The 57,671-nt window shown below is 53.9% G+C and carries 48 protein-coding genes and 2 pseudogenes (1 of these 50 only partly in view); 30 read left to right on the forward strand and 20 right to left on the reverse strand.

Translation table 11 applies throughout. From position 1 onward, the window contains the following. Window positions 1-160 precede the first annotated feature (160 nt). Window positions 161-721: pseudogene (locus tag GM298_RS05915) on the forward strand (recombinase family protein). A gap of 88 nt (window positions 722-809) precedes the next feature. Here the strand turns inward: GM298_RS05915 and GM298_RS05920 are convergent. Next, a complete protein-coding gene (locus GM298_RS05920; protein ID WP_266153782.1) occupies window positions 810-2,585 on the reverse strand; it encodes an AIPR family protein in 1,776 nt (591 codons plus the stop codon). A gap of 438 nt (window positions 2,586-3,023) precedes the next feature. Then, the gene (locus GM298_RS05925) at window positions 3,024-3,776 is read right to left on the reverse strand and encodes a hypothetical protein (RefSeq protein ID WP_266153783.1); all 753 of its coding nucleotides are present in this window, start codon (window positions 3,774-3,776) and stop codon (window positions 3,024-3,026) included. Between the two features lie 122 nt (window positions 3,777-3,898). Here GM298_RS05925 and GM298_RS05930 point away from each other — a divergent pair, with 122 nt between their 5' ends. The 3 genes from GM298_RS05930 (at window position 3,899) to GM298_RS05940 (ending at window position 6,273) form a co-directional block, all read left to right on the forward strand. Beyond that, window positions 3,899-4,357, forward strand: a complete 459-nt coding sequence (locus GM298_RS05930) for a helix-turn-helix domain-containing protein (protein ID WP_266153784.1) — start codon at window positions 3,899-3,901, stop codon at window positions 4,355-4,357. A gap of 169 nt (window positions 4,358-4,526) precedes the next feature. Next, entirely contained in the window at window positions 4,527-5,405 is an 879-nt protein-coding gene (locus tag GM298_RS05935) for a DUF6998 domain-containing protein (RefSeq protein ID WP_266153785.1), read from the forward strand. 553 nt (window positions 5,406-5,958) lie between these two features. Next, window positions 5,959-6,273 (forward strand): hypothetical protein, encoded by a 315-nt coding sequence (locus tag GM298_RS05940; protein WP_025757771.1) that lies wholly within the window; start codon window positions 5,959-5,961, stop codon window positions 6,271-6,273. Here the strand turns inward: GM298_RS05940 and GM298_RS05945 are convergent. The 9 genes and pseudogenes from GM298_RS05945 to GM298_RS05985 all read right to left on the reverse strand — a co-directional run. Next, window positions 6,270-6,543 (reverse strand): annotated as a pseudogene (locus GM298_RS05945) (DUF4225 domain-containing protein); the annotation flags it as partial. The gene GM298_RS05940 and the pseudogene GM298_RS05945 overlap by 4 nt on opposite strands. Beyond that, entirely contained in the window at window positions 6,531-6,857 is a 327-nt protein-coding gene (locus GM298_RS05950; protein WP_025757772.1) for an NIPSNAP family protein, read from the reverse strand. The pseudogene GM298_RS05945 and the gene GM298_RS05950, both read right to left, overlap by 13 nt. Window positions 6,858-7,188: 331 nt before the next feature. Beyond that, window positions 7,189-8,328 (reverse strand): MFS transporter, encoded by a 1,140-nt coding sequence (locus tag GM298_RS05955; RefSeq protein WP_224752926.1) that lies wholly within the window; start codon window positions 8,326-8,328, stop codon window positions 7,189-7,191. A 52-nt stretch (window positions 8,329-8,380) separates the two neighbouring features. Next, a complete protein-coding gene (locus tag GM298_RS05960; protein WP_266153786.1) occupies window positions 8,381-9,304 on the reverse strand; it encodes an aKG-HExxH-type peptide beta-hydroxylase in 924 nt (307 codons plus the stop codon). Window positions 9,305-9,743: 439 nt separating this feature from the next. Next, entirely contained in the window at window positions 9,744-10,814 is a 1,071-nt protein-coding gene (locus tag GM298_RS05965; RefSeq protein ID WP_094919330.1) for an ABC transporter ATP-binding protein, read from the reverse strand. Further along, window positions 10,807-12,576: an ABC transporter permease gene (locus GM298_RS05970; protein ID WP_025757776.1), complete on the reverse strand. Its 1,770-nt coding sequence runs from the start codon at window positions 12,574-12,576 to the stop codon at window positions 10,807-10,809. Before GM298_RS05970 ends, GM298_RS05965 begins: the two co-directional genes overlap by 8 nt. 81 nt (window positions 12,577-12,657) lie before the next feature. Further along, window positions 12,658-13,746, reverse strand: coding sequence for an ABC transporter substrate-binding protein (locus GM298_RS05975; protein WP_045285838.1), 1,089 nt, complete (start codon window positions 13,744-13,746; stop codon window positions 12,658-12,660). A 168-nt stretch (window positions 13,747-13,914) separates the two neighbouring features. Then, entirely contained in the window at window positions 13,915-14,610 is a 696-nt protein-coding gene (locus tag GM298_RS05980) for a response regulator (RefSeq protein ID WP_025757780.1), read from the reverse strand. Then, window positions 14,594-16,234: an ATP-binding protein gene (locus tag GM298_RS05985; protein ID WP_128338966.1), complete on the reverse strand. Its 1,641-nt coding sequence runs from the start codon at window positions 16,232-16,234 to the stop codon at window positions 14,594-14,596. The genes GM298_RS05980 and GM298_RS05985 overlap by 17 nt, the downstream gene beginning before the upstream one ends. 176 nt (window positions 16,235-16,410) lie before the next feature. Here GM298_RS05985 and yjdI point away from each other — a divergent pair, with 176 nt between their 5' ends. Then, window positions 16,411-16,641 (forward strand): 4Fe-4S mono-cluster protein YjdI, encoded by a 231-nt coding sequence (yjdI, locus tag GM298_RS05990; RefSeq protein ID WP_014071635.1) that lies wholly within the window; start codon window positions 16,411-16,413, stop codon window positions 16,639-16,641. 10 nt (window positions 16,642-16,651) lie between these two features. Next, window positions 16,652-16,924, forward strand: a complete 273-nt coding sequence (locus tag GM298_RS05995) for a GNAT family N-acetyltransferase (RefSeq protein WP_008499687.1) — start codon at window positions 16,652-16,654, stop codon at window positions 16,922-16,924. Window positions 16,925-17,093: 169 nt separating this feature from the next. Here the strand turns inward: GM298_RS05995 and GM298_RS06000 are convergent, their stop codons facing one another. Beyond that, window positions 17,094-17,705 carry a LysE family translocator gene (locus GM298_RS06000; RefSeq protein WP_025757782.1) on the reverse strand — a complete coding sequence of 204 codons (612 nt, stop codon included), beginning with the start codon at window positions 17,703-17,705 and terminating at the stop codon, window positions 17,094-17,096. A 116-nt stretch (window positions 17,706-17,821) separates the two neighbouring features. On the opposite strand from GM298_RS06000, the gene GM298_RS06005 reads away from it, so the two are divergent. Next, a complete protein-coding gene (locus GM298_RS06005) occupies window positions 17,822-18,274 on the forward strand; it encodes an Lrp/AsnC family transcriptional regulator (RefSeq protein ID WP_021242030.1) in 453 nt (150 codons plus the stop codon). Window positions 18,275-18,329: 55 nt separating this feature from the next. On the opposite strand, the gene GM298_RS06010 is transcribed toward GM298_RS06005, so the two are convergent. Continuing rightward, window positions 18,330-19,559, reverse strand: a complete 1,230-nt coding sequence (locus GM298_RS06010) for an amino acid permease (RefSeq protein WP_025757784.1) — start codon at window positions 19,557-19,559, stop codon at window positions 18,330-18,332. Window positions 19,560-19,678: 119 nt separating this feature from the next. Further along, the gene (locus GM298_RS06015) at window positions 19,679-20,140 is read right to left on the reverse strand and encodes a multidrug/biocide efflux PACE transporter (RefSeq protein WP_025757786.1); all 462 of its coding nucleotides are present in this window, start codon (window positions 20,138-20,140) and stop codon (window positions 19,679-19,681) included. A 105-nt stretch (window positions 20,141-20,245) separates the two neighbouring features. Here GM298_RS06015 and GM298_RS06020 point away from each other — a divergent pair, with 105 nt between their 5' ends. The 7 genes from GM298_RS06020 to GM298_RS06050 all read left to right on the forward strand — a co-directional run bounded on the left by GM298_RS06020 (window position 20,246) and on the right by GM298_RS06050 (window position 28,127). Beyond that, complete coding sequence (locus GM298_RS06020; protein WP_025757787.1) at window positions 20,246-21,112, forward strand: LysR family transcriptional regulator; 867 nt, start codon at window positions 20,246-20,248, stop codon at window positions 21,110-21,112. 93 nt (window positions 21,113-21,205) lie between these two features. Next, the gene (locus tag GM298_RS06025; protein ID WP_025757788.1) at window positions 21,206-22,384 is read left to right on the forward strand and encodes an acetyl-CoA C-acetyltransferase; all 1,179 of its coding nucleotides are present in this window, start codon (window positions 21,206-21,208) and stop codon (window positions 22,382-22,384) included. A gap of 237 nt (window positions 22,385-22,621) precedes the next feature. Further along, window positions 22,622-23,458 (forward strand): 5-dehydro-4-deoxy-D-glucuronate isomerase, encoded by an 837-nt coding sequence (kduI, locus tag GM298_RS06030; protein ID WP_045285833.1) that lies wholly within the window; start codon window positions 22,622-22,624, stop codon window positions 23,456-23,458. Window positions 23,459-23,521: 63 nt separating this feature from the next. Continuing rightward, window positions 23,522-24,283, forward strand: a complete 762-nt coding sequence (gene kduD / locus GM298_RS06035) for a 2-dehydro-3-deoxy-D-gluconate 5-dehydrogenase KduD (protein ID WP_045285832.1) — start codon at window positions 23,522-23,524, stop codon at window positions 24,281-24,283. Between the two features lie 310 nt (window positions 24,284-24,593). Then, on the forward strand, window positions 24,594-26,009 hold the full coding sequence (locus GM298_RS06040) for a sugar porter family MFS transporter (RefSeq protein ID WP_266153787.1): 1,416 nt from the start codon (window positions 24,594-24,596) through the stop codon (window positions 26,007-26,009). A gap of 210 nt (window positions 26,010-26,219) precedes the next feature. After that, window positions 26,220-27,344 carry an LPS O-antigen length regulator Wzz(fepE) gene (wzz(fepE), locus tag GM298_RS06045; protein WP_025757793.1) on the forward strand — a complete coding sequence of 375 codons (1,125 nt, stop codon included), beginning with the start codon at window positions 26,220-26,222 and terminating at the stop codon, window positions 27,342-27,344. 90 nt (window positions 27,345-27,434) lie between these two features. Beyond that, window positions 27,435-28,127 carry an aspartate/glutamate racemase gene (locus GM298_RS06050; protein ID WP_045285830.1) on the forward strand — a complete coding sequence of 231 codons (693 nt, stop codon included), beginning with the start codon at window positions 27,435-27,437 and terminating at the stop codon, window positions 28,125-28,127. Here the strand turns inward: GM298_RS06050 and GM298_RS06055 are convergent. After that, window positions 28,122-29,048: a LysR family transcriptional regulator gene (locus tag GM298_RS06055; protein ID WP_025757795.1), complete on the reverse strand. Its 927-nt coding sequence runs from the start codon at window positions 29,046-29,048 to the stop codon at window positions 28,122-28,124. The genes GM298_RS06050 and GM298_RS06055 overlap by 6 nt on opposite strands. A 122-nt stretch (window positions 29,049-29,170) precedes the next feature. On the opposite strand from GM298_RS06055, the gene lysA reads away from it, so the two are divergent. Next, window positions 29,171-30,433, forward strand: a complete 1,263-nt coding sequence (lysA, locus tag GM298_RS06060) for a diaminopimelate decarboxylase (protein WP_045285829.1) — start codon at window positions 29,171-29,173, stop codon at window positions 30,431-30,433. Here the strand turns inward: lysA and GM298_RS06065 are convergent. Next, on the reverse strand, window positions 30,403-31,440 hold the full coding sequence (locus GM298_RS06065; RefSeq protein ID WP_025757797.1) for a LacI family DNA-binding transcriptional regulator: 1,038 nt from the start codon (window positions 31,438-31,440) through the stop codon (window positions 30,403-30,405). The genes lysA and GM298_RS06065 overlap by 31 nt on opposite strands. Window positions 31,441-31,662: 222 nt before the next feature. On the opposite strand from GM298_RS06065, the gene GM298_RS06070 reads away from it, so the two are divergent. Then, complete coding sequence (locus GM298_RS06070) at window positions 31,663-32,148, forward strand: GNAT family N-acetyltransferase (RefSeq protein WP_128338974.1); 486 nt, start codon at window positions 31,663-31,665, stop codon at window positions 32,146-32,148. On the opposite strand, the gene galR is transcribed toward GM298_RS06070, so the two are convergent. Beyond that, on the reverse strand, window positions 32,109-33,125 hold the full coding sequence (gene galR, locus GM298_RS06075) for an HTH-type transcriptional regulator GalR (protein ID WP_025757800.1): 1,017 nt from the start codon (window positions 33,123-33,125) through the stop codon (window positions 32,109-32,111). The two genes, GM298_RS06070 and galR, sit on opposite strands and share 40 nt — an antisense overlap. A gap of 425 nt (window positions 33,126-33,550) precedes the next feature. Here galR and aas point away from each other — a divergent pair, with 425 nt between their 5' ends. After that, window positions 33,551-35,710 (forward strand): bifunctional acyl-ACP--phospholipid O-acyltransferase/long-chain-fatty-acid--ACP ligase, encoded by a 2,160-nt coding sequence (gene aas / locus GM298_RS06080; RefSeq protein WP_059384968.1) that lies wholly within the window; start codon window positions 33,551-33,553, stop codon window positions 35,708-35,710. Further along, entirely contained in the window at window positions 35,703-36,896 is a 1,194-nt protein-coding gene (lplT, locus tag GM298_RS06085) for a lysophospholipid transporter LplT (protein WP_025757803.1), read from the forward strand. The genes aas and lplT overlap by 8 nt, the downstream gene beginning before the upstream one ends. Window positions 36,897-36,989: 93 nt before the next feature. On the opposite strand, the gene GM298_RS06090 is transcribed toward lplT, so the two are convergent. From GM298_RS06090 to mutH, 3 genes are all read right to left on the reverse strand, one after another. After that, complete coding sequence (locus tag GM298_RS06090) at window positions 36,990-38,030, reverse strand: NADP(H)-dependent aldo-keto reductase (RefSeq protein ID WP_094919657.1); 1,041 nt, start codon at window positions 38,028-38,030, stop codon at window positions 36,990-36,992. Between the two features lie 131 nt (window positions 38,031-38,161). Beyond that, entirely contained in the window at window positions 38,162-38,380 is a 219-nt protein-coding gene (locus GM298_RS06095) for a YgdI/YgdR family lipoprotein (protein ID WP_008499668.1), read from the reverse strand. A gap of 128 nt (window positions 38,381-38,508) precedes the next feature. Continuing rightward, window positions 38,509-39,201: a DNA mismatch repair endonuclease MutH gene (gene mutH / locus GM298_RS06100; RefSeq protein ID WP_095452441.1), complete on the reverse strand. Its 693-nt coding sequence runs from the start codon at window positions 39,199-39,201 to the stop codon at window positions 38,509-38,511. Between the two features lie 683 nt (window positions 39,202-39,884). Here mutH and rppH point away from each other — a divergent pair. The 12 genes from rppH to recD form a co-directional block, all read left to right on the forward strand. Then, window positions 39,885-40,415, forward strand: a complete 531-nt coding sequence (gene rppH, locus GM298_RS06105) for an RNA pyrophosphohydrolase (protein WP_013098553.1) — start codon at window positions 39,885-39,887, stop codon at window positions 40,413-40,415. 12 nt (window positions 40,416-40,427) lie between these two features. After that, window positions 40,428-42,674 (forward strand): phosphoenolpyruvate--protein phosphotransferase, encoded by a 2,247-nt coding sequence (gene ptsP / locus GM298_RS06110; protein ID WP_045285824.1) that lies wholly within the window; start codon window positions 40,428-40,430, stop codon window positions 42,672-42,674. Window positions 42,675-42,867: 193 nt separating this feature from the next. Then, on the forward strand, window positions 42,868-43,743 hold the full coding sequence (gene lgt, locus GM298_RS06115) for a prolipoprotein diacylglyceryl transferase (RefSeq protein WP_025760096.1): 876 nt from the start codon (window positions 42,868-42,870) through the stop codon (window positions 43,741-43,743). Window positions 43,744-43,749: 6 nt separating this feature from the next. Next, complete coding sequence (gene thyA / locus GM298_RS06120) at window positions 43,750-44,544, forward strand: thymidylate synthase (RefSeq protein WP_025760095.1); 795 nt, start codon at window positions 43,750-43,752, stop codon at window positions 44,542-44,544. A gap of 184 nt (window positions 44,545-44,728) precedes the next feature. Beyond that, a complete protein-coding gene (locus tag GM298_RS06125; protein ID WP_025760093.1) occupies window positions 44,729-45,193 on the forward strand; it encodes a prepilin peptidase-dependent protein in 465 nt (154 codons plus the stop codon). Continuing rightward, window positions 45,184-45,744 (forward strand): prepilin peptidase-dependent protein, encoded by a 561-nt coding sequence (locus GM298_RS06130; RefSeq protein WP_045285822.1) that lies wholly within the window; start codon window positions 45,184-45,186, stop codon window positions 45,742-45,744. The genes GM298_RS06125 and GM298_RS06130 overlap by 10 nt, the downstream gene beginning before the upstream one ends. Next, on the forward strand, window positions 45,741-46,142 hold the full coding sequence (locus GM298_RS06135; RefSeq protein ID WP_025760091.1) for a DUF2509 family protein: 402 nt from the start codon (window positions 45,741-45,743) through the stop codon (window positions 46,140-46,142). Before GM298_RS06130 ends, GM298_RS06135 begins: the two co-directional genes overlap by 4 nt. Beyond that, the gene (locus GM298_RS06140; protein ID WP_025760090.1) at window positions 46,127-46,450 is read left to right on the forward strand and encodes a prepilin-type N-terminal cleavage/methylation domain-containing protein; all 324 of its coding nucleotides are present in this window, start codon (window positions 46,127-46,129) and stop codon (window positions 46,448-46,450) included. Before GM298_RS06135 ends, GM298_RS06140 begins: the two co-directional genes overlap by 16 nt. 12 nt (window positions 46,451-46,462) lie before the next feature. Then, entirely contained in the window at window positions 46,463-49,837 is a 3,375-nt protein-coding gene (gene recC / locus GM298_RS06145) for an exodeoxyribonuclease V subunit gamma (protein WP_266153788.1), read from the forward strand. Between the two features lie 139 nt (window positions 49,838-49,976). Beyond that, entirely contained in the window at window positions 49,977-52,859 is a 2,883-nt protein-coding gene (ptrA, locus tag GM298_RS06150; protein WP_266153789.1) for a pitrilysin, read from the forward strand. After that, complete coding sequence (recB, locus tag GM298_RS06155) at window positions 52,856-56,398, forward strand: exodeoxyribonuclease V subunit beta (protein WP_266153790.1); 3,543 nt, start codon at window positions 52,856-52,858, stop codon at window positions 56,396-56,398. The genes ptrA and recB overlap by 4 nt, the downstream gene beginning before the upstream one ends. Further along, window positions 56,395-57,671, forward strand: the 5' portion of a protein-coding gene (gene recD, locus GM298_RS06160) for an exodeoxyribonuclease V subunit alpha (RefSeq protein WP_266153791.1). The gene runs 544 nt beyond the window's last position; 1,277 of the gene's 1,821 nt are visible here — the first part of the coding sequence; it begins with the start codon at window positions 56,395-56,397; the stop codon falls past the right edge of the window. The genes recB and recD overlap by 4 nt, the downstream gene beginning before the upstream one ends.

Genomic DNA, 57,671 nt, shown 5'->3' on the forward strand with positions numbered 1-57,671 from the left:
GGCTGTCGTTATTGTTTTGGCTTTGGTGTCATCAATCGACCATTTTCCGGCATCTTCCTATCCCATACTTTCACACTGATGGAAAATTAGCCTTGGCTTTTCTGGCAGGCCATCCTAAGTTGACATCGTTTTCTGGCAGGGGCCGGATGAGGATATGACTATGGCGATTTTTGGCTACGGGCGTGTTTCGACATCGCAGCAGGATACTGAGAACCAGTGTTTGGAACTTGAAAAAGCAGGATGGACGTTTGACTTTTGGTTTGCTGATATTCTTAGCGGGAAGGTTCCTGCAATGCAACGCAAAGCATTTTCTGAAATGCTCAGCAAAATCCGCGATGGTGAAACATTGATAGTTGCAAAACTAGACCGTCTGGGACGTTATGCGATTGACAGTTCTGCAAACTGTCAAGGCGCTGGCTGAGCGCAATATTAAAGTAATTGTCCACCAACTTGGCACAACTGAGCTCACTTCCGCTGCGGGTAAGCTCCTATTGTCAATGCTGGCAGCGGTAGCAGAAATGGAGCGCGATCTTTTAATTGAACGCACTCAGGCGGGGCTCTCACGAGCAAAAGCCGAAGGCAAGAAGTTAGGTAGGCCGTCGAAAATCGCCCCTGAAGCACATAGGGCTATTATTGAGAAAAAAATAATGGAATCAGTATTAGCGCTTTAGCTCGGGAATATAGCGTATCCAGAGCGACTATAGCCGCATTAGTAGACTGATAGCAATTTAGTTAGTTTTGAAAATTATCAAAGGCAAGAAGATTAATCTTGAAGAGTAAAAGCCCCCGATTGAGGGCTAAATTAAAAACTAATAATGGATGTTCGCGATGAAGTCAGGAAGTAGTTCTTTAAAATCATCTCGATACATATCCATATCACTCTGGAAACGAGAAATTATCTCTGATATTTCTTTGCTTTTGGATAACCTTCCTGCTGTTGCTGGTTCCAGTATCGCAGATCTAGTTAATACTCTTTTGATTACAGGGATCCATTGTGTTCTTGCACTTTCTCTGTTGACACCCTCTTTAAAGGATATTGTGTATTTATTTGGGATGGCAGAACCTAGTATTATTTCCAATATGCTGGCTATAGCATGAATCAACAATAATGATACCCCTGGTTGAGTTAATAACTTATGTTTGATGGTATCTATTTCCGGAAGTTGATTATGTCTGAATTGTTCGTTGAAATCAGACTTTATCTGGCTTATTGCTTCATTTAATGAATAAACAAAGATAATATGGCCTGCTGTAATTGTATCATCAAAAGCTTTTTTATAGAGGTCTTCATCATCCCAAATGTCTTTTTTCCGATGATATGCGCTTGTTGGATGAGCATGAAAAGCTATCAGGATTTGTGCAACTGTGTCTGTTGGTAATAAGATTCTTTTTTGGGCAGGTGTTAATACTTGGCGAAGGCCACCAGTGTATAAAGCTTCTTTATTTTTCTCGAAGTCCTTTCTTAACCTTTTTTGTATGGAATCACTGGAGCGAAAGTCTGATCGCAAGACCTTATTTTGCGAATTGTTTGCAAGCGTTATTTCATTGATTAACTCTGGATTGCTTACTTTTATAAATCTAATCGCAATTCTTAGTGCATCATCTGGTTCTTTCCCTAAATTTGAGATGCTGCCGGTGGTTTGGGCTCCATTAACAATTGAAATACCTGTAACACTTTTAATTTGACCGAGAGTTTTGGATTCATCGATGAAATCCATTTCAAAATCATGGACTAATGCAGTGATGCCGTTGTTAAATACAAAGAAATTCCCTGGGTGTGCTATGGCGGTGTTTTGTATTTCGTTGTTAATTGAAAGGTCTTTTTTATTACTGCCTAAATAAGATCTCACATTGGCGCTGAATAATTTATCTTCACCATAACTATTATATAGCTCTTTAATAAACTTCCCAGGCACTAGTGTAGAAAATGAGGCCCAGTTCTCATTTGAATTTTGATAGAAGCCATGCATTCCGGTTAATGATATTTTATCTGATATCAAAATCGGACTGTGTTGAGAATTATATAATTCGTCAAGCGAATTCAAGCCCATTTGCTTGGAACTTACTCTCATATTATCAATGTGATAAATTGATTTTAATTTATCCATAATCGAGCGGCCAATCGAATGGAGAGGTTTTTCGCACTCTGCTGTCTCAGGGCAGTTATGAACGAACCATACATTTATCTTATCAATTTCATTGTTCCGTAATGCATCCCTTGCATCTTTTACCTGCTCCCTTATCCTAAGAGGTATATTATCTATGTCGGCAGAAAGTAAAGCAGTTTCTGCATAAGCGGTTTCTTGAGCTTTAGATGGCTTCGCTCCTTGAGGTCGGAATAACGTAGATTGATAAGATTGTATTAGATATATTTGTTTGCTTTCCCTATCTGTCATTAATATATCTATGTTTTCATCATCCCCACCTTCAGTTATTATGTCAGGAGCTATTAAATCAATACTGTCAATATTGTCATGTAACTCTATCGCATATAATGCGCAGTTTAGGTTTCCGTATTTTTCAAGATCTTTCCTTTGTTGTAACGCTGACCAGAAAGAACTATCTGCAAGCTGTGTGTATGTCATGATAAAACCCTTTCTATTGATATATATAGTTCATCTCATTAAATCTTAATATCATTATCTTAATGTTTTGTAGGCCATGTAATGTATATAAAACACTTAACAACCTATGATATACCTTAGTTTATTAGAACATAGTCTTCAAATCTTGGTCAACCAAACAGTTGAACATTATTACCTACCATTAAACATAGGAAAGTAACTAAATGAGTAAATTTGCTGATCGAAGTAACATATAAATAATACCTAAGTAAGTGCTACTGCATAGTTTAGGAGGCTAAGCTCTATCCTGAGCCTACTCCTACCGAACATAAATCACGCTGTCATCCCTCGAGTTTAGCTAGAAAAATCCATAAGTCAGACACTTGCTGAGTATTGCATCTAGGTTACTTTGGATGGAATGGAGCGTAGTCATGTCTAAACCTAATACAAAGCCGAGAATCATAAATTATTCATGCAGTTAGTGTAAATGAATGACGATAAATCTTGGGCGTTCTGTTTAGGGTGTTCATATACATAATCAACGAAACTTTTGTAGAGCGTAATCATCTGGGGAGTGACTTCTGACTTGCCATTCATATTATCGAGGCGCTGATAATACTCCCCTTTGGCCATTCCACTATTTCGGCCTTCAGTTACGTTTGCAGTAAATTGAGCCATACCTATGCACATTTGATCTTTATGATTTTTCGTTTTATCCGGATGGAGAGCGCCTTCCAGCACTTTGTCACCGCTAATGGCATGTTCCGCCCACATTGAATTATTGGCTATGAACTTTTTAGATCCGGTGGCAATACCGTATTCAACGCGGATTCCATTGTCGTGATAACTGCCTCCTGCATCTTTTGTCGCTAGCTTTAAAGAGATACGGCAACCGGGGAGCGTTTTGTGTTCTTGCACCGAGATAATAACGGTGTCCGTATCGCAATCAGCAAAGCTGTATTCGGGATTAACGTAGGTGTTCGTTTTAAGTAGTAACCCGGTTAAGCCGTTTTTATAGTCTTTTGCCGGTAGGGTTTTAAAGGCGTTACGGTCGCCATTCTTAATCGCTTCCCGAAAGTGATCCATACCGATGCGCGTCGCCAGTTGATCGATGCTTTCTGCTGCATAAGATGAAGATGACGCAGCGATTAACATAATGGTCAGCACAGACTTGGCTGAAAAACCGGGCTTACTAAGCCGTGTTTTTGACATGTTGTTATCCCTCAGAATCCACCCCAGCGGTGATTTTAACCGCATAATAACGCATTGATTCAAAATGTCATTATTGGTGCGTGGCTCTTTAGTGGACATCTGCGCAAATTCAGGGCATGAACATGACCCTGAGAAAACTGTTTGGACAACGAGTAAAAGAGTTGCGCATTGCCACCGGAATGAGCCAAGAAGCCTTTGCCGATCGGTGTGGGTTTGCTCGTAGCTATATGAGCCGCATTGAACGCGGCGGTTCTAATGCGTCTTTGGATGCGATTGAGGTGCTGGCTAATGCTCTCAGTGTTGAGCCGTGGCAGTTGTTAGCGTCTGACTCATCTGAAGATAACGATCCTGAACTGTTGGTTCCATACGCAGCCGATGGTTCCTGTTTTTACCTCGGTTTGGCAAGCACCCGTGATGGTTCGTTTGGCGTAGGTGATAAAGCGGCTCAGAAGCGTTTTGGCACGTTTTCTGAAGCTCTTGAGTATCTCCGTAGCATGGAGACAGCAAAATGGCGTAGGCCCAATGCCAGTGGCAACTGGAGCATTGTTTCGGCAGTGCGGTGGGGCAAACTGAGAAAGTGAAGTAAGTGTAAGTTTATAAATTCTGGATGCTGTATTAATGAACAGTCTTCTTTGGCAAAAGATGAAACACCTATGAATCAGTCTTACTCTTCTATAAGAGTCGACAAAACATCAAAACCCAGGTGCGTTACGTAGGCGTTACAGTGGCATTTCACTTCGGCAATGGAGAGTGTTTTTGAAAAATAATCATTTAACATCATATGATTGGCTAAATGCGCTGAATAATCTTGAATTGCTGTCACTTCATTCCGAAATTTTAACGCAGTTGCGTTCTAGAGGTGTCATTCGCACCAAGAATAATCCTGTTGGTGACTATGCTGAATGGCTGGTTTCTAATGCACTGGGTATGACTCTTCTCAGTAATTCGTCGGCGGGTGCTGATGCCATTGATCCTGATGGCCTGAAAGTGCAGATCAAAGCTAGGAGAGTTACGCCGGATAATCCTTCCCGGCAGCTTAGTGCCTTGCGTAACTATGAGGCAGCCGATTTTGATTATTTAATCGCGGTTATTTTCGATGAGACTTACAACATTCTTGATGCTTACAAAATCCCACATGAAGTAATACGAGATTATGCACGGCATAGTGACCACGTTAACGCACATATCGTTAACCTCAAGGGCGCGATTCTTACTGATCCTCGAGTTAGTTCCATCAAAGAAAACTTGATTGTCAGGAGTTCGGCTTCAGTCAATGAAGCGGCTATGCAAACCCTTCCACCCGAACCTATGGAAGAGGTTTTGAATCAACCAGAGAAGATAACGAGTAGTGTTACCTTGGTCAGCCTCCTTAAGGCTATCGGGATGGAGTGCTTTGTAAACTACTACCATCATTTTGCCGATTCAAATTTATCAAGCGCTGATATCATTGAGCAAATGCACTCACGTGAGGGTTATACAGAGAAAAGTTGCCGGGGCCGTCTCAGTAAAGCGCGAAAAGTGATCAGGGATGGTTTAAGTATTGAGGCTTTGACGTTGATCGCTGACTCTGGGCGAATACAAGATTCTGTCAGAAGTGACGCGCTAAAACTTATCAGCGTTCTGGAGTGAAGCGGTTTGCAAAACGTTGTAGTTCCTCCTACAAAACCCTCCTACAATGCATCAAGTTTTTGTTAATAAATCCATGGGATTACGAGATCTTTGGAGCGGGGGTGATTTCCCTTCGCCCGCTCCAAGCTCCTGATAAATCAAGATATTGTTATTTATCAGTTTATTACGTTTCCCCTCCTTAATACCAGGCATAACTCCCGAACAGATTGAACACACGCATTTAAGCCCTATGAGCCACGTAAACAGGTGAATAGTTTAATATGCCCCGGTAGCTACAGCTCCGTCTCTGCCAGTGCTACGCTCCGCTTGCTGTGTGTACCACTAATGGGGCTTTACGGCTGCTATTGTCTGGAATCTGATAAATAGCATAAACGTCACATCATGGGTCGTTAACTTTAAATCGACGCAATTCCTTAGCACCATCCAGAAGATAAGAAAGGGGAGATAGAGTCTGCAGAAAAGTTTCGGCTGGAATGCTGTAAGGTTCATCATTATGATTGCTTGCACAATCAACGATTGAGAAAACACTTCTGGGGATAAGGGACAAGACGATATGAAAGTGACTGATGAAGCTTTGTTACGTTCAGGGTTTTCTCCATCGGATTTGCAGAAGATAAAAAACAACGTAGAAAGCTATAGTGGAACGTTGGGGAATGCCATCAGGGACTTGGCCAGGCGTTTTATTCTCGCTGTGTGGGTTGTATCAGGTTGCCTTGCTGTATTCATTTTTCTGTTGATATTCGCATCTGAGCAGAGTGTTTTCTCTGGTGCTATTGGCCTTTCTTGTGGAGCAGCGGTTGCAATTTTTATACAACCGCCTGTGCTTGCTTATAAATCCTGGCGATTCTGCAGGGTGAATAAATCTTAATCAACTGTTATCAGTTGCAGAAACTCAAAAATCACTTTCGCTTTGACACCATATCCAGCGATTTTCATCGTTAGCCTGGGCTTGCTCATTGTGTCAACTTTCCGGTAGTAATTACGCGGCAACCAACGAAATAATTGCCAGGCCCCAGGTTTCCTTGCTAAGCCGAAGATGTTATAGACACTCGCCCCCAGAGTTCACCGCATTATAAAAAGCTAACCCATTTTTTGAGCTAAACCCCAAAAATTGTGCGGCTTCCATTATCCCCTCAGCCCTTCCACGCTTTCTGATGGCAGATTCATCACTGTTTTAATGCTGGTTTCGATGCTACGAATAATGTCTTCACGTGGACCGTTACGCCAGTCAGCACTTGCGTAAAAAGTTTCAAGAACCGTAGCCATGCTTTCAGCACTATCAAAGGCGCGGATAAGGTAGTAGCAATCCGCGTCATGCAGCGAGTTACCAAACGCAACGATATCAATCTTGTGACGTTGGTGAAGGGGTACACTGATTTCCTGCATGATGGCGTGAAAAGCTGCTCCGGTGCCTTTGCGCAGTGTGTATTGCAGTATCTCAACTGTTCTCAAATTATCATCTCCGTTGGTTGCCACCCGGCAGTTCTTTATTAATAGAGATTAAAGTAAACGGAATTGATCCGCGAGACCACAAGTAATCAAAGGGCTTTCCGTAAGCAAAGCAGCAATATGTGACTCAAACACGTAGTAAAGCGCTATGCCGCGTTTTTAGCATGGAGCGGGGAATTCCCTTCTCCGCTCCCGATCTCTCGACTTATGGAGAAGCCTAATAGAGCCCCTCTGTCAGCAACTTAAAAAAGATATCGGCTTTAATCGCCTGAGGCTGCGCTCAGGGCTATTCCACATTTCAGTATCAACGCTTAGAAAGAGAATGCCCGCGTATTCATGGCCTGATCAGGCCAGTTTTCTCGCCTCGAACAAAAAAGAAGCTCAGTACAAACAGTGTCATGACGAATGGGATAAACATAACCGGGTCGCCATAAATTGCTGCAGCCAATGCGGCCCCGGCAGAAAGTGCCACACTTGATACACCATCCAGAAGGGCAATTTTTTTGTCCGAGTCGGCAGATGCAATCACCGTATCGATCCCCGCACCGTAAAACATCTCCAGAAACGTGACGCCCACGACGATAAGCAGCAGCCCGCTCAGTTTAGCCCACTGCAGGAACCACGGGATAAACAGCACAATGCAGAGCGCTGTGGCAATTAACAGCGCATTTACCACGCCAAATTTTTCCGTGAAATATTTATAGACAGGTATTTGACCCAGAATAATCACGCCAGTATTAAACAGCATCACTGGCCCAATCAGGCTTTTCAGATCGCTTTGTACCAACTCCAGGGGAACGATTGTTTCAAATGTGTAATAAAGCATGGCGAAAACAATGCTCAGTGTGGCAACCGTCGCGGTTTCCTTACTGAACAGACCGGTCAATCCTGTTGCGCTTACCTCCGGGGTGGGAACCCGCTGGCACGGTTTGAGGCCAGTGGCGACCAGCACACCCATCGTAAATAAAGCGATTAGAATGAGCAGGGCTGGGCGAAACGGCACGGCGAAAAATACCAATGCGCTGATAACCATTGGAGAGATAGCGGCCCCGGCGTTACTGAGTGTCATCCTCGCAGAGAAGCTTTCGCTGATATTTTTCGATGTTGCGCGGACATATATTTTTGATGCGGTTGAGAAAAAAGATGACGCCAGACCATTTGTCAGCATCACAATCATACAAACCATAAAAGTCTGTCCGGTAAATAACACGGCCAGTGACAGTAACTTAAAGAACAAAGAAAAGACAATCATCTTTTTCACATCAAATCGACTGACCAATGGAATAACTAAAAAATAGGACAGTGAAAAAGACCAGAATTTCATGGTGCCTAAATATAGGATCTCTTTTGCGCTCAGGCTGGTCCCCGCAAGATAAAGCAGCGCGAGGGGCATAAGAAGCGTCGAACCGATGGAGTTAAAAAGAAAACAGAGGTTAATGTGTCGACTTTGACGTTCAAAAAGATGTCCGTACATGCTCATATTTCCTGCTCCATTTTTTGTATGGCACCATAGGGTGCCATATTAATTATTTCAGATCCCAACGTGTGCAGATATCGTTATAAATAGCCTGACCGATTTGCGTGAACTGTCCATGTTCCTTAACAATCTGATGCGTGTCGGTCAGCTTTTTGAAAGCCTGACGGAAACGTTCTTTGCACTCATCAACATACTCGCTCGTGCCCTTCTGAATGATCTTGTCAAAGACATAACAAATTCTGGACAGGACAAACAGGGCGTGAAAGATACCGATCATCGGTCTGTTATCAACACGCAGGGGGGCGACAAATGTGGCGCTTGGATCGTTCAGGACCAGTTCATCGAAAGCGTTGATAATATTCAGTGCGGTATGACCGCATTCGTGAGCAAGGATGTCAACATAATAAGGCACGGTATGCTCTTCATTCGCATACGCAAACATCATTCCCCACATATAAAAATTTGTTCCGGAACGCATAAAGCGTGAGCCGTCATCTGTCTCCTGCGTGAGATGGATCGCATGAATATACGTTTTAATTTCGCTGTAAGCCTCGGGCACATTCTCCCGAATGACATCAAGCGCTTTATAGACTTTCTCAGACTCGGTTTCTGCCAGTACCGGATCATCACAAAAGCCAAACCCCAATTCTTTGTCATCGCGGATAATCTTCAGAATCATCTCTTTATCGAAGGAATTATCTGCTGAACTGAGCGGGGATACCACAATGTCATTTGCTGCAGGAATTGACTCGATATAACGCAGATATTTAACCGCAGCTTCATGCTCCTCGGATTCAGCCGATTTGGCGGCAAGATAATGCGCTGCGCACATTTGCCACGTCAGAGCGGGTGATTTCTTTACATCCCTGAGCTCATAAAAATCGATCAGGTAATCTACCGAGGCGTGAAGGCTGTTTTCAAAAAACAACCGCGCGGCTTGATGATCATAATCAGGCGAAACGATATTAAACATAGCAAGCTCCCAAAAAAAATCACGCCCGAATGAGCGTGATCTATTTCAAATCAACGCCTCAGCTGTTACTTGCTGAAAGACCAGCCAGACAGAGGGGATTTGATTTTCAGCAGTTTTGCAGTATCAACTTTTTTCATTTTTTCATTCCTTAAATATATGATGTTGTATGTTGTGTTTAATTCGTTCCGGAACAAATAAATAATTAACCAAAAGGAAACGTACTCGCAATATGTCTTTAATAAAAAGGATTAAATCCTGAAAGAAATATTTATTAGAGGATTAAATAATATCTTTCATCACTTCAAAGTAATTTCCACTCTTATCATTAGCGTGGTAATTCTGAGCATAAAAAATGCAAGTTCGCTATGATAATTCTACTAAAATTGGTGTATCCATTGCCAGGCGCCCACTAAAAAAGGCTGCATCCGCAGCCTTTTTGTCACCCTTTCGGAAACACCCACACATGCCTCTCCGGCAGCGAAAGATGGCAGTGCTGCGGATCCCGCACCTCATGCCCGTACGCGCGGATCACAAAGTCATCCCCCGCCGTACGGAACAGGTACTCCCAGCGGTCGCCGAGATACATGCTGGTGAGCAGCGGCAGCTCAAGCTGGTTTTCCCCAGGCCCTTCGACCACCGCGACGCGCTCGACGCGGATCACCGCCGTGGCGTCATCACCGCTCTGCACCCCTTCACCGGCCTGGCCCCACAGCACCCAGCCTTTGCCCTCGATGCGCGCTCTGCCGTCGCGCACTTCAGTGACCTTACCGTGCAGGCGATTGTTGCTGCCCATAAACTCGGCGGTAAACAGCGTTTTCGGCGAGCCGTACATCTCCTGTGGCGTGCCTTGCTGTTCGATCTTTCCGTTGTTCAGCAGCAGGATGCGATCGGAAATGGACATCGCTTCATTCTGGTCGTGCGTCACCATCAGCGCCGATAGCCCGAGCTTGATAATCAGCTCGCGCAGGAACACGCGGGCCTCTTCGCGCAGCTTGGCGTCGAGGTTGGAAAGCGGCTCGTCCAGCAAAATCACCGGCGGGTTGTAGACCAGCGCACGGCCAATCGCCACACGCTGCTGCTGCCCACCGGAGAGCTGATGCGGGTGACGTTTTCCAAGATGGCCCAGACCCAGCTGGTCCAGCACGTCCTGCACGCGCTGCTGGATCTCTTTGGCCGGGACTTTGCGCAGCTTGAGCGGATAGGCCACGTTCTCAAACACGGTTTTGTGCGGCCACAGGGCGTAGGACTGGAACACCAGCCCCAGGTTACGCTCTTCCGCCGGGACCTCACTGCGCGGCGTGCCGTCGTAAACTTTATTTTTACCAATCACAATCGAACCCTGGGTCGGCTTTTCCAGACCCGCGACGGCACGCAGCAGGGTGGTTTTGCCGCTGCCGGATGGGCCCAGCAGAGAGACCACTTCGCCGCGCTTCAGGTTCATGGAGACACCTTTTAAAACAGGATTGTCGCCGTAGGTTAAGTGCAGATCGTCAACCGCTAATTCAATCATGTATTTTCACTCCGAAACGAAGGGCAATGCCCAGACCTACCACGACAAGCAGGATGTTAATGAAAGAGAGCGCCGCCACGATATCAATGGCGCCTGCGGCCCAGAGGGAAACCAGCATCGAGCCGATGGTCTCCGTGCCGGGTGACAGCAGGTACACACCCGTTGAGTATTCGCGTTCAAAGATCAGGAACATCAGCAGCCACGAACCGATAAGACCGTAGCGGGAGAGCGGAATGGTGACGTGGCGGGTGATCTGCCCGCGCGTCGCCCCGGTGCTGCGCGCCGCCTCTTCAAGCTCCGGCCCCACCTGCAGCAGCGTGGAAGAGATAAGCCTCAGCCCGTAGGCCATCCACACCACGGTATAGGCCAGCCAGACGCTGAAAATGGTGCTGCGCAGCGAACGCAGCCAGACGATGACGTTTTCGCGCATCCAGTCAGTCCAGGCAAAACCGGAAAGCCAGCCGGATTTCAGCGAGTTATCGAGCCACATCGGCAGGAACAGGAACACCCACAGGAAGGCCAGGCCCGCCAGCAGGCCGGGCACCGCGCGCGGTACCAGCACGCTGTAATCGAGGAAACGCGTGGTGTTGTCCGGCTTACGGTGCATCGCAATACCGACAAACAGATAGCAGACTACCGCCAGCGCACCGCCAATCACCCCGATCGCCATAGAGTTGATGATGGCGCGCAGCAGGTTGGGCTGCGCCCAGATGGTGCGGAAGGTGTTCAGCGAAAGCTCATCCCACAGCGAAACGCCCACGCCCCAGTTGGAGATAAACGCGCGCAATACCACGCCGAGTAGCGGAACGCCGATGGTCACGGTAAGCCAGAAGGCAATCACCGCGCCGGCTACCCAGCGCCATTTACCCAGCGGGAGCGCGCGGGCCTGCGAGGCCTTGCCCTTCATGGTGACGAAGCGGTTGGCGGTACGCATCAGGCGTCGCTGGAGCATCACCAGCGGGATGGTGATACAGATCAGCACCACGGCAACCGCTGCCATCAGGTTATAGGAGGGGGTACCCATCTTGTTCGTCAGCTTGTAGAGATAGGTCGCCAGCACCATGTTGCCTTCCGGGTCGCCGAGGACCAGCATCAGGCCGAACACTTCCAGCCCGAGGAAGAACAGCAGCACGGTGGCGTACAGCACTGACGGGCGCACCATCGGCAGGCTGACGGAGGTCATTACCTGCCAGGGCGACGCGCCCGCGGTGCGCGCGGCCTCTTCCACATCGGAGCCCACGCTGCGCAGCGCTGACGAGATATACAGATAGGCGTGCGGGACGTGCGTCAGGCCGGCAATGACCACAATGCTCGACATGTCGTAGATGTTCCACGGCACAAAGCCAATCAGCGCCTCAGCCCACTGCGAGAGAAAGCCCACCGGACCGGCGGCCACCACGTAGCCAAAGCCCAGAACCATCGGTGAAACGAAAATAGGGACCAGGATCAGCGGCTCAATCAACCGGCGGCCGGGCAGATCGGTACGCACCATCAAAAAGGCCAGCACGCCGCCCAGCGGGATAGAGATAAACACCAGCCCGAAGGCCAGAATAAAGCCACTCTTCAGGGCCTTATAAAAATCAGGGTCAGTGAAAATAAAATCAAATGATTCAAAGCTCCACTCTTTTGACGGCGAAAAGAAGGGGGCGGACAGGAAGCTCTGTATCACGATAAACGACAGCGGCGTATAGATAACCAGAGCGGTTATCAGCACGACGATGCCGCGCGGCAGGCTTTGCCACTTTCTGCGTAATGTATTCATGGGGTATCCCTGGTATTGCAGCCCAGAAAAACGAACTCAGGTCGATAAGGGAGCGCGGCGGCTTGCGCCGCGCTCAGACGCTTATTTGCCGGCGGCGGTACGCCACTCTTTGATGTACTCCAGGCGTTTTTTCGGCTGCAGGTATTCCAGCAGCGTTTCATCAACCGGGATCGGCTTCAGCGCGTTGCCGAGGATTTTGGTCAGGCCGTCGATATCATTTTTCCCTTCGATATCGTTACGAATGGACGGAATGTCCGCCTGATTGGCCAGAATGCTTTGCCCTTTTTCAGAGAGCACGTAGTCGAGCCACAGTTTGGCCGCATTGCTGTTTTGCGACTGCTGGCTGATGAACGACACGCGCGACAGCACCAGGGTGTAATCCTTCGGATAGGCGATGCCGAGCGACGGATCGTTCTTCGCACGCGCTTCAGCATAGGATCCAAGGATATTAAAGCCGATCAGGTTTTCACCGGAGGAGACACGCTCCATCATGGTGCCGGTAGACGACTGCACCGATAAGCCCCCTTTGGCGACGTCGGCCAGGGTCTTAAAGTAGTTTGGATCGGCGTTGTGATCCTGCACCGAGAGCATAAAGCCCAGACCCGATTTTTCGATGTCATAGGTGGTGACTTTGTTCTTGAATTTGTCCGTCTGGCTGGCGATCAGTTTCGCCAGTGCGGCGTGCGAATCCGGCACGTCGCCCGCCGGGATCAGGCGCTTGTTGTAGATAAAGACCACCGGCTCATAGGTGGTGCCGTAGGCCTTATCTTTCCAGACCGCCCATTTCGGCAGCTGGCTCTGTTCCGGGGATTTGTACTCCATGGCGTAGTCGGTGGCGAGCTTCAGCCCGGTGTCCATCGAGGAGCTCCAGACCACGTCGCCGCTCACGCCGCCCGAAGCCTGTTCGCTGATGAAACGGTTGTACAACTCGGTGCTGTTCATGTCGTTGTATTCGACTTTGATGCCCGGGTAGGTTTGTTCGAAGCCCTGGATCAGTGGTCCGGCGGCTTTGATGTCGGTGGTGGAATAAATGACAACCTTGCCCTCTTTCGTGGCGGCATCGACCACTTTTTGGTACTCAGCAGGATAACCCTGCGGCAGGGCGGACAGTGCAGAAGCAGAGAACAGTACAGTAGCGGTAAGCAGAGAAATTCGGAACGTGTTCGACATTATAGCTAACCTTTTAGTTACATTTGAGGAACTAATTGTCAACATAGCGTATCGGGCTCTCCCCACAATAGGGGGGAGCGGATAATGATTCCGAAGTGTGATTGTCGCCGTCGTTTCAGCAATTAACACCATAAAATCCGCGAACGTTAGTCAACGAACGGTTGCGGATTACGGTTTGTCGGGGGCTTTGCGGTATAACCTGCGCGGATGGCCAATATTGCCATACAGCATTTCGATATTGATCAACCCGCTCTCCACGCAGTATTCAAGGTAGCGACGCCCCGTGGTTTTGCTGATCCCTACGTTTTCCACCACCTCTTCAACCGACATCGCACTGTCGGGATGGTCGGCGAACAGGCGTTTTATCCGCTCCAGCGTCTGGGGTTCAATGCCCTTCGTGGACGGCGCAGGTGAGGACTCCGCGGCCGGCAGGTTAAACAGGCGATCCAGCGCATGCTGGTCGACCACCTTCACCTGCTGCACGGTGTGGATGAAGCGCATAAAGCGCTCCAGCGAAGCGTGCAGACGCTGGAAAAAAACGGGCTTTATCAGGTAGTCAAACGCGCCGCTGCGCATGGCGTGGCTGCAGGTTTGCATATCGCTGGCGGCGGTGATGAAGATCACCGAGCATTCATAGCTTTTTAGCAGCGGGTTATCGATTAACTCCACCCCTTTACCGTCCGGAAGATAGTTATCCAGCAGGATAAGCCGCGGCTGATGCTGACGAATCAGGCTGCAGGCCTGCTCAATCGACGCGGCGATGCCCACCACGCGCAAATGAAAATTCTGCTCAATATACTCGCGATGCAGCTCCGCCAGGTGCGGCTCATCTTCAACTATCACAACATCAAGTGGTCGGGTCATGCTGTTGTCCATTCGGAATAAACACAGAAAAAATCGTGCCCTGCGGCGTGTTATCGGCAATCTCAATACTGCCGCCCGCCTTATCGATATAGCCTGCCACCAGGAACAGGCCAATACCGTGCTCGGTGCCCACAATGTCGTTTTCACGTTCCGGCTTGCTGCTGAACCCCTGACGGAAAATATGCGGCTTTAGCGCATCGTCCACGCCGCAGCCTCTGTCGGCCACCTCGATCAGCAGCTCCTGGTTACGGTCAGAGATGTAGAGTTCTACCGGGGCGTGGACCTGGGCGTTGAGGGTCGCATCTACGGCGTTATCCAGCAGATTACCAATAATGGACATCAGCTCCGTTTCACTCAGCGCGGCAGGCATGCGGGTGAGCTGGCAGGCGGGATCAAACTGCAGTTCGATGCCTTTTTCGCGCGCGCTGACATATTTACCCAGCAGCAGCCCGCACAGCGCCGGGGAGACAAAACGGGCAGAGACAAAGTCCAGTACGCGCTGCGCGCCTTCTGACTGCACCTGGATGTAACGGATCGCCTCATCATAGTGTTTCATCTGCAGCAAGCCCACCAGCGTGGCGGTCCAGTTCAGCTGTTCGTGACGCATAATGCGCAGGTTATCCGCATAGCGTTTGATCTGACTAAGCTGGCTGCTGAGGGTGTTGATGTCGTTTTTGTCGCGAAAGCTATACACCCAGCCGCTTTCAACACCGGGCTCGACCTCAATGGCGACGCGGTTGACGATCACCTCCCGCTGGTTCAGCACGGCAATCTGGTCATGACTGCCGCTGCTCACCGAGGCGTAACGCTGGGATAAAAAGCCCGGAGATGTCTGCAGAACGTCTTCCAGCGGTTTGCCGATAAGCTCTTTCTCACTTTGACGAATATCCAGCATTTCGCGTGCGGCGCGGTTAATTAAAATCAGCTGCTTCTCTTCATTGACGGCAAATACCCCTTCATACATGGCTTCTAATAGCGCCCGCTGCTGCAAAACCAGCTGAGCGATATCTTTTGGCTCCAGCCGGAACATCTGTTTTTTTAAATTGCGGGTAAACAGCCAGGAGAACATAAACAGCAACAGCAGAAGCGCAATGCCGTACAGTCCGGACTGCCACAGAATGCGGGCATTAATGTTGGCAATATACGACGTCAGATAGCCGACCGAGACAATGCCGATGACCTGATGCTGGGCGTTGAAGATGGGCGCTTTGCTGCGCAGCGACACGCCAATCCCACCCTGACGCACGGAAATGATGGTTTTACCCTTTAATACCTCCGCGTTATCCCCTCCGATCATCGGTAAATTAATGCGCTCCGGAGATTCCGAATGGTAGAGGTGCTGCTCGCGGGTATCGCCAATCACAATATAGCTGGCATCGCTTTCGGCACGCAGCGGCTGAATCAGCCGGGCGATGCCCGGAATATCTCGGGCGGCCACCTTGTCAGCCAGACCCGGCATCAGCGCAATCTGGCTGGCCTGAACCCGGGCGCGCTGGCCGAGATCGTGATGAAGCTGCCGGTCAATAAAATGAAACAGGATGGTTCCCAGCAGAACTAACAGCAGGCAGGAGAAGCACACCAGCGCTAAAAACAGCTTTACCTGAAATGAGAGTCTGCGTTTCATTCAACCTGCGACAGTGTTGTAAAAGTGACATTTGCCGAGCCTGACATGTGCAAATAGCGGACGCAATCTGGCGAGAAAAGAGTTGTGACCTGGCTTTTCGTTTTCGGCGTTATAGCCACAAGGATCCCGTCAGGCTATTCTTCATTCAGCACGATAATAATTACAGAGGCAATGTCATGGATAAAGAACTACTGGATGCGGGCTACCGGGCCTATACCGGCGAGAAAATTGACGTCTACTTCAACACCGGGATCTGCAAACACTCCGGTAACTGCGTGCGTGGGAGCGCAAAGCTGTTTAATCTGAAACGTAAGCCGTGGATCATTCCCGATGAAGTGGACGTTGAAACGGTTATACGCGTGATTGATACCTGCCCGAGCGGTGCGCTGAAGTATCGCCAGAAATAAGCGAGGAACCATGGATATTCTTGAAGGCCATAACAAGTTTTACGTGAACGATGCGAACGGCAATCAGGTCGCCGAGATTGTCTTCGTGCCGACCGGCGAGCATCTGAGCATTATCGAGCATACCGATGTGGATGAGAGTCTGAAAGGGCAGGGCGTCGGTAAACAGCTGGTGGCGAAAGTGGTGGAGAAGATGCGCGGTGAGAACCGCAAAATTATTCCGCTGTGCCCGTTCGCGAAACATGAGTTTGATAAAACGCGGGAATATGACGATATTCGGGCGTAAATAACATCGGCGATGGCTGGTGTTATTTCAGACTGCTGACAACGTGCGATTCGTGAGTTTCGCCCGGCGGCGCTACGCTTGCACGGGCCTACAATGAATTGTGCAATTAATTGATATCATTGTTAAATGTAGGCCGGGTAAGCGCAGCGCCACCCGGCAAAAAAGACAGTTATCTCACCTGCTCAAACAGCAATACCAGCGCTATCAGCACCATCAACCCTCCCGATGCCCTGCTCACCAGACGCGCCGCCTGTGGCCGGGTCGCCAGCACCGCTTTCGAACCATACCCCACCAGCAGGTAGACCAGGGTACAGGTGATAAGATGCATCATCCCAAGCGCAGACATCTGCATCGCTATCGACCAGCTTCCGGTTGGATCTGTAAATTGCGGAAGCAGGGCCAGGAACAGCAAAAAAACCTTCGGGTTTAGGCCGCTAATGCAGAGTCCTTTCACCGCCCACTGCGTCCAGTTACCCGCATGTTGGGTGGCCTTTTCCGGTGCGGCAGGGTGACGCCATAACGTTATGCCAAGCCACAGCAGATACAGGGCTCCCGCCACGGTCAGCCCGGCTAACGCCAGCGGATGTTGAGCAATCAATACCCCCACGCCAGCCACCACAACCAATGTGGCTAGCAGATGCCCGGACATTAGCCCCATCACCGCCGGGACCACGCGGCGGCCGTTGATCCCGGCGCTGATAGCGTAGGCCCAGTCGGCCCCCGGGGTCATGATGAGCAGAAAAGAAACCACCCAAAAGCCGGCCACAATACTCATTTCCATCGTCCTGAAATGCTCCCGCAGTGCGTTATACGTTGCGAAAAAGAATATCGCTAACACTGCGAAATAGGCTTTCAATGTTATGCTCATAACACGGTGAAAATGAGAAAATCTTCCACATGGATAGCATTGATCGAAAAATTCTTGCTGAGCTGCAGTCTGACGGCCGCCTGTCGCTTACCGAGCTGGCTGAGCGGGTTAATCTGAGCCTCTCGCCGTGCCATCGTCGCGTGCGGGCGCTGGAGCAAAGCGGGGCCATAACGGGATACCGGGCCAGCCTTGACCCCGCCAAAATGGGGTTTAACTTCCTGGCGATAGTGTTTGCGACGCTGAAAGAGGGTGACCGCAAGGCGGTTAGCGCGTTTGAAGAGGCGGTAGAGGAGATCCCGCAGATCGTGCTGGCCCAGCGCTTATTTGGCGATCCTGATTATCTGATGCACGTCGTGACCCGCGACCTTTCCGCTTTCCAGAAGCTCTACGACGAGAAGCTCTCCGCCATGCCCGGTGTGCAGCATCTTCGCTCAACGCTTGTTATGAAAACGGTGGTGCAGGACAGGCCTTTTCCGCTGTAAGCAGCAGGCCGGGACTGAATGGCCTGCCCGGCATCGCGCCGGGCAGGAAAGGGGATTAGCCTACAAACATCACCGACACGCACAGCACGCCGACGATAAGCGTCAGCAGGTTGCCCATGGAACGGTACTGTTTCAGGGAGGGGATCAGATACGTCGACAGCGTCGGCATGATAAACAGGATCATGGCGATTAGCGGGCCGCTGATGGCGTAAATCATCGAAATGGCGTTCGGGTTAATGCAGCAGACGGCAAAGGTGATGAACGACACCCCCATAATAGAAACTGCGCGGTTAAAGGCGCGGCTCTTTTTCACACCCACCTGGTTGAGCGACGACCTCACGATCTCCGTCGCCCCTTCTATCACCCCAAAATAGGTGCCGAGGAACGATTTCGACATCGCAATAATCGCCACAATAATCCCGGAAATACCGAGCCACGCCGGTGAAGAGGGCATCATCGACAGCGCTGACAGGATAGTCACCCCTTGCGCTTTGGCGGTCACAATATACGACGGCGGGATAGAGAGCAGGCAGCTGAAGACAAAGAACAGCACGCTCAGGCAGATAATCAGATATGCCACCTTCATGATCTTCTTGCATTTATCCATCGCGCCATCGGCAAACTTCTCGCGACGGTCAACGGCAAACGTCGAGATAATCGGGGTATGGCTGAACGCAAACACCATCACCGGAATCGAAATCCATACCTGATGCAGCGTATGGCGATCGACGGTCATCTGGCTGGTGAGCAGCGAGGGCTGCCAGCTGCCGATCAGATAGAGTGAGACAAACAGGAAATAGGCAATCAGCGGAAACACGAGGAAGCCCATCACTTTTATCGTGATATGCCGTCCCATCAGGAAGATCAGATTAAGCACCAGCACCACGCCCAGGCTGACCAGCACGCGAACGGTGGTGTCTACCGTCAGGTGTTTCGCCAGCTGTTCCGTCAGCGAGTTGGTGATGGCCACCGCATAAATCTGCACCACCACAAAGAAGGCGATGAAATAGAGCGTGGTGATCAGATTGCCAATCTTCCTGCCGTAGTAGTGCGAGACGGCGCCGGTGATCCCTTCATTGCCCTTTGTTTTTGACGACAGGATAAATTGCGCCAATGCCCGGTGCGGCCAGTAGGTTAAGGGGTAGGCCACGAGGGCGGTAATAAACAGGACAATAGCGCCTGCGGAGCCCAGCTGAATGGGCAGGAATAGCGTTCCTGCGCCCACGGCCGTGCCGTAGAGAGCGAAACTCCAGAGAGTCTCATCTTTTGACCAAATTTTCGACATTAGAGCAACGTATCAACTATCAAACCATCGGAATGGAGTGCAATTTACCATAGTTATGCCTGGAGAGCGCAGTTGCTTCGAAGTGGTCAGGCCGGAACGGACGTCCGGCCAGAGGAGATTTAGCCTGCCAGGGCGCGTCGCTGCTGGCGGCGCTTAAGAAATTTCTCGCGAAGGCCATCGTACGCCCAGTTATAGAATACGGTGTACGGCAGGAAGAACAGGAAGAAACCTATTTCCAGTGTGAATGCCTGAAGCAGCGTGACCCCCAGCACGGCGGCGACAATCGATACGCCAATCACAATAAACCCGCATTCGAAGCCCAGCGCATGCAGCGTACGCACTTTTGCCGTACGTGTGACACGCTGAACCGGCCAGAAACGGTCGAAGCCGACGTTATAGATAATGTTCCAGAGCATAGCCGTGGTGGCCAGAATAATGGTCAACCCACCCATCTCCACCACGGAACGCTGCATAAGCCAGGCCGCGGTGGGGGCGAGGATCGCCGTCGCGATCCCTTCGAAACAGACAGCATGAAAGATCCGCTCCGGCAGTTTACGTTGGAGTGCATCCTGATGTTGCATAGTTATAGACCTCATTAATTCGCCGGTATGGGCGTTGATGCTGCCTATTTTTATCGCTAAAGCTGATATATTAAAGATGGTATCCATCGTAAAAGTAGATAGGTTATGCGCTATTCACCTGAAGCCCTTACCGCCTTTGTCGAGACCGTTGCGGCGGGCTCTTTTTCGGCGGCCGCTCGCCGGCTGCGTAAAAGCCAGTCGACGATCAGCTCGTCCATTGCCAATCTTGAAGCCGATCTGGGATTCGAGCTGTTTGACCGCTCGGCGCGCCAGCCGGTGTTAACGGCCCAGGGGGAACAGGTGCTGGGCTATGTGCAGGCCATTCTCGCCGCCAGCACACGGCTGGACGAGCTGGCGGTGTCATTAACGGCGCAAACCGAGGCGCGTCTGACGTTTGTCCTTTCCGATACCCTCAACCCGGACGTACTGGAAGAGATGATGAAGCAGTTTGACGCCCGCTTTCCCCATACGGAATTCGAATGTCTGATTGGCGAGGAGGAGGACGTGATCGATCTGCTGCAAAAGGAGCGAGCCCAGGTGGGACTGACGGAAGCCCGGGACAGCTACCCCACCGATATCGGCGCCACCCGCCTGCCGATGCAGACCCGGATGGCGATCTATGTTGCCACCACGCACCCGCTGGCGGGGCAGGATGACGTTCAGCATGACGAGCTGCACGGCTGGCGGGAGCTGCGGCTGAGCACCTATCTTGAACGCGAGGCTGAGATCGCCCGCGGGCCCGTCTGGTCAGCACCGAATTACCTGTTACTCTTGAGTATGGCGGTACAGGGATTTGGCTGGTGCGTGTTGCCCTGCGCGCTGGTGGATGAGTTTGCTGCCGCGAAATCCCTGGTACAGCTCAACGTGCCAGGCTGGCCGCGGGCGATCGGCATCGATCTGCTGTGGAATAAACGATCCCCTCCCGGCGTGGCCGGACGCTGGCTGCGGCAGTATCTGCAGGATGCGCGCTGATCCTTGTGATTAAACTCACTATTTTTAAACAATTAAGATAATTGCCAGTAACAATCCTCTACTATCGTCATGTCATTTAACACAGAGGTCGTGATGAAAGATGTCGTAATAGTGGGTGCGTTGCGTACAGCTATCGGCTGTTTTCAGGGAGCGCTGGCGCGTCATTCGGCGGTTGACCTGGGGAGCGTGGTGGTGAAAGCGCTGGTGGAACGCAGCGGGATCGCAGCACATGAAGTGGACGAGGTGATCCTCGGTCAGGTGCTCACGGCCGGCGCCGGCCAAAACCCTGCACGGCAGGCGGCGCTGAAAGGCGGACTGCCCAATACCGTCTCTGCCATTACCATCAACGACGTCTGTGGATCAGGATTAAAAGCGCTGCATCTCGCGACGCAGGCCATTCAGTGTGGTGAAGCGGATGTGGTTATTGCTGGCGGGCAAGAGAACATGAGCCGCGCGCCGCATGTACTGACCGACAGCCGTACCGGCGCACAGTTGGGCAATAGCCAGCTGCTCGACAGCCTGGTGCATGACGGGCTGTGGGATGCCTTTAATGATTACCATATGGGCGTGACGGCGGAAAACCTGGCGCGTGAGTACGGCATCAGCCGTGAATTGCAGGATGCGTATGCGCTCAGCTCGCAGCAAAAAGCGCGCGCGGCGATCGACTCCGGTCGTTTTCGCGACGAAATTGTGCCGGTCAGCACCCGGCGCCAGAATGGTGACGTTATCGTCGTGGATACCGATGAACAGCCGCGCACCGACGCCAGTGCCGAAGGCCTGGCGAGACTGAATCCTGCTTTTGAAACGCAGGGCTCGGTGACGGCGGGGAATGCCTCTTCCATTAACGACGGCGCTGCCGCCGTTATGATGATGAGCGAAAGCAAAGCCCTTGAGCTCGATCTCCCCGTGCTGGCCCGCATTAAAGCCTTCGCCAGTGTGGGGGTGGATCCTGCGTTAATGGGGATCGCGCCGGTCTATGCGACCCGTCGCTGTCTCGATCGCGCAGGGTGGCAGCTTTCTGACGTTGATCTGATTGAGGTGAACGAAGCTTTTGCCGCGCAGGCCATCTCGGTTGGCAAAATGCTGGAGTGGGATCCGCTGCGGGTTAACGTTAACGGTGGGGCGATCGCGCTGGGGCATCCTATCGGCGCCTCCGGGTGCCGGATCCTGGTTTCGCTGGTCCACGAAATGAAAAAGCGCAACGCCCGTAAAGGGATTGCCACCCTCTGTATCGGCGGTGGGCAAGGGGTGGCGCTGGCCATCGAACGCTAATCCTGGTTCATCGAATAAAACCTCCTGCGGGAGGTTTTTTTTATCCTGCTGCTTGTTGCCTGGATGTGTATCGTGATCCGGGCGTCATTTTCGATATAAACAAAATAAAAAATGAAACGCTGTTTTAATTGTAATTGAAAAGCCCACTTTATGCCGATAGTATGTGCTCATGATGAAAAACGAAACGTTGTTTCGTTTATTTACCGCCTTCGGGCATGACCACATCTGGAGGTTACCGTGGACGTCAGAGAAAGCATCCACAGTGCGCACGCCAAAACGCTGGATACAGAGGGGCTGCGCAATGCGTTTTTAGTCGGGCAGGTGTTCGAGGCTGATAACTACACCATGGTTTACAGCCATATCGACCGCATTATTGTGGGCGGGATTATGCCCGTCACGCAAACCGTCTCCGTGGGCGGTGAGGTCGGTAAACAGCTGGGCGTAAGCTATTTTCTGGAGCGTCGCGAACTGGGGGTCATTAACATCGGCGGGCCGGGCACCATCACCGTCGACGGCCAGTGCTATGAGATTGGCCATCGCGAGGCGCTGTACGTGGGGAAAGGGGCAAAAGAGGTGCTCTTTGCCAGCATCGACGGCAGCAAACCGGCGAAGTTTTACTATAACTGCGCGCCGGCACATTACACCTGCCCAACCAAAAAAGTGACTCCGGCGGATGTCGCCCCGGTAACGCTTGGCGACAACCTTACCAGCAACCGCCGCACCATCAATAAATACTTCGTTCCTGACGTGCTGGAGACCTGCCAGCTCAGCATGGGGTTGACCGAACTGGCGCCGGGCAACCTGTGGAACACCATGCCGTGCCATACCCACGAGCGACGGATGGAGGTCTACTTCTATTTCAATATGGAGGAGGACGCCTGCGTGTTCCATATGATGGGACAACCCCAGGAAACGCGCCATATCGTGATGCACAACGAGCAGGCGGTCATTTCACCGAGCTGGTCCATTCACTCCGGCGTCGGGACGAAAGCCTATACCTTTATCTGGGGAATGGTGGGTGAAAACCAGGTCTTTGATGATATGGACCATGTTGCGGTCAGCGATCTGCGTTAGTCGCGGGCAGTGAAGTATCAACCTGCCTGTGCGTGACAGGCTCTGAACGAGTAAGGAACAAACATGATTCTGGATGCATTCTCTCTGCAGGGTAAAGTGGCCGTGGTCTCCGGGTGTGACACCGGTCTGGGTCAGGGGATGGCGTTAGGGCTGGCGGAAGCGGGTTGCGATATCGTCGGGATTAATCTCGTTGAGCCGACGGAAACCATCGAGCGCGTGACGGCCCTGGGCCGCCGTTTCCTGAGCCTGACCGCTGACCTGCGTAAAATTGACGCCATTCCCGATCTGCTGGCGCGCGCGGTGGCGGAATTCGGTCATATCGACATCCTGGTGAACAATGCCGGGCTGATTCGCCGCGAAGATGCGATTAACTTCAGCGAGCGCGACTGGGACGACGTGATGGATTTGAACATCAAGAGCGTATTTTTCATGTCCCAGGCGGCGGCAAAACATTTTATTGCGCAGGGGAACGGCGGCAAGATCGTTAATATCGCCTCTATGCTCTCGTTCCAGGGCGGTATTCGCGTACCCTCTTACACCGCGTCCAAAAGTGCCGTGATGGGCGTGACCCGCCTGCTGGCAAACGAATGGGCGAAGCATAATATCAATGTGAATGCGATTGCACCGGGTTACATGGCAACCAACAACACGCAGCAGTTGCGCGCCGACGAGCAGCGTAGCGCGGAAATTCTCGACCGCATTCCGGCGGGGCGCTGGGGGCTTCCGGGCGATCTGATGGGGCCGGTCGTGTTTCTGGCCTCGTCGGCGTCGGACTATATCAACGGCTACACCGTGGCGGTGGATGGCGGCTGGCTGGCGCGATAAGCCTCTTCTGGCAAACACCTCTGCCTTCGGGCGGAGGTTTTTTTTGCTCAAAAATTGTCAACGTCCATATCGATAAACACGAAAAATCCATACTAAAAAGTCATAAATGACCATCATCACACTTTTATTGCTGCAAAATTAAGGTATTAGTAAAACAATGCGATTATTCAGCATTAATTGAAATTGTAATGTCCATCACAGATCGCTATGTCGTAGCGAAATAATCCATATCTTCACCTTTTCCCACCTGACACTTTTTCTCGCTATCTCGTAATTTCACTTAACGCATTTACTGTTCAGGCAGGAAACTATGACATCAATAAATGACTCTACCCTTATGCCCGCTGCGCTGCGGGATACACGCCGCATGAACCAGTTTGTCTCTGTGGCCGCCGCCGTGGCGGGCTTATTATTCGGGCTGGATATCGGCGTGATTGCCGGCGCCTTACCGTTTATTACCGATCACTTTACCCTGAGCAGCCGTCTGCAGGAGTGGGTGGTGAGCAGCATGATGCTTGGCGCGGCTATCGGCGCGTTGTTCAACGGCTGGCTCTCGTTTCGTCTGGGGCGCAAATACAGCCTGATGGTCGGGGCGGTTCTGTTTGTCGCGGGTTCCATTGGCTCCGCATTTGCCACGCACGTGGAGGTGTTGCTGCTCTCCCGCGTGCTGCTGGGGGTGGCGGTGGGGATTGCCTCTTACACGGCCCCACTTTATCTCTCCGAAATGGCGAGTGAGAATGTCCGCGGGAAGATGATCAGCATGTACCAGCTGATGGTCACCCTGGGTATTGTGCTGGCGTTCCTCTCTGACACTTACTTCAGCTACAGTGGCAACTGGCGCGCAATGCTCGGCGTGCTGGCGTTACCGGCGCTGGTGCTGATCGTGCTGGTGATTTTCCTGCCAAACAGTCCGCGCTGGCTGGCGCAAAAAGGGCGCCACGTGGAGGCGGAAGAGGTGCTGCGTATGCTGCGCGACACCTCAGAAAAAGCGCGCGAAGAGCTCAATGAAATCCGCGAAAGCCTGAAGCTGAAGCAGGGAGGCTGGGCGTTGTTTAAGATCAACCGCAACGTGCGCCGCGCGGTCTTCCTCGGCATGCTGCTGCAGGCGATGCAGCAATTTACCGGCATGAACATCATCATGTACTACGCGCCACGCATTTTCAAAATGGCCGGGTTCACCACCACGGAACAGCAGATGATCGCCACCCTGGTGGTCGGGCTGACCTTCATGTTCGCCACCTTTATTGCCGTATTCACCGTGGATAAAGTCGGACGTAAACCGGCGCTGAAAATTGGCTTCAGCGTGATGGCGCTTGGTACGCTGATCCTCGGCTACTGCCTGATGCAGTTTGATAACGGTACCGCCTCAAGTGGCCTTTCCTGGCTTTCTGTCGGCATGACGATGATGTGTATTGCAGGATACGCGATGAGCGCCGCGCCCGTGGTCTGGATCCTGTGCTCCGAAATCCAGCCGCTCAAATGCCGTGACTTTGGCATCACCTGCTCGACGACCACCAACTGGGTGTCCAACATGATCATCGGCGCGACGTTCCTGACGCTGCTGGACGCCATTGGCGCCGCGGGAACGTTCTGGCTCTATACCGTGCTGAACGTGGTGTTTATCGGCGTCACGTTCTGGCTGATACCGGAAACGAAAGGCGTAACGCTGGAACATATCGAGCGCAAGCTGATGGCAGGAGAGAAATTGCGCAATATCGGGGTGTGATCGTATTGCCTGTATAAACGCTTCAGACGATGCCGGAGTTGGAATGATTCTGCGTTATGACAATAATAACGTAATGAAACTCACTACCAACTCTGGCAGGGGGGGATAAATTAAGGGATTTGAGCTTAAGATAATTCTTAGGATAATGTATCATCCGACCACCGCTGTTATTTGCGCAAATTAAGCCGAATCCTAAAAAGAAAAATGCCTATGTCTGAGATGGATATCAAAAAAAGCACAGATCTTGATTTTCCCCGTTATGCCACCCCGGTTGTACACGCTAAAGAGATAGATCTTTTGGGCCTGGTTGAAGTGCTGCTGGCGGCGAAAAAACGCATCATCGCCGTGACGCTTGCTTTCACGCTGGTTGGCCTGGCCGTTTCATTTTTACTGCCGCAGAAATGGACCAGTAAAGCCGTGATCACGCAGGCAGAACAGTCGCAGTGGAACCCGTTGCGCCAGATGCTGGTTACGTTACAGGTCCTTGACGTGGATGCGAAAATTTCCCGCCCGGAAGTCTTTGATCTGTTTATTAAAAAGTTTCAGTCGCAGTCATTGCTCGAAGAGTACATGAAAACTTCTCCTTACGTGACGTCGCAGCTGGAAGGTACTGAGGTGGATGCGCTTGAGCTGCATCGTGCAATAGTCAATATCTCAGAACGAATGAAAGCGGTGAATGACACTCAGGTTAAAGATGCGGATAAAATGCCGTATGTCTCCTGGACATTGAGCTTTACGGCACCGACAGCAGGCGATGCGCAAACTGTGCTGGAAGGCTATATCAATTACATTACCGCGATTGTCGAAAAAGAGACGATTCAGAATATCCGTAGCCAGATAACCCTTAAAACGAAAGCCGTTGAGCAGCAGCTGGAACTGGACCGTGTTCGTCTGACCAATATTCATAATACCAACCTGCAGCGACTGAATTATTCGCTGGCCGTGGCGAATGCCGCGGGTATTAAGAAGCCGGTCTACAGTAACGGGCAGGCCGTAAAAGATGACCCGGATTACTCCGTTGCGCTCGGCGCTGACGGCATTGCGCAAAAACTGCAGATTGAAAAAAATCTGAAGGACGTGACCGAGCTGAATGCGGATTTCCAGAACCGGGAATACTACCTGGCACAGCTGAAAAAACTCTCCTTTGCCGACGTCAAACTTGAGCCCTTCAGGTACCAGCTTTCACCGTCCATGCCGGTGAAAAAAGATGGCCCGGGTAAAGCCCTGATTGTCCTTCTGTCGGCGATCCTGGGTGGGCTGTTTGCCTGCGGTAGCGTTTTACTGCGTGAGGCGATGCTCACCCGCAATCCTCTGCCAGAGCCGGTGACGGAATAACCTCTGCAGATTAAAAAGGCGCTGACTTCAGCGCCTTTTTTTATGGCTGCCGGTTGTGTTAAAAAAGATCCTGGATAATAAGGAGGGATGATGAAAACGATCGGCCTGATAGGTGGAATGAGCTGGGAATCGACAATCCCTTATTACCGCCTGATTAACGAAGGAATAAAGCAACGTCTGGGTGGTCTGCATTCTGCGAGTCTGCTGCTGCACAGCGTGGATTTTCATGAAATAGAAGCGTGCCAGTCGAGCGGAGAATGGGATAAAGCCGGGGAGATACTGGCCCAGGCGGCGCTGGGGCTAGAGCGTGCTGGCGCCGAAGGGATTTTGCTCTGTACCAACACTATGCACAAAGTGGCGTCGCACATTGAGGATCGCTGCCCGCTGCCGTTCCTGCATATCGCTGATGCCACCGGGCGTGCGATTGCGGCATCCGGTATACGCCGCGTGGCGCTGCTGGGGACGCGCTACACCATGGAACAGGATTTTTATCGTGGGCGTTTGCACAGTGAGTTCGGCATCGAAAGCCTGATCCCTGATGAGCATGACCGGGCGCGCATCAACCAGATCATCTTTGACGAACTCTGCCTCGGTACCTTCAGCGAGTCATCCCGGGCATATTACGTCAGCGTGATTGAAAAGCTGGCGCAGCAGGGGGCTGAAGGGGTGATCTTCGGCTGCACGGAGATCGGCCTGCTGGTGCCGGTTGAGCGAAGCCCTGTTCCGGTATTTGATACCGCCGCCATTCATGCAGCGGATGCCGTAGCCTTTATGCTCTCATAATGGCGCTTGTCGATCTGGTAAGCGAAGCGCTAGCTGGCGCGCGTGCGCCACTAAGTGTTCGGTGAACGCATCTACCAGTGCGGAAGACGGGCGGTGAAGCGGACGGATCAGGCTCACGGTGAACGGAACGGAAACGCTGAAACGGCGGATGACGATCCCGCTTCCGGCATAGTCCAGCGCCGTCAGCGGGTTAACGACCGCGACGCCGACGCCTGCCCGCACCATTGCACAGATTGAGGCTGCGCTGTGTGTCTCCACGACCATTCGCCGTTTTACCTGATGTTCGGCAAACAGCGTATCCAGGAGCTGTCGGTAACTGTCGGTCTGCGACAGACTAATGTAGTTTTCCCCATGAAAATCCTCGGGTGTGAGCACGCTCTTTCCGGCAAGCGGATGTCCGGCCGGGAGAACGCACACTTCATCTAAAGAGAGTAATTCCATGCGTTCCGTTCCCGCGGGGGTGGAGAGGGTCTCGGTGAGTCCTAAATCATGACGCTGCGCCGAAAGCCACTCTTCCAGCAGCGGGGATTCCTGCGGCACGATAGTGAGGCTGACTTCAGGATAGCGCGCCAGAAAAGGCTGTAGCAGCATCGGCAAAAAGGATTGCGAAAAGACCGGCAGGCAGACAATCGACAGTTCGCCCTGACGAAACTCGCGCAGGCTTTCTGCCGCACTCACTATTCTGTCCAGCCCGTACCAGGAACGCTGCACTTCTTCGAACAAACGTAACCCCTGCACCGTTGGGTGCAGCCTTCCCCGGGTGCGTTCAAACAGCTTTAGCCCCAGCACTTTCTCGAAGCGCGCCAGCTCGCGGCTGACTGTCGGCTGTGAGGTATGCAGCATCTGCGCGGCTTCGGTGAGATTACCGGTGGTCATCACGGCGTGAAAAATCTCAATCTGGCGTAAGTTGACGGCGGGCATAGGGCACCTGAAGGCTGAGGGTTATCCATATCATTTTTGCATAGACTCGGGATAAAACGATATTTTTTATTCTCTTTGCGCTGTGGCGTAATCATAAAAAATTTGATAACCCGGAGATGACCATGCCACGCCCGCTCAACCAGACTGATACCGATTTGAATGCTGACAACCTGCTGCGCCTGCCTGCCGAGTTTGGCTGCCCGGTGTGGGTTTATGACGCGCAGATCGTTCGCGAAAAAATCGCCGCCCTGCATCAGTTTGACGTGGTGCGTTTTGCCCAGAAGGCTTGTTCCAATATTCATATCCTGCGTCTGATGCGCGAGCAGGGGGTAAAAGTTGACTCCGTGTCACTGGGGGAAATCGAGCGCGCGCTGGCGGCGGGTTTTGATCCAAAAGCTGACAGCGATGCGATCGTCTTTACCGCCGATGTCATCGACGATGCCACCCTGGCGCGCGTGCACGAACTGCAGATCCCGGTGAATGCCGGGTCTGTGGATATGCTGGAGCAGCTGGGTCAGGTTTCTCCTGGCCATCGCGTCTGGCTGCGCGTGAACCCGGGCTTTGGCCATGGTCACAGCCAAAAAACCAACACCGGCGGTGAAAACAGCAAGCACGGGATCTGGTATGCCGATATGCCTGCTGCGCTGGAGGTGCTGCAGCGTTACAACCTGAAGCTGGTGGGCATTCATATGCACATTGGCTCTGGTGTGGATTATGGTCATCTGGAGCAGGTGTGCGGCGCAATGGTGCGCCAGGTGGTGGACTTCGGGCAGGATCTGGAGGCGATCTCCGCCGGTGGTGGTCTCTCCATTCCTTACCGTGAAGGCGAAGAGGCGATCGATACCGATCACTATTACGGCCTGTGGAGCGCCGCGCGTGATCAAATCGCCGCGCATCTGGGCCACGCGGTGAAACTGGAAATTGAGCCGGGTCGTTTCCTGGTGGCGGAAGCTGGCGTGCTGGTGTCGCAGGTGCGCAGCGTGAAAGAGATGGGCTCTCGTCACTTTGTGTTGATTGACGCGGGCTTTAACGATCTGATGCGTCCGTCCATGTACGGCAGCTATCATCACATTACCGCACTGGCTGCCGATGGCCGCGATTTAACGCAGGCGCCGCGCGTTGAGACCGTCGTTGCGGGGCCGCTGTGTGAATCGGGTGACGTATTTACTCAGCAGGAGGGAGGCAAAGTGGAAACCCGCGCGCTGCCAGAGGTTAAACCGGGTGATTATCTGGTGCTGCATGATACCGGTGCCTACGGGGCGTCGATGTCCTCTAACTACAACAGCCGCCCGCTGCTGCCGGAAGTGCTGTTTGATAACGGCAAGGCGCGGCTGATCCGCCGCCGTCAGACTATTCAGGAACTGCTGGCGCTGGAGCTCGTCTGAGTAAAGTAGGGCCCGGTGGTGACCGAATCGCGTAAGACCAGCGTGCCGGTAAACGGCGGGATCGCATCGACCGGCTGGTTTTTTGCCAGCCGGATCGCCTGATCGATGGCGGTGATAATCATACTGTCGATGGGCAGATAGACCGATGACAGCGCAGGCTCCAGCCATTTCGCGCAGGGGGCATCGTCAAAGCCGAACAGGGAAATATCCTGCGGGATCTTCAGTCCCGCCTGATGCAGCGCTTTGGACGCACCCAGCGCCATATCATCGTTACAGGCAAACAGGGCGCTGAACGACACGCCTTCGGCAATCAGTTCCTTGCACAGCTCATATCCCCGCGTCATGCCCGCATCGCCGTATTTAATCCGACGCTCGTCCAGACGAATACCGTGCTTTTCCAGCGCCTTGCGGTAGCCCATCAGCCTCGCTTTCCCGGTGGGGGTGTGGATTGGGACGGTGATACAGGCGATCTCCCGGTGGCCCTGATTGATCAGGTAATCCACGGCCTTAAACGCGGCATCCTGCTGTTCGAAGAAGACGCAGCGATCCGGCGCCTGGCTCACTTCACGGTTAATGACCACCAGCGGCGTTTGCACGGTATTCATCAGCTTGATGATCGCTTTTTCGCTCATATAGCGCGTGTAAAGCACGATGGCATCACACTGGCGATCGGCCAGCATTTGCACCGCCTGTTCTTCCTGTTCCGGCGCGTCGTGGCCATCGGTGACGATCAGCTGTTTCCCGTGGGTTTCGGTCTGCCGCGACGCCTGTTGCAGAAGGCGGCCAAAGTAAAAGCCATCGAAGGTCGAGACCACCAGACCAATGCTGTTGCTGGTCTGGTTTGCCAGGGAACGCGCGAGAAAGTTCGGGCGATAGCCCAGCTCTTCCATCGCCGCAAACACCTGCTGGCGCGTACTCTCTTTAACCTGACCTGTGCCGTTCAGCACGCGCGATACCGTGGCCTTCGACACGCCCGCACGCAGTGAGACATCCAGCATTGTTGCCATTCTACATTCCTGATTCCACGTATTGGTCTGCAGTTTAACACAGACCTCACGGCGTATAAGCGATGCGGAAAGGGCAAAAACTCCGCCACGATCACGCTTTTCGGTAACGATTCGTCAGCCGACATCCTTGCCTGCCGGCAGTAAAACGATTCTGATAAGATAATCGACAAACCGAGCGGGAGTCGTCAGGCCTGCATATTCATTGAAAAACTCAGGTGAAACGTGAAAAAGAGTGCCATCCTTCCGCTTTATCATGCGCCGCAGTACGCGCAGCAGGTGACCGACTGGATCTGGCAGGCCTTTGGCGAGGGGCTTCCACGGGAATTTTTCCACAGCATCGTGGAGCATAGCCAGACGCCGGGGGCATTACCGCTGACCTTTATTGCCCTGGAAGACGAACGGCTTGTGGGCACGGTGGGGCTCTGGCGCTGCGATCTCATCACCCGACAGGATCTCTTTCCGTGGCTGGCGGCGCTGTACGTTGACGATGCGGCGCGCGGCAAAGGGCTGGCGGGGCTGCTTCAGCAACATGTTATTTCCTGCGCCGCGCAGGCGGGGTATGAGACGCTCCATCTGTGGTCTGCCTGCCGTGACTTCTATGAACGTTACGGCTGGCAGTACATGGGTGATGCGCTGGAGTACCCTGATAAGACGGTACACCTTTACCGTTATTCGCTCTGCGCTTCCGCAGGCGACGCAACGGAGTGACGGCGCACTAAGGTTGGGCTGAAGAGATGGGTAATATCCGGCGGCTGGCGTTGCTCGGCCAGCGCTAACGCCAGCTCCGCGGCCTGGGTTGCCATCGTGATGATCGGGTAACGTACGGTAGTCAGGCGCGGGCGGACGTAACGGGAGACCAGCACATCATCAAAGCCAATCAGTGAGATTTCTGCCGGCACCTCAATCCCGTTGTCATTCAATACCCCCATCGCCCCTGCGGCCATGGAGTCGTTATAGCTGGCCACTGCCGTAAAGTTTCGGCCGCGACCCAGCAGTTCGGTCATCGCCTGTTCGCCGCCGCTCTCATCCGGTTCACCGTAGGCTACCAGCCGGTCATTACACGGCAGACCGTTTTCGCGCAGGGCATCGTAGTAGCCCTGCAGACGATCTTCAGCATCAGAAATCGGGTGATTTGAGCAGAGATAGCCAATCCGGGTGTGGCCCTGTTGGATCAGGTGACGGGTAGCAAGCCAGGCACCGTAGCGGTCGTCGAGCGCCACGCAGCGTTTTTCAAAACCGGGAATAATACGGTTGATGATTACCATCCCGGGGATCTGCTTCATCAGATGAATCAGTTCGGCATCCGGGATCATTTTGGCGTGAACCACCAGCGCCGCACAGCGGTGGCGGATCAGCTGCTCGATGGCCTGGCGTTCTTTTTGCTCATTATGATAGCCATTGCCGATCAGTAAAAAATTGCCTGTCTGATAAGAAACCTGTTCAACCGCTTTTACCATGGCACCGAAAAAGGGGTCAGAAACATCTCCCACTACCAGACCAATGGTTTCTGTGGCCTGCTGGGCGAGCGCGCGGGCATTGGCATTGGGATGATAGTTCAGGGATTCCATGGCGTTTTGTACCGCCTGGCGCGATGCGTCACTGGCTTTTGGGGAGTCGTTAATCACACGCGAGACGGTGGCTACCGAGACACCTGCCAGACGGGCCACATCCTTTATTGTCGCCATTCAATACCTTCTTATTGGGGGTAAGCGTTTACACACCAAATAGTGTTGCGGAAAAGCGCCGCGCATTCAAGGGGAGCGGATCCCCGCTCTCCACAAACGTGACGCAGAACAACCCTGGCAGTGTAATCGTTACACGCGCAGTCGTGTCTGAAGAATGTCATTCTGAACCTTTAGTTACACTTTGCCTCAGGCTGTTGCGATTGTCAGATAGCGAGGACGTGAAAGAGATTGCTAAAGTCGAGATCCCAGAGGTATTGATTGGTGAGAATTCTTAGTACGGTTTCGTACTCATCTCTTGCACCAACCTGCGCGGATGCGCAGGTTTTTTTTCGCCTCCATTTTTGCTGTCGCTCCCGTATCACTTCTCGTGTAATCTGCCACCATTTACTATCAACCCTTCACACTGGCTGGCAAAGGGAGTTGAGATGCTATTTGGGTTCTTCCGTACACTTTTCCGTATCCTCTTTCGCATCCGCGTCACGGGCGATGCCCAGGCGCTTCGCGGTGAACGCGTTTTAATCACACCAAATCACGTTTCCTTTATCGATGGCATTCTGCTGGCACTGTTTTTGCCCGTGCGTCCGGTGTTTGCGGTCTATACATCCATTAGCCAGCAGTGGTACATGCGCTGGCTCACGCCGTTGATTGATTTTGTGCCGCTCGACCCGACAAAGCCGATGATGATTAAACATCTGGTCCGTCTGGTAGAGCAGGGGCGCCCGGTGGTCATTTTCCCGGAAGGGCGTATCTCAGTGACCGGATCGTTGATGAAGATCTACGACGGAGCGGGGTTTGTCGCGGCGAAGTCGAAAGCGACCGTGGTGCCGCTGCGTATTGAAGGGGCGGAGCTAACCCATTTCAGTCGTCTGAAAGGGCTGGTGAAGCAGCGTCTGTTTCCCACCATCACGCTGCATATTCTGCCACCAACGTCGCTCCCGATGCCCGACGCGCCGCGTGCCCGCGATCGCCGTAAGATCGCCGGGGAGATGCTGCATCAGATCATGATGGAAGCGCGTATGGCCGTTCGTCCGCGCGAAACGCTGTACGAATCCCTGCTTTCTGCGCAGTACCGCTATGGCGCGAAGAAAAACTGTATCGAAGACATCAACTTTACCCCGGATACCTATCGCAAACTGCTGACCAAGACCCTGTTTGTGGGCCGCATACTGGAGAAGTACAGCAAAAAGGGCGAAAAGATTGGCCTGATGCTGCCTAACGCGGGCATCAGCGCGGCGGTGATTTTTGGCGCGGTTTCACGGGGCCGTATTCCGGCGATGATGAACTACACGGCGGGTGTGAAGGGGCTGACCAGCGCCATCACCGCCGCTCAGATTAACACCGTCTTTACTTCCCGTCAGTTCCTGGACAAAGGCAAGCTCTGGCATCTTCCCGAGCAGCTCACTCAGGTGCGCTGGGTCTTCCTGGAAGATCTGAAAGCGGACGTGACCACCGGCGACAAGCTGTGGATTTTTGCGCATCTGCTGATGCCGCGTCTGGCCCAGGTCAAACAGCAGCCGGAAGATGACGCGATTATCCTCTTCACATCGGGTTCTGAAGGCAACCCAAAAGGCGTTGTCCACAGCCACAAGAGCATTCTGGCAAACGTTGAGCAGATCAAAAGTATTGCCGACTTTACCGCGAACGACCGGTTTATGTCGGCGCTGCCGCTGTTCCACTCCTTTGGCCTGACGGTCGGGCTATTTACGCCGCTGCTAACCGGCGCTGAAGTGTTCCTCTATCCCAGCCCGCTGCATTACCGCATTGTGCCGGAGCTGGTGTATGACCGTAACTGCACCGTGCTGTTCGGGACTTCAACCTTCCTGGGTAACTATGCGCGTTTTGCCAATCCGTATGACTTCTATCGCGTGCGGTATGTGGTGGCTGGCGCAGAAAAACTGCAGGAGAGCACGCGTCAGATCTGGCAGGACAAGTTTGGTCTGCGCATTCTCGAAGGCTATGGCGTGACCGAGTGTGCGCCCGTGGTCTCGATTAACGTGCCGATGGCGGCGAAACCGGGAACGGTTGGCCGCATTCTGCCGGGGATGGACGCGCGTCTGCTGGCGGTGCCGGGCATAGAGGACGGCGGCCGTCTGCAGCTCAAAGGGCCAAACGTGATGAACGGGTATCTGCGTGTGGAAAACCCAGGCGTGCTGGAAGCACCGACGGCGGAGAACGTCAACGGCGAGGTAGAAACCGGCTGGTACGACACCGGTGATATTGTCCGCTTTGATGAACAAGGCTTTGTACAGATCCAGGGACGTGCAAAACGCTTCGCCAAAATTGCCGGTGAAATGGTCTCTCTGGAAATGGTTGAGCAACTGGCGACCGCCGTGTCCGCCGAGAAGATGCACGCCACGGTCGTGAAGAGCGATGCCAGCAAAGGCGAGGCGCTGGTGCTGTTTACAACCGACAGTGAGCTCAAGCGCGACAGGTTGCTCAGCTATGCGCGTGAACATGGTATTCCTGAGCTGGCGGTACCGCGCGATATTCGCTACCTGAAGCAGCTTCCGGTGCTGGGAAGCGGGAAGCCCGATTTCGTGACCCTGAAAGGTATGGTTGAAGAGGCGGAACAGCAAAATGCGTGAGTCAGTACACACTAACACCTCGCTCAGATCGAAAGGCATGCTGGCGGTCATTGCCGCGCAGTTTCTCTCTGCGTTTGGCGATAACGCGCTGTTGTTTGCCACGCTGGCGCTGCTGAAGGCCGAGTTTTACCCCGACTGGAGCCAGCCGATCCTGCAGATGGTGTTTGTGGGCGCTTACATTATATTTGCTCCCTTCGTCGGACAGGTGGCGGACAGCTTCCCCAAAGGTCGGGTGATGATGTTTGCCAACGGACTCAAGCTGCTGGGCGCAGCCAGTATCTGTTTTGGTTTCAATCCGTTTGTTGGCTATACGCTGGTGGGCATCGGTGCTGCCGCCTACTCCCCGGCGAAGTATGGCATCCTCGGAGAGCTGACCACGGGGGATAAGCTGGTCAAAGCCAATGGCCTGATGGAGTCCTCAACGATTGCCGCTATCCTGCTCGGCTCCGTCGCGGGCGGCGTCCTGGCCGACTGGCATGTTCTGGCGGCCCTGGGCGTGTGTGCAGTGGTGTATGGCGGGGCGGTCGTTGCTAACCTGTTTATTCCGAAGCTGCCGGTGGCTCGCCCGGGCCAGTCCTGGCGCTTTAAGCCAATGACCGGCAGCTTCTTTACTGCCTGTCGTGTGCTGTGGCGTAACGGTGAAACGCGTTTCTCCCTGATGGGCACCAGTATGTTCTGGGGCGCAGGCGTTACGCTGCGCTTCCTGCTGGTACTGTGGGTGCCGGTGGCGCTGGGGATCACCGACAACGCGACGCCAACCTATCTGAATGCGATGGTGGCTATCGGGATTGTGGTTGGGGCAGGCGCCGCGGCGAAGCTGGTCACGCTTGAGACGGTAGCACGCTGCATGCCGGCAGGGATCCTGATCGGCGTGGTGGTGCTTATTTTCTCGCTGCAGCATGCGTTATTGCCTGCTTATGCGCTCCTGATCCTGATTGGTATTCTCGGGGGCTTCTTCGTGGTGCCGCTCAATGCGTTACTGCAGGAACGGGGCAAGCAGACCGTCGGGGCGGGAAATGCCATCGCGGTACAAAACCTGGGTGAAAACCTGGCGATGCTGTTGATGCTGGGGCTTTATTCACTGGCAGTAAAAGTGGGCGTGCCGGTGGTGGGGATTGGCGTTGGGTTTGGCGGGCTGTTTGCGATTGCGATTGCCGCATTATGGCTTTGGCAGCGTCGCCGTTGATCAGTGCGGCCTGATGCCCTCATCCCGGCCCTCTCCCACAGGGAGAGGGAGCAAACCCTAAAAACGGCAACGTGCGTTGCCGTTTTGCTTTTATTACGGTGCCGGGTATGTGTATACCTGATGCACCGCTTCAATCTCCGCTAACACCTCTTCACTCAGGTTCAGATGGAAACTCTCAATGTTGGTTTTCAACTGCTCCAGGGTGGTCGCGCCCAGCAGGGTGCTGGCAACAAACGGCTGACGACGCACGAAGGCAAGCGCCATCTGCGCAGGGTCAAGACCGTGACGCTTTGCGATATCCACGTAGGCGGCAACGGCTTTCTGCGTCTGCTCGCCGCTGTAGCGGGTAAAGCGGCTAAAGAGGGTGTTACGCGCCCCGGCCGGTTTCGCCCCGTTCAGGTATTTCCCCGTCAGCGTGCCGAAACCGAGGCAGGAATAGGCGAGAAGTTCCACCTCTTCGTACTGTGTCACTTCGGCCAGACCCACTTCATAGCTGCGGTTAAGCAGGCTGTACGGGTTCTGGATGGTGACGATGCGCGGCAGATCGTGTTTATCCGCCAGATGCAGATAGCGCATCACCCCAAAGGCCGTTTCGTTAGAGACGCCAATGTAGCGGATTTTTCCCGCACGCTGGCACTCGGCCAGCGCTTCCAGTGTTTCCAGCAGCGTCACGGCAGGGGCGCTTTCATTCCAGCTGTAGCCAAGCTTACCAAAGCAGTTAGTGGGGCGCTGTGGCCAGTGAACCTGGTACAGATCGAGGTAGTCGGTCTGCAGACGCTTCAGGCTGGCATCCAGCGCGGCGCGGATATTTTTGCGATCGAGGATCTGATTCGGGCGGATCCCGGTATCGTTGTTGCGCGCGGGGCCACTGACTTTTGAGGCGATCACCAGCTTTTCACGGTTACCGTGTTTTGCCAGCCAGTTACCCACATACGTTTCGGTAAGTCCCTGCGTTTCCGGACGGGGGGGAACAGGGTACATCTCTGCGACATCAATCAGGTTAATGCCCTGGCTGACGGCATAATCGAGTTGTGCATGGGCATCGGCTTCGCTGTTTTGTTCACCAAATGTCATCGTGCCCAACCCCAGTTGGCTAATTTCGAGAGCGCTGTGGGGGATACGGTGATAATGCATAGCCGGCTTCCTCATGAGACATATAGACCGCGTCAGGGTGTTCCCGACAAAGGAATATAAACATGGCAGAGGGGAAGCAAAAGGGGAAGAAAAAAATCAAAAAGGCCAGCAAGCTACTGACCTCTCTCTGTTTATCGCTCGATAATTTGCGAGACTTCGTCGCGATTGATCTGCATTTTATTGCCTTCCTGGTCGCGGTAGCTGACCAGACCGGTATCATCATCGACTTCGGGTTTGCCGTCAGTCAGGATCATTCGACCGTCTTTTGTCGCCATGACGTAATCGCTGCTACAACCCGATACGGCAAAGGCTAAACCGACTGCTGAAACTAACACTGCCCATTTTTTCATCGTTATTGTCCTCATCTGGCTCGTATCAAATCATAGTCTAGTATTAACCCGATATGGCGAATGGAGAAAGCGGTAAAATCTTAAAAACCAGGTGATTATGTTTGAGAGCTCTCAAAATAAGTAAAAAACTATGTGTTAAGCAGGAAATGGCGTGCCAGCAGCGCGCCGGTAAAATTCTTTTTGAGATAAAAACCGCGTGGCAGAGTCAGTATGGGTTCACCGTGTGCGCCGATGGCCTCAGTGAGCGCTTTACTGTTCGCCGCTTTCGGACGCAGCTGTAACACTTCTCCGTGTCGGGCTGTAATGCGCTCTACCTGCCCAAGCACAATCATGTCCATCAGCTCCTCCCAGTCCAGACGCAGCTGGTGCTCCTCATCATCGGTTGGGCTCCAGAGCAGCGGGGCGCCAATGCGACGATCGGCCAGCGGGATCGCCCGCTCGCCTTCAACCGGTACCCACAGGACACGCTTCAGCTTATGGCGAACATGGCTGGTTTCCCACGTTACGCCGGTATTGCCGGTTAATGGCGCAACGCAGACAAACGTGGTTTCAAGCGGCTTCCCCTGACGGTCTATGGGAATGGTTTTTAACTCCACGCCAAGGGCGGCAAAATCTTGCTCAGGTTTACTCCCTGCGCTGGCGCCCAGCCAGAGCTCGAGCAGCATGCCGATCCAGCCTTTATCCCGTTTCAGATCCTTCGGGATCGGCAGCCCTGCCATGGCGGCCAGCTCGCCAAGCGAAAAGCCTGCCAGGCGCTGGGCCTGTTGTAGCAACTGGCTCTCGCTGGAGGGCGGTGAAAGCAAGGGTGTAAGCGGATGCATGATGGTAACCTTTTGATTAAAAAATAAACGAAGAAATTGTCCCCTGTGGATAGAGTTTAACTTTTTCTGTACCAATATGACATGTCTATGATTTATTGGATATTTTGTCGCGTTGAAATCGTTTCACCGTGGGCGGAAAAGCGGTTGTTCAAATCTGGTCACTGACAATGAACAGGATCTTACACCATGTTATCCACAGAAAAATGGGATAACTGGGCATAACCCTGACTACTGTTTCAATTTACAGCCTTGACGTGCGATGAAAATCGAATTTTCACACAAATTGTGACTAACTTATTGGCACAATCTGTGGATAAAACCGACGCTGTTCGATCTTTCATCAGCACAACGATCTCTGATGTGATGATCGTCACGCTATTCTGCTTTTTGTTTACCGATCTGCATTTAAATAACTGTAAATAAAGAAATTATATTAAGGTGGCATAAGAGGGAGACCGGCGGTGATAAAGGTTGTTCATCGGTAATCAGACACTTCTTCACAACTATATCCACAGAAAAGGTGAATAAAATTCCCCTCGCTGCCTCACATCTGTTTATAACTCAGCACTAATTTGTGAGTTATTCAAATGTTATTAGGTTGCAGGCCTGTAAGAGAGTGGTTTACCGCCTCCCTGTAGTGTGAAACAATCATTCATATATAAGGTTTAGTTTGGGGTAGTCCGGTGATTGATGACGATGGCTACCGCCCGAACGTAGGAATAGTAATTTGTAATCGTCAGGGCCAGGTAATGTGGGCCCGGCGGTATGGTCAGCACTCCTGGCAGTTCCCGCAAGGCGGGATCAATCCGGGAGAGTCCCCAGAACAAGCGATGTACCGGGAGCTTTTTGAAGAGGTCGGTTTAAGCCGGAAAGATGTTCGTATCCTGGCTTCGACCCGCAACTGGTTGCGTTACAAGTTACCGAAACGTTTGGTGCGTTGGGACACAAAGCCGGTTTGTATCGGCCAGAAACAGAAATGGTTTCTGTTGCAGTTGGTGGGTAACGATTCAGACATCAATATGCAGACCAGCAGTACGCCGGAGTTTGATGGCTGGCGCTGGGTGAGCTATTGGTATCCTGTTCGTCAGGTCGTGTCATTTAAACGCGATGTTTACCGTAGGGTGATGAAAGAGTTTGCAAGTGTGGTGATGCAGCTTCAGGAGATCCCGCCTAAGCCGCAGAGCGCACCTGCCTGGCGACGTAAAAGAGGTTAAGCTACGCAAATCATGCTCACCCGCTTGCGAGAAATAGTCGAGAAGGTGGCCAGTGCGCCGCGTCTGAACGAGGCGCTGAATATTCTGGTCACTGATATCTGTCTTGCGATGGAGACCGAGGTCTGTTCGGTGTATCTGGCCGACCACGATCGACGCTGCTATTACCTGATGGCAACCCGTGGTTTGAAAAAACCACGTGGGCGCACTGTAACCCTCGCATTTGATGAAGGTATTGTGGGTCTGGTTGGGCGGCTGGCTGAACCCATCAACCTTGCTGATGCGCAAAAACACCCCAGCTTTAAATACATTCCTTCCGTAAAAGAAGAGCGCTTCCGCGCTTTCCTTGGTGTGCCGATTATCCAGCGTCGTCAGCTGCTCGGCGTGTTGGTTGTCCAGCAGCGCGAGCTACGTCAGTACGATGAAAGCGAAGAGTCTTTCCTCGTGACGCTGGCTACGCAGATGGCGGCCATCCTCTCTCAGTCTCAGCTTGCCGCGCTCTTTGGTCAGTACCGCCATACGCGCATTCGTGCCCTTCCGGCCTCGCCAGGGGTGGCGATTGCTGAAGGCTGGATGGACGCCACGCTGCCGTTGATGGAGCAGGTTTACGAAGCCTCAACGCTTGATGAAGCGCTTGAGCGCGAGCGCCTTACCGCCGCGCTGGAAGAGGCGGCGAATGAATTTCGCCGCTACAGCAAACGTTTTGCCGCAGGCGCGCAGAAAGAGACGGCGGCCATTTTTGACCTCTATTCGCACCTTCTCTCCGATGCGCGTCTGCGCCGTGAGCTTTTTGCGGAGGTGGATAAAGGCTCGGTCGCGGAGTGGGCAGTTAAGAAGGTTATCGAAAAATTTGCCGAGCAATTTGCGGCGCTGACCGACGGTTACCTGAAAGAGCGGGCCGGGGATTTACGGGCCCTCGGACAACGGCTGCTGTTCCACCTTGATGACACCATTCAGGGGCCGAATGCCTGGCCAAAACGGTTTATTCTGGTCGCCGATGAACTCTCGGCAACGACGCTGGCTGAACTGCCCCAGGACAGGCTGGCTGGTGTCGTGGTGCGCGATGGGGCCGCTAACTCCCATGCCGCCATTATGGTGCGCGCGCTGGGTATTCCGACCGTTATGGGGGCGGATATCCAGCCGTCGGTTCTGCACCGACGGACGCTGGTGGTGGACGGCTATCGCGGAGAGCTGCTGGTCGATCCTGAGCCGGTTCTGCTGCAGGAATACCAGCGTCTTATCAGCGAAGAGAATGAATTAAGCAAGCTGGCAGAAGATGACGTTAACCTGCCCGCACAGCTTAAAAGCGGTGAGCGGATCAAAGTGATGCTCAATGCCGGTTTAAGCCCTGAGCACGAAGAAAAGCTTGGCAGCCGCATCGACGGTATTGGCCTGTACCGCACTGAGATCCCGTTCATGCTGCAGAGCGGTTTCCCCTCCGAAGAGGAGCAGGTGGCGCAGTATCAGGGCATGCTGCAGATGTTTAACGACAAACCGGTCACCCTGCGTACGCTGGATGTCGGGGCGGATAAACAGCTGCCTTATATGCCGATCAGTGAGGAAAACCCGTGCCTGGGCTGGCGTGGGATCCGCATTACGCTCGATCAGCCTGAGATCTTCCTGATCCAGGTGCGCGCGATGCTGCGCGCCAATGCGGCGACGGGTAACCTCAGCATTCTGTTGCCGATGGTCACCAGCATTGATGAGATCGACGAAGCGCGGCGGCTGATTGAACGCGCAGGCCGTGAAGTGGAAGAGATGATTGGCTATGCGATCCCGAAACCGCGGATCGGGGTGATGCTCGAAGTGCCTTCCATGGTCTTTATGCTGCCGCAGCTGGCAAACCGGGTTGATTTTATCTCCGTCGGCACGAACGACCTGACGCAATATATTCTGGCCGTCGACCGTAACAATACCCGCGTCGCCAGTATCTACGATAGCCTGCATCCGGCGATCATTCGTGCGCTGGCGATGATCGCCCGGGAAGCGGAGCAGTACGGTATTGATTTACGCTTGTGTGGTGAAATGGCAGGGGATTCGATGTGCGTCGCGATCCTGATTGGTCTGGGATACCGCCATCTGTCGATGAACGGCCGGGCCGTCGCACGCGTGAAGTATCTGTTGCGCCATATCGATATCAACGATGCCCGCGAGCTGGCTGAACGCAGTCTTGAAGCGCAACTGGCAACCGAGGTTCGCCACCAGGTCGCCGCGTTTATGGAACGACGCGGCATGGGCGGTCTGATCCGCGGCGGTCGCTAATCGCCTTTCGCCCTCTCTCTGTGGGAGAGGGCACCAGCGCGCATAAAATCCTATACACATCTTTTACATCTCTGGCGCATCCTCCGCGCCCACCTTATGCTATGATTCGCAACTTTGGAGCCTCTGCTTACGGCAGAATCGCATTTCTACCGCTGTCCACTTTCAGCGGAATAACAACATCTTGTGGTGACAGATGAACAGTGGTTATCTGCATTTTCCGGAATTTGATCCGGTCATTTTCTCAATAGGACCTGTTTCGCTTCACTGGTACGGTCTGATGTACCTGGTGGGCTTCATTTTTGCCATGTGGCTCGCTGGCCGTCGCGCCAGCCGTCCGGGCAGCGGCTGGACCAAAAACGAAGTTGAAAACCTGCTGTATGCGGGCTTCCTCGGCGTGTTCCTCGGTGGCCGTATTGGGTATGTGCTGTTCTATAACTTCCCGGTATTCCTGAACGATCCGCTCTATCTGTTCCGCGTCTGGGACGGCGGCATGTCTTTCCATGGCGGCCTGATTGGGGTGATCCTGGTGATGGTGATTTTTGCCAAACGCACCAAACGCAACTTCTTCCAGGTTTCCGATTTTATCGCACCGCTGATCCCGTTTGGGCTGGGCGCTGGTCGTCTGGGCAACTTCATCAACGGTGAGCTGTGGGGACGTGTCGATCCGAGCGTGTCATTTACCATGCTGTTCCCGGGCTCGCGTGCGGAAGATATCGCCCTGCTGCCATCACACCCGGAGTGGCAGTCCATTTTCGATACCTACGGCGTTCTGCCGCGCCATATGTCTCAGCTGTACGAGCTGGCGCTGGAAGGCGTGGTGCTGTTTATCATCCTGAACCTGTTTATCCGCAAGCCACGTCCAATGGGGGCCGTGTCCGGTCTGTTCCTGATTGGCTATGGCGCATTCCGTATCATCGTCGAGTTCTTCCGTCAGCCTGATGCGCAGTTTACCGGCGAGTGGGTACAGTACATCAGCATGGGGCAAATCCTCTCCATTCCGATGATTGTCGCGGGTGCCATTATGATGATTTGGGCGTATCGTCGTCGTCCACAGCAACAACTTTCCTGAGGAACCATGAAACAGTATCTTGAATTGATGAAAAAAGTGCTCGACGAGGGCACGCCGAAAAACGACCGCACCGGTACCGGTACGCTCTCCATTTTTGGCCACCAGATGCGCTTCAATCTGCAGGAAGGCTTCCCCCTGGTGACGACGAAGCGCTGCCACCTGCGCTCGATCATTCATGAACTGCTCTGGTTCCTGCAAGGCGATACCAACGTTGCGTATCTGCACGAAAATAACGTCACCATCTGGGACGAATGGGCAGATGAGAACGGCAACCTGGGCCCGGTCTACGGCAAGCAGTGGCGGGCATGGCCAACGCCTGATGGCCGCCATATCGACCAGATCACCACCGTGATGAACCAGCTGAAGAACGACCCGGACTCGCGCCGCATCATCGTTTCCGCCTGGAACGTGGGCGAGCTGGATAAAATGGCGCTGGCGCCGTGCCACGCGTTCTTCCAGTTCTATGTCGCGGACGGCAAGCTTTCCTGTCAGCTGTACCAGCGCTCCTGTGATGTGTTCCTCGGCCTGCCGTTTAACATCGCCAGCTATGCGCTGCTCGTTCACATGATGGCCCAGCAGTGCGACCTGGAAGTGGGTGATTTTGTCTGGACCGGTGGGGACACCCATCTCTACAGTAACCATATGGAACAGACGCATCTTCAGCTGACGCGCGAACCGCGTGCGCTGCCGAAGCTGATTATCAAACGCAAACCGGCGTCAATCTTCGATTACCGCTTTGACGATTTTGAGATTGAAGGTTACGACCCGCACCCAGGCATCAAAGCGCCCGTCGCTATCTGATGGGTTAAAGCGTGACACAACCGGTGCTTTAGAGCGCCGGTTTTTTTTCGCCATTATCCCCTTTCCCGACGCGCTATCCAGAAAGCGTGCAACACGCTGCAACTCTCCTGATTCTGCGGATAACGCCTCGTAAAACGATCATTCGTTGCTCGTCATGTCAACGGCGCTTCGCCACACTCCCGGTATGAAAAAAGAGAACGGTTTTACGCTTATCGAAACGCTGGTCGCCATTTCGCTTGTGGTTGTCCTCAGCGCTTCAGGTCTGTACGGCTGGGACAGCTGGCAACGGCAGCAGCGGCTGTGGCAGACCGCCAGTCAGGTGCGAGATTACCTGCTGTTTCTGCGCAACCATGCCAACCGTCATAACCGCGACCACCAGATTACTCTTCAGCGGGTGGGCGAAAAAAGCTGTCTGATGAGTTCTGTCGTGCAGGCCTGCGAGAAAGGCAGCCCCTTTGTACTGATTCCGCTCTGGCCTGACGTGAAGGTGAGTGAGGTAACGCCCTCTTTAGGGTTCTATGGATTACGGAATACAGCGTGGGCAGGGCGGATACGCGTTCAAAGCCAGGCTGGAGAATGGCTGATCATTGTCTCAAATGGAGGGCGCATCAGGATGTGTAAGGTTTCAGAGGAAAGTCCATGTCGATGAGGCAGCGCGGTTTTTCACTGACTGAAGTGCTGATTGCCACGGCGGTAAGCAGCCTTTTACTGATAAGCGCCTCGCGTTTCTTACCCGGCCTGCAGCGGGCGGTACTACTGCAATCCGGGCAGCGAGAGCGGGAGGAAGAGGTCTGGCAGCACCTGTTTGCGATCGGCAAACAGCTTCAGCGTGCGGGATACTGCGCGGGAAACTGTCAGGGACAAGGGCTGTTAATCGGCAGGCAAGGGAGCTGTGTCATTGTGCGGTGGGATGCCAACAGTAACGGCAAATGGGATAGCACAGCATCAGAAAACGACAGCACCGGTTTTCGTCTGGAATCGGGGGCGCTGGAAACCCTGCGTGGGGCAACGTCGTGCGAAGGAAAGGGATGGGAAAAGCTCACGGACCCGGAAAGTCTGGCGATCACGCACTTTAAGGTGAGTAAAGCCGATCGCGCCGGTTTTGCGCCAGAGCTGAATATTGAACTGGCTGCTCTTCGTCAGGGTGAACAGGGGGAACCCTGGCAGGCGCTGTACACGGTTACGGGGTACAACCTGTGAGGCGTCAACGCGGAATCTCTTCGCTAGCTCTGGTACTGCTGTTGCTGGTGCTCGGTACTCTGATCCTTACCGGCCTTAACCAGCAGCTCGTGACCTTTAGTGCGCTCGTCGCGGGTGAGAGCCGGTCGCTCCAGCAACAGGCGTCTGTGCAGTCCGCGCTTGAGTGGGGACGCGTTCAGCGTTGGTCATCAGCGCCACAGGTTCAGTGCAAAAAGGTATTCTCCTTGCAGGTGTGTTTGCGTCCGCTGGGTGAGGCGCATGTGCTACTGATTGCCGGCGGCAATGACCTACTGCTCTGGCGTGCAGGGGAAGTTATCGACGGTAAAGTTCACTTTTCGCCGCATGGCTGGAGTGATTTTTGTCCCCTACAGGAGAGTGCGTTATGTCAGTTGCCGTGAACAGAGAAAGAGGGTTTAGCATGGTGGAGGTTCTGTTGGCGATGATGTTGCTGGTGATGATCGTGACGGCACTGGCGGGTTATCATCGGGCGCTGGCGGCGCGGTTTGTCGTGTTTAACCAGTATCGTCAGCTTTGGCACCATGCCTGGAATCAGACACAGCTCTCACCAAAGAGTCTCCCCGCAGGCTGGCAGGCCAGTCGGGGGCAGACAACGCTCGCCGGATGTGTCAGCATCACGGTTACACTAATTTCTCCTCTGGGGCGGCGCGGTGAGTTAACGCGTCTGCATTGCCCGGTTAGCCAGTAGTCGGGAGCGTCTATGTTAAGGGTCTACCACTCAAATCGTCTGGATGTGCTGGAAGCACTGATGGAATTTATCGTTGAGCGCGAGCGGCTTGACGATCCTTTTGAGCCTGAAATGGTGCTGGTGCAGAGCACCGGTATGGCACAGTGGCTGCAAATGTCGCTTTCGCGTAAGTTTGGCATTGCCGCCAATATTGATTTCCCGCTGCCGGCGAGTTTTATCTGGGAGATGTTTGTCCGCGTATTGCCGGACATTCCGGAGCAAAGCGCCTTCAACAAGCAAGGCATGAGCTGGAAACTGATGGCGCTGCTGCCAGAAATGCTGCAGCACGATGAATTTGCCATGCTGCGCCACTACCTCAATGACGATACCGATAAACGCAAGCTGTTCCAGCTGGCGTCGCGCACCGCCGACCTTTATGACCAGTATCTGGTTTACCGACCGGAGTGGCTTGCCCGCTGGGAAGCGGGTGAGCAGGTAGAGGGGTTGCCTGAGGCGCAGGTCTGGCAGGCTCCCTTGTGGAAAGCGCTGGTGGAACATACGGAGAAACTTGGCCAGCCTAAGTGGCACCGTGCCAACCTCTATCAGCGGTTTATCTCTGTTCTGCAAAACAGCAATGAACGACCGCCGCGACTGCCTTCCCGTGTGTTTATCTGCGGTATTTCGGCGTTGCCACCGGTTTACCTGCAAGCGCTGAATGCGCTGGGTAAGCATATCGACATTCATATTCTCTTTACTAACCCCTGTCGCCAGTACTGGGGCGATATTCAGGATGGTCGCTGGCTTTCACGACTGGTGAGTCGCCAGAGGCGACGCCTTTTTGAAGAGCGAACCGTCCCCCTGTTTAAAGACAGCGCCTCCGCCGCGCAGCTTTTCGATGAACACGGTATTCAGAACCTGCCCAATCCGCTTCTTGCCTCCTGGGGGAAGCTGGGGCGTGATTACATCCACATGCTCTCCGACATCACGTCATCAGGCGAAGGCGATGTGGATGCCTTCGTTGAAATCTCTCCGGACAGCCTGCTGCATCATATTCAGTCAGATATTCTGGATCTGGAAAACCGCGCCGTTATGGGCGTGACGGCGGACGAGTTTGAATGCAGCGACAGGAAACGAAAGCTGGATCCTGACGATCGCAGCATGACGATCCACGTTTGTCATAGCCCACAGCGTGAAGTCGAAGTGCTCCACGACCAGCTGCTGGCGATGCTGCAGGCGGATCCCGAGCTGACGCCGCGCGATATCGTGGTGATGGTGGCGGATATCGACAGCTACAGTCCCTTCATTCAGGCCGTGTTTGGCAGTGCGACAGGCGAGCGGTACCTGCCCTACGCCATCTCGGACCGTCGCGCCCGTCAATCTCATCCGGCGTTACAGGCATTTATCACGTTGCTGTCGCTGCCGGATAGTCGGTTTATCTCCGAAGATGTCCTGGCCTTACTGGATGTGCCCGTGCTGGCTGCACGCTTCAACATAAATGAAGAGGGGTTACGTTACCTTCGCCAGTGGGTTAACGAGTCTGGCGTGCGCTGGGGGATTGACGATGATAACGTCCAGGAGTTTGAACTTCCCCCAACCGGGCAGCACACGTGGCGATTTGGCCTGACGCGTATGCTGTTGGGTTACGCCATGGAAAGCAGCCAGGGCGAGTGGAACGAGGTTCTGCCTTACGATGAGTCCAGCGGCTTGATTGCGGAACTGGTGGGACATTTGGCGTCACTACTGATGCAGCTTAACCGCTGGCGACACGCACTGATGCAGCCGCGCCCGCTTGAAGAGTGGCTCCCGGTTTGCCGGGCACTGCTCAATGATTTCTTCCTGCCAGACAGCGATACCGAAGCGGCGATGGCCCTCATTGAAACGCAGTGGCAGGCTATCGTCGACGAGGGGGTAAATTCCCACTATCACGAGGCGATTCCGTTGTCGCTGCTGCGGGATGAGTTGACGCAGCGGCTTGATCAGGAGCGAATTAGTCAGCGTTTCCTGGCGGGTCCGATCAATATCTGTACCCTGATGCCAATGCGTTCTATCCCGTTTAAAGTGGTTTGCCTGCTTGGCATGAATGACGGCGTCTATCCGCGCGCGCTGGCGCCGCTGGGGTTCGATTTGATGAGCGCAGACCCAAAACGGGGCGACCGTAGCCGCCGTGATGATGACCGCTATCTCTTCCTGGAAGCACTCATTTCCGCCCAGAGTAAGCTCTATATCAGCTATATCGGCCGTTCCATTCAGGACAACAGCGAGCGTTTCCCTTCGGTTCTGGTGCAGGAGCTGGTGGATTATATCGGCCAGAGCCACTACCTGCCGGGGGATGAAGAGCGCAACTGTGATGAGAGCGAGCAGCGGGTGAAAGCGCATATCACCTGTCACCACAGCCGCATGCCGTTTGATCCGGTGAATTACGTTGCCAGCGAGCGCCAGAGCTATGCCCAGGAGTGGCTGCCGGCGGCCAAAAAAGAGGGGAGCGCGCATACCGATTTCATTCAGGAACTTGACCCGCTACCGATTGATACCCTGACCGTCGAACAGCTTCAGCGGTTTTGGGCGCATCCGGTGCGCGCTTTCTTCCAGCAACGATTACAGGTCAACTTCCGCTCTGAAGAGAGCGAAATTCCTGATGCAGAACCCTTTACCCTGGAAGGGCTGGAGCGCTATCAGTTAAACCTGCAACTGCTGAATGCGCTGGTTGAAGAGGAAGATGCGGACAAACTTTACCGCCGCTACCGTGCGGCAGGGCAACTGCCTTATGGTGCGTTCGGGGAGATCGTCTGGGAGGCGCAGTGTCAGGAGATGACTGCTCTGGCAGAGCGCGTCAGAGCGTGTCGACAGCCCGGGAAGAGTATTGAAATCGATCTCAACTGTAATGGTGTGCAGCTTACGGGCTGGTTAACCCAGGTTCAGCCAGATGGTCTGCTGCGCTGGCGGCCCTCAATGCTGAGCGTTTCGCAAGGATTGCAACTCTGGCTGGAACATCTTGTCTACAGTGCGGATGGCCATAAAGGCGAAAGCCGCATCTTTGTGCGCAAAGAGGGCGAATGGCGCTTCCCGCCGATGGAGGCGGAGCAGGCCTTACAATACCTGTCTTTGTACATTGAGGGCTACCGTCAGGGAATGAACAAACCGCTCCTGCTCCTGCCTGAAAGTGGCGGGGCCTGGATAAAAGCCTGTTATGACGCGCAGAATGATGCGATGTTAACGGATGAGGCGTCACTGCAGAAGGCGCGTAGTAAATTTATGCAGGCCTACGAAGGAAACATGATGGTGCGTGGCGAAGGGGAAGATGTCTGGTATCAGCGCTTATGGCGCGCGCTTGAACCCGAGTACTTTGAGGCGATCAAGGAAGAGGCGCAACGCTACTTGTTACCGTTGTTCAGATTTAATCAGTCCTGAGTGCTGTATAAAAATTGCGCAGCCAGGGGTGTTCATTTATGATGCACTTCTTATCACGGACTGATGTACCCAAAGAAAGAGATGTTGGCGTGTCCAGCACGCAGTTTGTTAATGATGTAGCCGTGATAAAGAGGTCGTAATGCCTGGCAGCACCTTGTTTAAAGCGTTGGTTTTGTTTGTCGCCCTTTGGGCACCTGTCACTCAGGCAGACTCCGGTTGGCAACCCGTTCAGGAAACTATCCGTAAGAGTGAAAAAGATACCCGGCAGTATCAGGCCATCCGCCTTGATAACGGCATGACCGTGCTGCTGGTTTCCGACCCGCAGGCGGTAAAATCCCTCTCGGCACTGGTGGTGCCGGTTGGGTCGCTGGAAGATCCTGAATCCCACCCCGGGCTTGCACACTATCTGGAACATATGACGCTGATGGGGTCAAAAAAATACCCGCAGCCAGATAGCCTGTCCGAATTTCTGAAAATGCATGGCGGCAGCCATAATGCCAGTACCGCCCCGTACCGCACGGCCTTCTATCTCGAAGTCGAGAATGATGCGCTGGAAGGCGCGGTCGATCGCCTTGCTGATGCCATCGCCGCCCCGTTGCTGGATAAAAAATACGCCGATCGTGAACGCAATGCGGTGAATGCCGAACTGACTCTGGCCCGCACGCGAGACGGTATGCGCATGGCCCAGGTGAGCGCCGAAACCATCAACCCTGCGCATCCGGGGTCTCGTTTCTCCGGTGGTAACCTGGAGACATTGAGCGACAAACCGAACAGCCCGGTTCTGGATGCGCTGCACGCGTTTCGCGATAAATACTACTCCGCCAATCTGATGAAAGCGGTTATCTACAGCAATAAACCGTTGCCAGAGCTGGCGGGCATGGCGGCCAAAACCTTTGGTCGGGTGCCCAATAAAAATATCGACCGGCCGCAAATAGATGTACCGGTGGTCACGGACGCGCAAAAAGGCATCGTGATCCACTACGTGCCTGCGCTGCCGCGCAAAGTGTTACGCGTTGAATTTCGCATTGATAACAACACGGCACAGTTTCGCAGTAAAACCGACGAGCTGGTGACCTATCTCATCGGTAACCGTAGCCCGGATACGCTGTCTGACTGGCTGCAAAAACAGGGGCTGGCAGAAGGTATCCGCGCCGACTCCGATCCGGTGGTAAACGGGAACAGCGGCGTGCTGGCGATATCCGCAACCCTGACCGACAAAGGTCAGGCACACCGCGATGAAGTGGTGGCCGCAATCTTCAGCTACCTCTCTCTGCTGCGTGAAAAAGGCGTCGACAAGCGCTACTTTGATGAACTGGCGCACGTGCTGGATCTTGATTTCCGTTACCCATCGATAACTCGCGACATGGATTATGTGGAGTGGCTGGCCGATACCATGATCCGCGTGCCGGTGGAACATACCCTCGACGCGGTGAACATTGCCGACCAGTACAACCCTGAGGCGGTCAAAGCCCGTCTGGCGATGATGACCCCGGAGAATGCCCGCATCTGGTACATCAGCCCGGATGAGCCGCATAACAAAACGGCTTACTTTGTCGATGCCCCTTATCAGGTGGATAAAATCAGCGCCCAGACCTTTGCCGACTGGCAAAAGAAGGCGGGAGAGATCGCGTTAAAACTGCCGGAACTGAACCCCTATATCCCGGATGATTTCTCGTTGATCAAAACCGAGAAGGACTATCCGCATCCGGCACTTATCATTGATGAGCCGACGCTGCGCGTGGTGTATAGCCCAAGCCGCTATTTCGCAAGCGAGCCAAAGGCCGACGTCAGCGTGGTGTTGCGTAACCCGAAAGCGATGAACAGCGCCAAAAATCAGGTGATGTTCGCGCTCAATGACTACCTTGCCGGTATTGCGCTTGACCAGTTGAGCAACCAGGCGGCCGTGGGCGGCATCAGCTTCTCCACCAACGCCAACAACGGTTTGATGCTCAATGCAAATGGCTATACCCAGCGTCTACCTCAGCTGTTCCAGGCGCTGCTGGAGGGCTATTTCAGCTATACGCCGACGGAAGAACAATTTGAGCAGGCCAAATCGTGGTATGCGCAGATGATGGATTCTGCGGAGAAGGGCAAAGCTTACGATCTGGCGCTTATGCCAGCGCAAATGTTATCGCAGGTTCCTTATTTCCAGCGGGAGGATCGCCGCGCGCTGTTGCCTTTGATCACCTTAAAAGACGTGCTGGCTTACCGTGACGCGCTGAAAACCAACACGCGCCCGGAGTTCCTGATTGTCGGCAATATGAGCGAGGATCAGGCCAAAACCCTGGCGCAGAATGTTCGCACTCAGCTCGGCTCTAAAGGCGATGAGTGGTGCCGCAACCAGGACGTGCTGGTTGAGAAAAAGCAGAATGTAATCTTTGAAAAGGCGGGGAACAGCACGGATTCCGCCCTGGCCGCGGTATTTGTGCCAACGGGTTATGATGAATTCGCCAGTTCAGCGCAGAGTGCCGTGCTGGGTCAAATTATTCAGCCGTGGTTCTATACCCAGTTACGCACGGAAGAGCAGCTCGGCTACGCGGTGTTTGCCTTCTCCATGAACGTGGGCCGCCAGTGGGGGCTGGGTTTCCTGCTGCAGAGCAGCGATAAGCAGCCGGCATATCTCTGGCAGCGTTACCAGGCTTTCTTCCCGCAGGTGGAAGCAAAACTGCGCGCCATGAAGCCGGAAGAGTTCGCCCAGATCCAGCAGGCCGTCATTGCGCAGGTGATGCAGCCGCCGCAGACGTTGGGTGAAGAAGCTTCGCAGCTGAGCAAAGATTTTGATCGCGGTAATCTGAAATTTGATTCGCGTGATAAAGTAGTGGCCGAGATAAAACAGCTGACGCCGCAAAAGGTTGCCGATTTCTTCCATCAGGCGGTGATTAAACCGCAGGGAATGACCATCCTGTCTCAGGTTTCCGGTAGCCAGAACGGGAAAACGGAGTACGTGAACCCGCAAGGCTGGAAAGTCTGGAAGAGCGTCAGCGCGCTGCAGCAATCTATGCCCTGGAGTAAGAAAGAATGACCGACACCGCTGAGCCCCTTAATCCCTTACGTTTACCTCTTCAGGGTGAACGATTGATTGAAGCCTCAGCGGGAACGGGAAAAACCTTCACCATCGCCGCGCTCTATTTGCGTCTGCTGTTAGGGCTCGGCGGCAACGCCGCTTTTCCCCGCCCGCTGAGCGTGGAAGAGCTGCTGGTGGTGACCTTCACCGAAGCCGCCACCGCCGAGCTGCGTGGCCGTATTCGCGCCAATATCCACGAGCTGCGCATTGCCTGCCTGCGTCAGAGCACGGATAACCCCCTTTATGCCAGTCTTCTGGAAGAGATTGCGGACAGGCAACAGGCCGCAGAGTGGCTGCTACTGGCCGAACGGCAGATGGATGAAGCCTCCGTCTTTACCATTCACGGTTTTTGCCAGCGGATGCTGAGCCTGAATGCGTTTGAATCCGGCATGCTGTTTGAACAACAGCTCATTGAAGATGAAACCGTGCTTCGCTATCAGGCCTGCGCGGACTTCTGGCGTCGCCACTGCTACCCGCTACAGCGCGATATCGCCGAAGCGGTACATGCGTTGTGGAAGGGCCCTGAGGCGCTGCTGCGCGCGATCGATCGTTATCTTCAGGGGGAAGCGCCGGTGATCAAATCTCCGCCGCCGGCGGATGAAACCCTGGCATCACGCCATGAAAAAATCATCGCGCGAATTGTCGACATCAAGCAAAAATGGATTGAATCAGTCGGCGAGATTGACGCCATTATCGAAAACTCCGGGATCGACCGACGCAAATTCAACCGTGGCAACCAGGGGAAATGGATCGACAAGATCAACGCCTGGGCGCAGGAAGAGACGCGGGGCTACCAGCTCCCGGACGCGCTGGAGAAATTCTCCCGGCGTTTCCTCGTTGAGCGCACCAAACCCGACGGTATTGTGCCTGAACATCCCCTGTTTGTGGCGATTGAAACCCTGCTGTCTGAACCCTTGACGCTCAACGATCTGATGATCACCCGCGCCATGACGGAAATTCGCGAAGCCGTCGCCCGTGAGAAACGCCGCCGGGGGGAACTGGGATTTGACGATATGCTGAGCCGCCTCGATGCGGCCTTGTGCAGTGAGAATGGCGAAGCGCTTGCCGCCGCGATCCGCACCCGTTTCCCGGTGGCGATGATTGACGAATTTCAGGATACCGACCCTCAACAATACCGCATATTCCGCCGTATCTGGCGCCAGCAGCCCGGCACCGCGCTGTTGTTAATCGGCGATCCTAAACAGGCTATCTACGCCTTCCGCGGTGCGGACATTTTCACCTACATGAAGGCCCGCAGCGAAGTTGAGGCGCACTACACCCTGGATACCAACTGGCGTTCGTCTCCTGGGATGGTGGAAAGCGTGAATGCGCTGTTCAGCCGCATGGATACGGCGTTTATGTTCCGGGAGATCCCGTTCCAGCCGGTAAAATTTGCCGAGAAAAATGCCTCGTTGCGCTTTGAGTTCAACGGCGAGACGCAGCCTGCCATGCGCTTCTGGCTGCTGGACGGTGAAGGATGTGGCGTCGCCGACTATCAAAACGCCATGGCCCAGCATTGTGCCGCGCAGATCCGTGACTGGCTCAGTGCGGGGGCTCGCGGCGAGGCGGTGCTCTGGAAAGGCCAGGATGCACTCCCCGTAAAAGCATCGGATATCACGGTGCTGGTGCGTAGCCGTCAGGAGGCCGCGCTTATTCGGGACGCCCTGACCCTGCTGAGTATTCCGTCCGTCTACCTCTCAAACCGTGACAGCGTCTTTGAAACGCTGGAAGCGCAGGAGATGCTATGGCTGCTGCAGGCCGTGCTGGCCCCGGAGCGGGAAAGCACACTGCGCAGCGCATTAGCCAGCGCGATGCTCGGGCTGAATGCCCGTGATATCGATGCGCTCAACAATGACGAGTCCGCATGGGATGCGGTGGTGGAAGAGTTTGTTCGCTACCGGGAGAAATGGCAAAAGCGCGGCGTGATGGCCATGGTGCGTGAGCTGATGGCACAGCGTCACATTGCGGAGAATATACTGGCAACCGCGGGCGGCGAGCGCCGGTTGACCGATATTTTACATATCAGCGAACTCCTGCAGGAGGCGGGCACGCAGCTGGAGAGCGAGCATGCTCTGGTGCGCTGGCTGGCACAGCAGATTGCCGACCCGAACAGCAATTCGTCCAGCCAGCAGATGCGCCTTGAGAGTGATAAACACCTGGTGCAGATCGTCACCATTCACAAATCGAAAGGGCTTGAGTATCCGCTGGTCTGGCTGCCGTTTATCGCCAATTACCGTGTGCAGGATCAGGCCTTTTATCACGATCGCGAGTCGTTCGAGGCGGTGCTCGATCTCAGCAACGCGGAGTCCAGCGTTGAGCTGGCAGAAGCCGAACGTCTTGCGGAAGATTTACGCCTGCTGTACGTGGCACTGACCCGTTCGGTCTGGCACTGCAGTCTGGGCGTTGCCCCTCTGTTCCGTCGTCGCGGTGAAAAGACCGGGGAGAGCGATTTTCACCTGAGCGCGCTGGGGCGCTTAATTCAGCATGGCGAGCCCAAAGACGCTGCGGGGTTACGGCAGTGTCTCGAATCACTTCGCGGGGAGCATGTTGCCCTGCATATTCCGGCACAACCGGATAACGACCGCTGGCAAATGCCGGAGCCGCGTGAGTCAGATCTGCATGCCCGCCAGGTGGTACGCCCGATTGCTGACGACTGGCGCGTCACCAGCTACTCCGGTTTACAGCAGCACGGACAGAGTGTTGCGCTGGATCTGATGCCAAAACTGGACGTGGACGCGGCAGGAACCGGTAGTGTACCCGTTGAGCCTGTGCTTACGCCGCACCAGTTCCCGCGTGGCGCCTCTCCAGGCACGTTTTTGCACAGCCTGTTTGAAGAGCTCGATTTCACACAGCCGGTTTCCGAAGCGTGGGTGCTGAAGATGTTACAGAGCGGCGGCTACGACGCACAATGGCAGCCGGTTCTGCGTGACTGGATCCACGCGGTTTTACACGCGCCGCTCACCACGCAGGGGGTCTCCCTCAGCCAGCTGACTGCCAGAGATAAGCAGGTCGAGATGGAGTTTTATCTCCCCATCGCCAGCCCGCTCAGGGCCGAGGCGCTTGATGGGTTGATCCGCGAGTACGATCCGCTTTCCGCCGGATGTCCGTCGCTGAACTTCCGCCAGGTGCAGGGGATGTTAAAAGGTTTTATCGACCTGGTTTTCCGCCATCAGGGGCGCTATTACCTGCTGGATTACAAGTCGAACTGGCTGGGTGAAAACAGCGAAGCCTATACCCAACAGGCGATGGCGTCGGCCATGCAAATGCATCGCTACGATCTGCAGTACCAGCTTTATACCCTGGCGCTGCATCGTTATCTGCGCCATCGCATTGCCGATTATCGCTACGAAGACCATTTTGGCGGCGTGATTTACCTTTTCCTGCGTGGCGTGGATCCTAACGACCCGCGTTCCGGTGTCTTTAGCACGCGTCCGGCTGCGCAACTGATTGAAAAAATGGATAACCTGTTTGCTGCAGGCACGGAGGAGGTGGCATGACAATGCAGGCGCTACTGCTGGACGCGGTTGAACAACGATTACTGCGCCACCTTGATGTGCAGTTTGCCATGATGGTGGCGGGCGAAGAGCCAGCCGTGATGCTCGCCGCCGCCATTCTGAGCAAAGACGCGGGGGAAGGGCACGTCTGTCTGCCGCTGTCGCGTCTGGTGGTAGACGAGAAAATGCCCCCGGCTTTACAGGCCTGTTTCGCTCTGCTGGGTGACACCGTGGACTGGAAAGCGATATTACTCAGTTCGCCTGCCGTGAGCGGAACCGATACCGGTACGCCGATGATCCTCACCGGCGAGCGTTTGTATCTTAACCGACTGTGGCGCAACGAACTGACGGTGGCGCGCTTCTTTAGTGAGACGAACGCCCCGCTTCCCTGCGATGAAGCGCAGCTTCGGCAGGTGCTGGATACGCTGTTTACCTCTGAGAACGAAACAGACTGGCAGAAAGTGGCGGCCGCCGTAGCGTTAACGCGACGGATCTCGGTGATATCTGGTGGCCCGGGCACCGGGAAAACGACCACCGTGGCAAAGCTGCTTGCTGCGCTGATTCAGCTCTCGGGTGAGCAAAAGTGCCGTATTCGCCTGGCGGCCCCTACCGGTAAAGCGGCGGCGCGTCTGACGGAGTCGTTAGGCGGGGCGCTGCAAAAATTACCCCTTACCGGCGAGCAGCTCGCGCTTTTCCCCAACGAAGCCAGCACGCTACACCGGCTGCTTGGCGCCCAGCCGGGTAGCCAGCGGCTGCGTTATCATGCCGGTAATCCCCTGCACCTTGATGTGCTGGTGGTGGACGAAGCGTCGATGATTGACCTGACGATGATGTCACGTTTGATTGAGGCTCTGCCGCCTCACGCGCGCGTCATTTTTCTCGGCGATCGTGACCAGCTTGCCTCCGTGGAAGCCGGGGCTGTACTCGGCGATATCTGCACGTATGCCAGCCTGGGGTATACCGCGGAACGCGCGCAGGAGTTAGCGCGTCTGACGGGATGTTCGCTCGCCTCTGAAAACCATTCCCTTGCGGGGGCTCTGCGCGACAGCCTGTGTCTGTTGCAAAAGAGCTACCGTTTCGGCAGTGACTCCGGCATCGGCCAGCTTGCAGCGGCCGTGAACCGCGGGGACCGCCACACCACCTGTGCGGTATTTGACGGCACCTTTACGGATATTGAGAAAAAATCGCTGCAAAACGGGGAGGAGTATCAGGCGATGCTTGATGATGCTCTGCTGGGGTATCAACACTTCCTGACGGGCGTACAGCAGCAAAGCAC

This window comes from Enterobacter sp. HSTU-ASh6, assembly GCF_026319105.1.
Taxonomy (GTDB): domain Bacteria; phylum Pseudomonadota; class Gammaproteobacteria; order Enterobacterales; family Enterobacteriaceae; genus Enterobacter; species Enterobacter sichuanensis.

What these genes read in the sequence shown, in the direction of transcription:
- GM298_RS05970 (WP_025757776.1), bottom strand. Translation starts at nt 12,576, where the DNA reads ATGAATACATTACGCAGAAAGTGGCAAAGCCTGCCGCGCGGCATCGTC.
- thyA (WP_025760095.1), top strand. Translation starts at nt 43,750, where the DNA reads ATGAAACAGTATCTTGAATTGATGAAAAAAGTGCTCGACGAGGGCACG.
- GM298_RS05920 (WP_266153782.1), bottom strand. Translation starts at nt 2,585, where the DNA reads ATGACATACACACAGCTTGCAGATAGTTCTTTCTGGTCAGCGTTACAA.
- GM298_RS06125 (WP_025760093.1), top strand. Translation starts at nt 44,729, where the DNA reads ATGAAAAAAGAGAACGGTTTTACGCTTATCGAAACGCTGGTCGCCATT.
- galR (WP_025757800.1), bottom strand. Translation starts at nt 33,125, where the DNA reads ATGGCGACAATAAAGGATGTGGCCCGTCTGGCAGGTGTCTCGGTAGCC.
- GM298_RS06040 (WP_266153787.1), top strand. Translation starts at nt 24,594, where the DNA reads ATGACATCAATAAATGACTCTACCCTTATGCCCGCTGCGCTGCGGGAT.
- GM298_RS05985 (WP_128338966.1), bottom strand. Translation starts at nt 16,234, where the DNA reads ATGAAACGCAGACTCTCATTTCAGGTAAAGCTGTTTTTAGCGCTGGTG.
- GM298_RS06010 (WP_025757784.1), bottom strand. Translation starts at nt 19,559, where the DNA reads ATGTCGAAAATTTGGTCAAAAGATGAGACTCTCTGGAGTTTCGCTCTC.
- GM298_RS05925 (WP_266153783.1), bottom strand. Translation starts at nt 3,776, where the DNA reads ATGTCAAAAACACGGCTTAGTAAGCCCGGTTTTTCAGCCAAGTCTGTG.
- ptsP (WP_045285824.1), top strand. Translation starts at nt 40,428, where the DNA reads ATGCTCACCCGCTTGCGAGAAATAGTCGAGAAGGTGGCCAGTGCGCCG.
- GM298_RS06050 (WP_045285830.1), top strand. Translation starts at nt 27,435, where the DNA reads ATGAAAACGATCGGCCTGATAGGTGGAATGAGCTGGGAATCGACAATC.
- lgt (WP_025760096.1), top strand. Translation starts at nt 42,868, where the DNA reads ATGAACAGTGGTTATCTGCATTTTCCGGAATTTGATCCGGTCATTTTC.
- ptrA (WP_266153789.1), top strand. Translation starts at nt 49,977, where the DNA reads ATGCCTGGCAGCACCTTGTTTAAAGCGTTGGTTTTGTTTGTCGCCCTT.
- GM298_RS06140 (WP_025760090.1), top strand. Translation starts at nt 46,127, where the DNA reads ATGTCAGTTGCCGTGAACAGAGAAAGAGGGTTTAGCATGGTGGAGGTT.
- GM298_RS06005 (WP_021242030.1), top strand. Translation starts at nt 17,822, where the DNA reads ATGGATAGCATTGATCGAAAAATTCTTGCTGAGCTGCAGTCTGACGGC.
- lysA (WP_045285829.1), top strand. Translation starts at nt 29,171, where the DNA reads ATGCCACGCCCGCTCAACCAGACTGATACCGATTTGAATGCTGACAAC.
- GM298_RS05955 (WP_224752926.1), bottom strand. Translation starts at nt 8,328, where the DNA reads ATGTACGGACATCTTTTTGAACGTCAAAGTCGACACATTAACCTCTGT.
- GM298_RS06000 (WP_025757782.1), bottom strand. Translation starts at nt 17,705, where the DNA reads ATGGAAATGAGTATTGTGGCCGGCTTTTGGGTGGTTTCTTTTCTGCTC.
- GM298_RS05980 (WP_025757780.1), bottom strand. Translation starts at nt 14,610, where the DNA reads ATGACCCGACCACTTGATGTTGTGATAGTTGAAGATGAGCCGCACCTG.
- GM298_RS05960 (WP_266153786.1), bottom strand. Translation starts at nt 9,304, where the DNA reads ATGTTTAATATCGTTTCGCCTGATTATGATCATCAAGCCGCGCGGTTG.
- GM298_RS06130 (WP_045285822.1), top strand. Translation starts at nt 45,184, where the DNA reads ATGTCGATGAGGCAGCGCGGTTTTTCACTGACTGAAGTGCTGATTGCC.
- GM298_RS06065 (WP_025757797.1), bottom strand. Translation starts at nt 31,440, where the DNA reads ATGGCAACAATGCTGGATGTCTCACTGCGTGCGGGCGTGTCGAAGGCC.
- GM298_RS05940 (WP_025757771.1), top strand. Translation starts at nt 5,959, where the DNA reads ATGAAAGTGACTGATGAAGCTTTGTTACGTTCAGGGTTTTCTCCATCG.
- GM298_RS06095 (WP_008499668.1), bottom strand. Translation starts at nt 38,380, where the DNA reads ATGAAAAAATGGGCAGTGTTAGTTTCAGCAGTCGGTTTAGCCTTTGCC.
- aas (WP_059384968.1), top strand. Translation starts at nt 33,551, where the DNA reads ATGCTATTTGGGTTCTTCCGTACACTTTTCCGTATCCTCTTTCGCATC.
- GM298_RS06055 (WP_025757795.1), bottom strand. Translation starts at nt 29,048, where the DNA reads ATGCCCGCCGTCAACTTACGCCAGATTGAGATTTTTCACGCCGTGATG.
- GM298_RS06020 (WP_025757787.1), top strand. Translation starts at nt 20,246, where the DNA reads ATGCGCTATTCACCTGAAGCCCTTACCGCCTTTGTCGAGACCGTTGCG.
- GM298_RS05995 (WP_008499687.1), top strand. Translation starts at nt 16,652, where the DNA reads ATGGATATTCTTGAAGGCCATAACAAGTTTTACGTGAACGATGCGAAC.
- GM298_RS05965 (WP_094919330.1), bottom strand. Translation starts at nt 10,814, where the DNA reads ATGATTGAATTAGCGGTTGACGATCTGCACTTAACCTACGGCGACAAT.
- GM298_RS06090 (WP_094919657.1), bottom strand. Translation starts at nt 38,030, where the DNA reads ATGCATTATCACCGTATCCCCCACAGCGCTCTCGAAATTAGCCAACTG.
- GM298_RS06025 (WP_025757788.1), top strand. Translation starts at nt 21,206, where the DNA reads ATGAAAGATGTCGTAATAGTGGGTGCGTTGCGTACAGCTATCGGCTGT.
- kduD (WP_045285832.1), top strand. Translation starts at nt 23,522, where the DNA reads ATGATTCTGGATGCATTCTCTCTGCAGGGTAAAGTGGCCGTGGTCTCC.
- yjdI (WP_014071635.1), top strand. Translation starts at nt 16,411, where the DNA reads ATGGATAAAGAACTACTGGATGCGGGCTACCGGGCCTATACCGGCGAG.
- GM298_RS05975 (WP_045285838.1), bottom strand. Translation starts at nt 13,746, where the DNA reads ATGTCGAACACGTTCCGAATTTCTCTGCTTACCGCTACTGTACTGTTC.
- lplT (WP_025757803.1), top strand. Translation starts at nt 35,703, where the DNA reads ATGCGTGAGTCAGTACACACTAACACCTCGCTCAGATCGAAAGGCATG.
- mutH (WP_095452441.1), bottom strand. Translation starts at nt 39,201, where the DNA reads ATGCATCCGCTTACACCCTTGCTTTCACCGCCCTCCAGCGAGAGCCAG.
- recB (WP_266153790.1), top strand. Translation starts at nt 52,856, where the DNA reads ATGACCGACACCGCTGAGCCCCTTAATCCCTTACGTTTACCTCTTCAG.
- GM298_RS06015 (WP_025757786.1), bottom strand. Translation starts at nt 20,140, where the DNA reads ATGCAACATCAGGATGCACTCCAACGTAAACTGCCGGAGCGGATCTTT.
- recC (WP_266153788.1), top strand. Translation starts at nt 46,463, where the DNA reads ATGTTAAGGGTCTACCACTCAAATCGTCTGGATGTGCTGGAAGCACTG.
- GM298_RS05930 (WP_266153784.1), top strand. Translation starts at nt 3,899, where the DNA reads ATGACCCTGAGAAAACTGTTTGGACAACGAGTAAAAGAGTTGCGCATT.